General features: G+C 36.0%; 50 protein-coding genes and 1 pseudogene (1 of these 51 only partly in view). 15 read left to right on the top strand and 36 right to left on the bottom strand.

The features are described from left to right. Positions 1 to 391: 391 nt before the first annotated feature. The 14 genes from M4Z11_RS02340 to M4Z11_RS02275 all read right to left on the bottom strand — a co-directional run bounded on the left by M4Z11_RS02340 (position 392) and on the right by M4Z11_RS02275 (position 13,559). Positions 392 to 2,665 (bottom strand): autotransporter outer membrane beta-barrel domain-containing protein, encoded by a 2,274-nt coding sequence (locus tag M4Z11_RS02340; protein ID WP_249675661.1) that lies wholly within the window; start codon positions 2,663 to 2,665, stop codon positions 392 to 394. Positions 2,666 to 3,275: 610 nt separating this feature from the next. Then, positions 3,276 to 4,028 carry a flagellar type III secretion system pore protein FliP gene (gene fliP, locus M4Z11_RS02335; RefSeq protein WP_249675658.1) on the bottom strand — a complete coding sequence of 251 codons (753 nt, stop codon included), beginning with the start codon at positions 4,026 to 4,028 and terminating at the stop codon, positions 3,276 to 3,278. Then, complete coding sequence (locus tag M4Z11_RS02330) at positions 4,025 to 4,525, bottom strand: flagellar basal body-associated FliL family protein (protein ID WP_249675655.1); 501 nt, start codon at positions 4,523 to 4,525, stop codon at positions 4,025 to 4,027. The genes fliP and M4Z11_RS02330 overlap by 4 nt, the downstream gene beginning before the upstream one ends. A gap of 115 nt (positions 4,526 to 4,640) precedes the next feature. Continuing rightward, positions 4,641 to 5,378 carry a flagellar basal body L-ring protein FlgH gene (flgH, locus tag M4Z11_RS02325; protein WP_409337879.1) on the bottom strand — a complete coding sequence of 246 codons (738 nt, stop codon included), beginning with the start codon at positions 5,376 to 5,378 and terminating at the stop codon, positions 4,641 to 4,643. Between the two features lie 28 nt (positions 5,379 to 5,406). Continuing rightward, the gene (locus M4Z11_RS02320; RefSeq protein ID WP_249675649.1) at positions 5,407 to 6,039 is read right to left on the bottom strand and encodes a MotE family protein; all 633 of its coding nucleotides are present in this window, start codon (positions 6,037 to 6,039) and stop codon (positions 5,407 to 5,409) included. Between the two features lie 71 nt (positions 6,040 to 6,110). After that, a complete protein-coding gene (locus tag M4Z11_RS02315) occupies positions 6,111 to 7,331 on the bottom strand; it encodes a flagellar basal body P-ring protein FlgI (RefSeq protein WP_249675646.1) in 1,221 nt (406 codons plus the stop codon). A 5-nt stretch (positions 7,332 to 7,336) separates the two neighbouring features. Next, complete coding sequence (flgA, locus tag M4Z11_RS02310; protein WP_249675643.1) at positions 7,337 to 7,795, bottom strand: flagellar basal body P-ring formation chaperone FlgA; 459 nt, start codon at positions 7,793 to 7,795, stop codon at positions 7,337 to 7,339. A gap of 5 nt (positions 7,796 to 7,800) precedes the next feature. Then, positions 7,801 to 8,589 carry a flagellar basal-body rod protein FlgG gene (gene flgG, locus M4Z11_RS02305; protein WP_249675687.1) on the bottom strand — a complete coding sequence of 263 codons (789 nt, stop codon included), beginning with the start codon at positions 8,587 to 8,589 and terminating at the stop codon, positions 7,801 to 7,803. 46 nt (positions 8,590 to 8,635) lie between these two features. Continuing rightward, the gene (gene fliE / locus M4Z11_RS02300) at positions 8,636 to 8,980 is read right to left on the bottom strand and encodes a flagellar hook-basal body complex protein FliE (protein ID WP_249675640.1); all 345 of its coding nucleotides are present in this window, start codon (positions 8,978 to 8,980) and stop codon (positions 8,636 to 8,638) included. Between the two features lie 56 nt (positions 8,981 to 9,036). Continuing rightward, entirely contained in the window at positions 9,037 to 9,453 is a 417-nt protein-coding gene (gene flgC, locus M4Z11_RS02295; protein ID WP_249675637.1) for a flagellar basal body rod protein FlgC, read from the bottom strand. 2 nt (positions 9,454 to 9,455) lie between these two features. Beyond that, entirely contained in the window at positions 9,456 to 9,842 is a 387-nt protein-coding gene (flgB, locus tag M4Z11_RS02290; protein ID WP_249675635.1) for a flagellar basal body rod protein FlgB, read from the bottom strand. A gap of 584 nt (positions 9,843 to 10,426) precedes the next feature. Beyond that, positions 10,427 to 11,944 carry a FliI/YscN family ATPase gene (locus M4Z11_RS02285; protein ID WP_249675632.1) on the bottom strand — a complete coding sequence of 506 codons (1,518 nt, stop codon included), beginning with the start codon at positions 11,942 to 11,944 and terminating at the stop codon, positions 10,427 to 10,429. Positions 11,945 to 11,984: 40 nt separating this feature from the next. After that, positions 11,985 to 12,719 carry a flagellar basal-body rod protein FlgF gene (flgF, locus tag M4Z11_RS02280; protein ID WP_249675630.1) on the bottom strand — a complete coding sequence of 245 codons (735 nt, stop codon included), beginning with the start codon at positions 12,717 to 12,719 and terminating at the stop codon, positions 11,985 to 11,987. A gap of 39 nt (positions 12,720 to 12,758) precedes the next feature. Continuing rightward, complete coding sequence (locus M4Z11_RS02275; protein WP_249675628.1) at positions 12,759 to 13,559, bottom strand: DUF1217 domain-containing protein; 801 nt, start codon at positions 13,557 to 13,559, stop codon at positions 12,759 to 12,761. 247 nt (positions 13,560 to 13,806) lie between these two features. On the opposite strand from M4Z11_RS02275, the gene motA reads away from it, so the two are divergent. The 7 genes from motA (at position 13,807) to M4Z11_RS02240 (ending at position 19,382) form a co-directional block, all read left to right on the top strand. After that, entirely contained in the window at positions 13,807 to 14,682 is an 876-nt protein-coding gene (gene motA / locus M4Z11_RS02270; protein ID WP_283772487.1) for a flagellar motor stator protein MotA, read from the top strand. Between the two features lie 2 nt (positions 14,683 to 14,684). Continuing rightward, positions 14,685 to 15,653 (top strand): FliM/FliN family flagellar motor switch protein, encoded by a 969-nt coding sequence (locus M4Z11_RS02265; protein WP_249675626.1) that lies wholly within the window; start codon positions 14,685 to 14,687, stop codon positions 15,651 to 15,653. Further along, a complete protein-coding gene (locus M4Z11_RS02260) occupies positions 15,646 to 16,101 on the top strand; it encodes a BAB2_0123 family type IV secretion system effector (RefSeq protein WP_249675624.1) in 456 nt (151 codons plus the stop codon). Before M4Z11_RS02265 ends, M4Z11_RS02260 begins: the two co-directional genes overlap by 8 nt. Positions 16,102 to 16,230: 129 nt before the next feature. Beyond that, positions 16,231 to 16,665 carry a flagellar motor switch protein FliN gene (gene fliN / locus M4Z11_RS02255; protein WP_409337880.1) on the top strand — a complete coding sequence of 145 codons (435 nt, stop codon included), beginning with the start codon at positions 16,231 to 16,233 and terminating at the stop codon, positions 16,663 to 16,665. 28 nt (positions 16,666 to 16,693) lie between these two features. Next, positions 16,694 to 17,776 carry a flagellar motor switch protein FliG gene (locus tag M4Z11_RS02250; protein ID WP_249675623.1) on the top strand — a complete coding sequence of 361 codons (1,083 nt, stop codon included), beginning with the start codon at positions 16,694 to 16,696 and terminating at the stop codon, positions 17,774 to 17,776. Positions 17,777 to 17,794: 18 nt separating this feature from the next. After that, the gene (flhB, locus tag M4Z11_RS02245) at positions 17,795 to 18,865 is read left to right on the top strand and encodes a flagellar type III secretion system protein FlhB (protein WP_249675621.1); all 1,071 of its coding nucleotides are present in this window, start codon (positions 17,795 to 17,797) and stop codon (positions 18,863 to 18,865) included. A 91-nt stretch (positions 18,866 to 18,956) separates the two neighbouring features. Continuing rightward, entirely contained in the window at positions 18,957 to 19,382 is a 426-nt protein-coding gene (locus tag M4Z11_RS02240) for a BspJ family T4SS effector nucleomodulin (protein WP_249675619.1), read from the top strand. Positions 19,383 to 20,059: 677 nt separating this feature from the next. Here M4Z11_RS02240 and M4Z11_RS02235 read toward each other — a convergent pair. From M4Z11_RS02235 to M4Z11_RS02200, 8 genes are all read right to left on the bottom strand, one after another. Next, positions 20,060 to 20,527: a hypothetical protein gene (locus tag M4Z11_RS02235; RefSeq protein WP_249675617.1), complete on the bottom strand. Its 468-nt coding sequence runs from the start codon at positions 20,525 to 20,527 to the stop codon at positions 20,060 to 20,062. Then, complete coding sequence (locus M4Z11_RS02230; RefSeq protein ID WP_249675616.1) at positions 20,524 to 20,967, bottom strand: flagellar protein FlgN; 444 nt, start codon at positions 20,965 to 20,967, stop codon at positions 20,524 to 20,526. The genes M4Z11_RS02235 and M4Z11_RS02230 overlap by 4 nt, the downstream gene beginning before the upstream one ends. Positions 20,968 to 21,081: 114 nt before the next feature. Then, on the bottom strand, positions 21,082 to 21,600 hold the full coding sequence (locus M4Z11_RS02225) for a rod-binding protein (RefSeq protein WP_249675614.1): 519 nt from the start codon (positions 21,598 to 21,600) through the stop codon (positions 21,082 to 21,084). 155 nt (positions 21,601 to 21,755) lie between these two features. Further along, entirely contained in the window at positions 21,756 to 22,133 is a 378-nt protein-coding gene (locus M4Z11_RS02220) for a hypothetical protein (RefSeq protein ID WP_249675612.1), read from the bottom strand. Then, positions 22,133 to 22,918 carry a flagellar biosynthetic protein FliR gene (locus tag M4Z11_RS02215; protein ID WP_249675608.1) on the bottom strand — a complete coding sequence of 262 codons (786 nt, stop codon included), beginning with the start codon at positions 22,916 to 22,918 and terminating at the stop codon, positions 22,133 to 22,135. Before M4Z11_RS02215 ends, M4Z11_RS02220 begins: the two co-directional genes overlap by 1 nt. 14 nt (positions 22,919 to 22,932) lie before the next feature. Beyond that, entirely contained in the window at positions 22,933 to 25,008 is a 2,076-nt protein-coding gene (gene flhA / locus M4Z11_RS02210; RefSeq protein ID WP_249675680.1) for a flagellar biosynthesis protein FlhA, read from the bottom strand. A gap of 1,097 nt (positions 25,009 to 26,105) precedes the next feature. Continuing rightward, positions 26,106 to 27,098, bottom strand: a complete 993-nt coding sequence (locus tag M4Z11_RS02205) for a bifunctional riboflavin kinase/FAD synthetase (RefSeq protein WP_249675605.1) — start codon at positions 27,096 to 27,098, stop codon at positions 26,106 to 26,108. Then, positions 27,098 to 27,943, bottom strand: a complete 846-nt coding sequence (locus tag M4Z11_RS02200) for a TIGR01459 family HAD-type hydrolase (protein WP_249675603.1) — start codon at positions 27,941 to 27,943, stop codon at positions 27,098 to 27,100. Before M4Z11_RS02200 ends, M4Z11_RS02205 begins: the two co-directional genes overlap by 1 nt. Positions 27,944 to 28,853: 910 nt before the next feature. Here M4Z11_RS02200 and murJ point away from each other — a divergent pair. The 4 genes from murJ (at position 28,854) to M4Z11_RS02180 (ending at position 32,729) form a co-directional block, all read left to right on the top strand. Next, the gene (murJ, locus tag M4Z11_RS02195; RefSeq protein WP_249675600.1) at positions 28,854 to 30,416 is read left to right on the top strand and encodes a murein biosynthesis integral membrane protein MurJ; all 1,563 of its coding nucleotides are present in this window, start codon (positions 28,854 to 28,856) and stop codon (positions 30,414 to 30,416) included. 74 nt (positions 30,417 to 30,490) lie between these two features. Next, positions 30,491 to 31,561, top strand: a complete 1,071-nt coding sequence (gene trpS / locus M4Z11_RS02190; protein WP_249675596.1) for a tryptophan--tRNA ligase — start codon at positions 30,491 to 30,493, stop codon at positions 31,559 to 31,561. A 46-nt stretch (positions 31,562 to 31,607) separates the two neighbouring features. Then, positions 31,608 to 32,099: a universal stress protein gene (locus tag M4Z11_RS02185; RefSeq protein ID WP_249675591.1), complete on the top strand. Its 492-nt coding sequence runs from the start codon at positions 31,608 to 31,610 to the stop codon at positions 32,097 to 32,099. A 57-nt stretch (positions 32,100 to 32,156) separates the two neighbouring features. Next, positions 32,157 to 32,729: a NifU family protein gene (locus tag M4Z11_RS02180; RefSeq protein ID WP_249675588.1), complete on the top strand. Its 573-nt coding sequence runs from the start codon at positions 32,157 to 32,159 to the stop codon at positions 32,727 to 32,729. Positions 32,730 to 33,257: 528 nt separating this feature from the next. On the opposite strand, the gene cyoE is transcribed toward M4Z11_RS02180, so the two are convergent. After that, positions 33,258 to 34,178, bottom strand: coding sequence for a heme o synthase (cyoE, locus tag M4Z11_RS02175; RefSeq protein ID WP_249675585.1), 921 nt, complete (start codon positions 34,176 to 34,178; stop codon positions 33,258 to 33,260). A gap of 410 nt (positions 34,179 to 34,588) precedes the next feature. Here cyoE and M4Z11_RS02170 point away from each other — a divergent pair, with 410 nt between their 5' ends. Next, the gene (locus M4Z11_RS02170) at positions 34,589 to 35,122 is read left to right on the top strand and encodes an invasion associated locus B family protein (RefSeq protein WP_249675582.1); all 534 of its coding nucleotides are present in this window, start codon (positions 34,589 to 34,591) and stop codon (positions 35,120 to 35,122) included. Positions 35,123 to 35,234: 112 nt separating this feature from the next. Continuing rightward, a complete protein-coding gene (gene tldD / locus M4Z11_RS02165) occupies positions 35,235 to 36,653 on the top strand; it encodes a metalloprotease TldD (RefSeq protein WP_249675579.1) in 1,419 nt (472 codons plus the stop codon). A gap of 68 nt (positions 36,654 to 36,721) precedes the next feature. On the opposite strand, the pseudogene M4Z11_RS02160 reads toward tldD, so the two are convergent. The 7 genes and pseudogenes from M4Z11_RS02160 to M4Z11_RS02125 all read right to left on the bottom strand — a co-directional run bounded on the left by M4Z11_RS02160 (position 36,722) and on the right by M4Z11_RS02125 (position 45,361). Beyond that, positions 36,722 to 37,974: pseudogene (locus M4Z11_RS02160) on the bottom strand (class I SAM-dependent RNA methyltransferase). Further along, a complete protein-coding gene (locus M4Z11_RS02155) occupies positions 37,967 to 38,713 on the bottom strand; it encodes a TlyA family RNA methyltransferase (protein WP_249675577.1) in 747 nt (248 codons plus the stop codon). Before M4Z11_RS02155 ends, M4Z11_RS02160 begins: the two are co-directional and overlap by 8 nt. Before the next feature lie 2 nt (positions 38,714 to 38,715). Further along, positions 38,716 to 40,638 carry a 1-deoxy-D-xylulose-5-phosphate synthase gene (gene dxs, locus M4Z11_RS02150; RefSeq protein ID WP_249675572.1) on the bottom strand — a complete coding sequence of 641 codons (1,923 nt, stop codon included), beginning with the start codon at positions 40,636 to 40,638 and terminating at the stop codon, positions 38,716 to 38,718. A gap of 448 nt (positions 40,639 to 41,086) precedes the next feature. Then, complete coding sequence (locus M4Z11_RS02145) at positions 41,087 to 41,341, bottom strand: exodeoxyribonuclease VII small subunit (protein WP_249675566.1); 255 nt, start codon at positions 41,339 to 41,341, stop codon at positions 41,087 to 41,089. Between the two features lie 7 nt (positions 41,342 to 41,348). Beyond that, complete coding sequence (gene ribB / locus M4Z11_RS02140; protein WP_249675561.1) at positions 41,349 to 42,461, bottom strand: 3,4-dihydroxy-2-butanone-4-phosphate synthase; 1,113 nt, start codon at positions 42,459 to 42,461, stop codon at positions 41,349 to 41,351. Between the two features lie 1,059 nt (positions 42,462 to 43,520). Continuing rightward, the gene (fabI, locus tag M4Z11_RS02130) at positions 43,521 to 44,339 is read right to left on the bottom strand and encodes an enoyl-ACP reductase FabI (RefSeq protein WP_249675555.1); all 819 of its coding nucleotides are present in this window, start codon (positions 44,337 to 44,339) and stop codon (positions 43,521 to 43,523) included. Positions 44,340 to 44,470: 131 nt separating this feature from the next. Further along, the gene (locus M4Z11_RS02125; protein ID WP_249675553.1) at positions 44,471 to 45,361 is read right to left on the bottom strand and encodes a DnaJ C-terminal domain-containing protein; all 891 of its coding nucleotides are present in this window, start codon (positions 45,359 to 45,361) and stop codon (positions 44,471 to 44,473) included. A gap of 308 nt (positions 45,362 to 45,669) precedes the next feature. Here M4Z11_RS02125 and pdxH point away from each other — a divergent pair, with 308 nt between their 5' ends. Beyond that, positions 45,670 to 46,293 (top strand): pyridoxamine 5'-phosphate oxidase, encoded by a 624-nt coding sequence (gene pdxH, locus M4Z11_RS02120; protein ID WP_249675550.1) that lies wholly within the window; start codon positions 45,670 to 45,672, stop codon positions 46,291 to 46,293. Positions 46,294 to 46,384: 91 nt separating this feature from the next. On the opposite strand, the gene ubiA is transcribed toward pdxH, so the two are convergent. Continuing rightward, entirely contained in the window at positions 46,385 to 47,392 is a 1,008-nt protein-coding gene (ubiA, locus tag M4Z11_RS02115) for a 4-hydroxybenzoate octaprenyltransferase (RefSeq protein WP_249675548.1), read from the bottom strand. 90 nt (positions 47,393 to 47,482) lie between these two features. On the opposite strand from ubiA, the gene purD reads away from it, so the two are divergent. Continuing rightward, a complete protein-coding gene (gene purD, locus M4Z11_RS02110) occupies positions 47,483 to 48,757 on the top strand; it encodes a phosphoribosylamine--glycine ligase (RefSeq protein ID WP_249675545.1) in 1,275 nt (424 codons plus the stop codon). Between the two features lie 14 nt (positions 48,758 to 48,771). Here the strand turns inward: purD and M4Z11_RS02105 are convergent, their stop codons facing one another. The 5 genes from M4Z11_RS02105 to rnhB all read right to left on the bottom strand — a co-directional run. After that, the gene (locus M4Z11_RS02105) at positions 48,772 to 49,341 is read right to left on the bottom strand and encodes a YcxB family protein (RefSeq protein WP_249675544.1); all 570 of its coding nucleotides are present in this window, start codon (positions 49,339 to 49,341) and stop codon (positions 48,772 to 48,774) included. Positions 49,342 to 49,462: 121 nt separating this feature from the next. Further along, positions 49,463 to 49,993: a DUF6101 family protein gene (locus M4Z11_RS02100; RefSeq protein ID WP_249675542.1), complete on the bottom strand. Its 531-nt coding sequence runs from the start codon at positions 49,991 to 49,993 to the stop codon at positions 49,463 to 49,465. 148 nt (positions 49,994 to 50,141) lie between these two features. Continuing rightward, positions 50,142 to 51,551, bottom strand: coding sequence for an FAD-binding oxidoreductase (locus M4Z11_RS02095; protein WP_249675540.1), 1,410 nt, complete (start codon positions 51,549 to 51,551; stop codon positions 50,142 to 50,144). A 2-nt stretch (positions 51,552 to 51,553) separates the two neighbouring features. Then, positions 51,554 to 52,516 carry an L-threonylcarbamoyladenylate synthase gene (locus M4Z11_RS02090; protein ID WP_249675538.1) on the bottom strand — a complete coding sequence of 321 codons (963 nt, stop codon included), beginning with the start codon at positions 52,514 to 52,516 and terminating at the stop codon, positions 51,554 to 51,556. Continuing rightward, on the bottom strand, positions 52,516 to 52,797 hold the 3' end of the coding sequence (gene rnhB / locus M4Z11_RS02085; RefSeq protein WP_249675535.1) for a ribonuclease HII. It continues 357 nt past the right edge of the window; 282 of the gene's 639 nt are visible here — the last part of the coding sequence; the start codon falls outside the window, past its right edge — the gene reads right to left on this strand; the stop codon is at positions 52,516 to 52,518. Before rnhB ends, M4Z11_RS02090 begins: the two co-directional genes overlap by 1 nt.

Raw genomic sequence — 52,797 nt, 5'->3', positions numbered from 1 at the left:
ATCAGCCACCAACACAAACTTCAAAAAGCAGGTATATCAGCAACCTCTTTTTCAGGTGGGATACGTTATCGTTTCTAAAACAATACTGATATTAACTTAGATAAAAAGGGCAGTATAAGATACTGCCCTTTTTTATAATAATTCTATTCACGAAACCTATATTCTTTTATCCCTAAAACTCCTCATTCGCCTTCTTTTTTATCAAGAGATAAAAACACTATTAAACGAATGCGAAAATAAAGAACATAAAATTACAAATGATCTCTATTAACAATAGGATACCTTTTGCGATGCATGTAAAAAATACAAAGATCTAAAAAGAAGAATAAAAATTTCTCCATAAAGAAAATAATAAGTTACATCCCCTCTTTACTAAAGTGGCATTAATGTATCAAAAACGATAACGCAATTTTCCAGAAAAAGATGCTCCAGATATGCCGCTTTTTGATAATCTTTGCTGATAACTAGCATCACCATGAACAAGAATATTCTCAGTTAACTGCATATTAACACCTAAACCACCCTCAATAGCAGATCCCATAGAATCAAGGTAAAAAGTATCACCAACTTCTATGCTATCGCTATGCTTAAGAGTTTTTATAACATCCATTTTTCCATAATAAGAAATGAAATTATTCTTTCCAATAACAGGAACAGTTTTAGTTAAACGACCACCTATACGCACTAACCATTGACTAGGATCCTTCATATTAACTTTAAGGTTATCACTATCTAAAATAGTATCAAACATCAAACGTTGATAAGCAATTTGTGCCTGCGGTTCAAAAGATAAACCTTTAACACCAGTTGCTAATTTGTGACCAATAATTGCAGATAAATTTAACATCTTTGTATCATCAAGTTTTGCTACATTATTGACAACAGCAGTTTTAATATGCCCTTTTACAAGGCCATAAGAAAAGAGTGTATTCATATACAAATTTTTATCATGCTGCATATTACTAAAAACTGAAATCGAATACTTATCAAGGATACTTTTAGCAGAATCCTTCATATCTTTTGGAGTAAAAGATAGTTGACCATAAGTCCCAAACAGACCAACACGCGCAACCATATTTCTACTTTCAAAAGAACTTAACACAATACCAGTTTGTAGAGCAGCATAACCTATATCCGCACCATAACCATATTGTAATGGATTGCGAATAGATGAGAAAGCTACTACATTACCATAAGAGGATAAGAAGAATGCATTCTTCTTATTGTTTTCATTGGCTAATGACAGTATCCGTAGAGATGCATTTTGCTGATTGATATCAGAGAAACCAGCAGAGAATAAAGCATTTGGCATAACCAAATAACCAGCCATTTGTGGGACAAGAGCTTTCACTTGTGATTCAGAATCAACATAATCATTTTTTAAATTGAACTTCAGAATACTAGTAGAACCTGTTTGCTTATTGCTAACCTTACTAGATGTAGTATTAAGAATATACTTATAAGGCAAGCCACCCATCGCAGTATAGCCATGAGCTAATTGGAAAGAATCTTCATTTGCATGTCCATGAACCTCAACAATCGTATAGTCTGACCTCTCTGAGCCATTTCCGGCATTTGCACCAGTCTGATTTCCATTTGCATTAGTCTGATTCCCAACGTAATTAATATGGACTGTAGTAATACCCTCTACATCAGCCTCAATTATAAGTTTATCAGAATCGTTCAATCCCGTATTAAAATAAACATTCGCATCATTAACCGCGCTATACTTTGCAACACCACCTGAGTATGGAGCCTTTATGCGCAAAGTTTGGTAAATATTTTTAAAAAATCCTTTTTTTTGATCGAACACAATAGCACTGTTATTAAGTACAAGCATATGCAAAACAGATTCTTGCCGTTCCGCTCCCGTTGGAGAAGACGCTTGCTTATTCTTAACAACTCTTTTGCTAATAACTGGTATGATCCATTTTGACCCATTTTGAAGAGTTAAAAATGAATATTGCTCTCCGGCAGCTTCTGCCTGACCTTCTAAAACAGAATGATCTGCATTAACTCTCAACATGTCACTATACTGAATACTTTCTCCATCACTTTCCCCACCATTTTGTCTAACGTTTCTTATTACACTGTTGCTTCTTAATAAAAGCCTAGAACGAATTTCTGAATTATTAAGGATTACAATACCTGATCCTAATGCCTCAATGCCTACGTCAGATAAAATTTTTGTATCGGTAAGATGTACCTGACTTGGAGGAAAGAATAGGCTATCTTTTGTGTTTTTGCCGCTGCTCCTGTACTCTTTTGCTCTTTCTCTTGCAACGAGCCATGCTCTCTCTTTGTAATCATATCCGAAAAAAATACCATAGCCCAAATGATCATTCTTCCCAGTATCAATGCCGTTAACTTTTATAGTTGAATCTTTAAAATACATTCTACTTCCATATGCAGGCATTATACCTATAATGCCCGTTCGTAAATTAATTCCTGTAGCATCGAATTTCGGAGAATCAGACGCAATTCCAATATATTTTGATACAAGTTCTTCTCCATTAATTACAACAGGAACACCCTTTGTAATGATTGCAACCTTGCTATTGCTAATAAAACTTGTATTACCTTTCTTTACTTCTGCTAAGCTTATACTTAAAGCACAAACTATATTAAGTAAAAATGATACAATTAAACACAATACCTTATTCATAACCAAACTGACCATCCTATGTGAAAGTTAAACTCAATATGGATTTAGTATAAAAAATATTTATTGTCAAAGTCGAAAAACTTAGTTGTCATTTCCACTAGAGACATGTTAGTAACTAATAATTTCAAATAAATTCAATCATTTAATATATTTATTATGACTGTTGACTTATTTTGATAATTAGCATCATAATGGATTTTAATTAAAATTATTGTTTATTTACAACATTTTCTGAAACTGAGCTTACAGCGAACAATAGTGCTAATCTTTTACTGAAAATAATATCAGAAGCGATTGATTTTATACCAACTATTTTATTTGAGTATAATGTTACAAGCGAAATTGTTATGAAACGAATACGATCTCCATTTATAATAAATGGAAAACTTAACTAAAGGTTTATCAAGATTTATGAAATGTTAGCGATTTAGTATAGGTTCAATAATAACGAATAACGAACACAACCGGTTTAGTCATTTACGACGTTTCTCAAATCAGTCTTACAGATTCAAATACTGAATGTTCAAGTAGTAATAAATTATATTTCTATTAAAATAATTTTATTAAAACAATTAATATAATAAAACTAATTTATAAGCTAAATATAACTTTAAAAAGATCTTATTAAGCTTCCAACTAATAAATTCCATCCATCGATTAATACAAAAAAAAGAATTTTAAATGGTAGAGAAATAACCGTTGGTGGCAACATCATCATTCCCATTGACATTGTCAACGTGGCTACAACAAGATCTATTACTAAAAAAGGAAGAACAATAAGGAAACCTATTTCAAATCCGCGACGTAATTCAGAAATCATAAAAGCAGGAATTAAAACTCGAAAATCAATATCAGAGCCTGTTTTAACTTGCAGAGAGGAATCAGAGAGATCAACAAATAAATCAAGATCTTTCTCACGAACCTGTGATATCATAAATTCTCGAAAGGGCTGACTAATTTTTTCTATCGCTTGTTGTTCACTGATTTTGTTACTTACTAAAGGTTGTACTCCCTGCTCCCATGCCGTATTAAATGTCGGAGCCATTACATAAAAGGACATAAATAAAGCTAATGAGATCATCACAAGATTAGAAGGCGTTGTTTGTAACCCTAAACCTGTCCGCAACAGCGAAAAAGCAATAGCAAAACGAGTAAAACTAGTGACCATGATTAATAAACCAGGAGCCACTGATAAAATAGTCAATAAGCCGAAGAGTTGAACAATCCGTCCACTAATTGAGCCTTCAGGATAAGAAAATAATCCAGCAAGACCACTAGCATTTTCAGCACCTGTTTTTTGCGCAAAAGCGAATGTTGTTGTTAACAACAATATCATCAATATAAAACCGCCAAGCTGCTTCATTGTTCTACTACCAAGCTTGAAATCAAAATATTACTTACTTTATCACCAGAACGAATTCTAGCACGATCTAAAAGATCAGTACGCAAATTCATTAACCCCGATGGCCCTTTGATCTGATCGATCGTAACTTGTCGCAAAAACGCTAAAAAATCATTTGATATATCCGCTGTCAGAGTAGCTTCAATATTCTCATCAGGCTTAATAACTAAAGAGACCTCCATTCGAATCCAAGCATTTTCTGGTACTGCAATATTGGTCAAAATAGGAGGCAGAATAACAATATGAGAATCAGCAGCAATAAGATTCTCTGGAATTTTGGTCACTGGTAATTCTTTAAAATTACTAGAAGTTGGCGCCATTTCCCGACTCACCCATGCTCCTAAAAACCACCCAGAAGCCACAGCAACCAATGTCAAAACAAATATAACAACCAGGAAGATTTTCAAACTATTTTTTTGTTGCACAATGTTTTTTTCTTTTTTCGGCTCTTCTGCCATAAAAATTCCCTGTTACATAAATCTTGTTATATAAACAATGCAATAAAAGTTACTTTCGATAATCTTCTATTTTTTGATAATTAACAATAAAATTAAAAACTTATATACTCATTCTTTAAAAAGGTGCAATCTGATTGAGCAATTGCTGACCATAAGGAGGTTGTTGTATTTCACTCATACGTCCACGGCCTCCATATGAAATGCGCGCTTCAGCAATTTTATCATAGTCAATCATATTATTGCCTGAAATATCACGTGGACGAACCAATCCTGCAATATTGAGAATACGCAATTCATTATTAACCCGAACTTCCTGTGAACCATTAATGACCAAATTACCATTTGGCAAAACATCTGTTACAATAGCTGCAATAGACAAACGAATATTTTCTTGTCGTTCTACCTTAGTATCCCCTTTAGACTGACTCGATGACTCACCTTCAATACTACCAGCAAGCTTATCCATAAATGAATATCCGGCTCCAATTGTATATTTGGAACTGGAATCACGTTTTAAATCACTTTTATTGTTCAAACTAGCACGATCATTAATGAAAATTTGCACAGTCAAGACATCACCCGGCTTCATTGCACGAGGATCGCGGTAAAAGCTATTAGCGCTTGAACGATAAAGCGAATATCGACTTTCACTTGGTGCTGGTGGATAAACACTTGCTGTATGCGAAGAAGCATATCCTAAATCAGCACGAACCGGTGAAAAATTTGGTGCTGAATTAAAATCTTTCACATTATAAGAACAACTGGCCAATATTATAGCAATGGCAGTCAATTCAATTGCTACACACAAAAAAGAAGAGTATTTATTTTTACTTTTTATCCGTTTTACTTGCATAATTATCTTATCTTTACTTCTATCGCGCTTATTTCTTTTCTGTCGATGCTTGTTGTGCACTCATTAATATTTGAGTTAATTCAGCTGATTTTTCAGGCGGTAATTCATTCATAATGGCACTTGATACTTTAGGATTTAATTTAAGTACAAGCGAAGCTGCAACAAGATCGTTCATCAAAGCCAATTGAGCAGCTGCAGCATCAGGGCGCATTTTCGTAATAATTTCAACTAAAGAACTCTCTGCCATTGATAAAAACTCATTGCGTTTATTAAGCCAAACTTGATATTCGTTCTGTTTTTCTTCTAAAATCTTCACACGTTCACTAATTTGATCGCGCAATTCTTGTAATTGTTGGCGTTGTAGCTGAAAACGCGCATCTGCTGCCTGACTCCCAATATTGCTACAAAAACGCTCTATCTCTTCTGTATTTATCGCAGATATCCCCTCAGATTTTCTTCCAGACTTTTCTTGTATCAATGAAATAATCGGTGCTTTTGTCTCTACCACAGCCTCTGTTGGCTCCTTCGGCTGAGCTGACTGATGGGATATAGTTTCAATTTTTGGTTTAGTGACTTCAGCAGACACTGGTGTCTGTTCTGCATTCTCTACAGGTGAAGCAATCTTATTTGGTGTAGGAACTGGCACAGGTACATTTTTCACGTACCCCCTCCCGATAGGAAAAGCCATGAATATTGCTATAAATAGAGAAAAAACATAAAATTGTAATTTTATCATTGTACAACAAGCTCCGCATGAAGAGCACCCGAGGTTTTAATTGCCTGCAGAACTGCTATAATTGCTGTTGGTTTGACACCAATTTGATTTAATCCTTTAACGAGATTATCTAAATCGACGCCATTCAAAATACCAATATTAGATGGTGACTGATCAACATCAATTGATGTTCTCGGAACCACAATTGTATCACCTGTTTCACTAAAAGGATTAGGCTGTGAAACACTCGGTTCCTCTGTTACACGTACTGTTAAGCTGCCATGTGAAATAGCAACACGTGAAACGCGCACTTTTTCACCAATAACAACAGTTCCCGTACGTTCATCAACGACTACACGCGCGACCTCATCGGTAGGAATAGGTAATCCTTCAATTTCAGCAATAAAGCGTGCAACTGAAACACTGCGTGGTTTATTTAAAACAATGGTTTTTGCATCACGCTCTCTAGCAACACTTTGTTTATAACGCTTATTAGCAAAAATATTAATTAGATCAGACATACGAACTGCTGTTGAAAAATCAGAATTTCGTAACTCTATAATAATCTCGTTACTATGATTGAAATTTCCATCAACCTTGCGCTCTACAAGTGCACCATTTGGAATACGACCCGATGTAGGTACACCTTGGGTTACACTTTCTGCGGCTCCCTTAGTGCCAAAACCAGAAATAACCATATTGCCTTGTGCCACTGCATAAGTTTTACCATCTGCTCCAAGAAGCGGTGTCATCACTAATGTGCCCCCTTGTAAAGATGTCGCATCTCCCAAAGAAGAAACCGTTACATCAATCCGTGATCCTGGAGTTGCAAAGGGCATCATTTCAGCAGTTACAATAACAGCGGCTACATTATTGATACGCGATGCACCAGCAGGAGGGCTAATTCCTAAATTATCCAGCATAGCCCGCATAGATTGCTCTGTAAAAGGTGCATTTCGTAAAGAGTCACCCGTACCATTTAAACCGATCACCAAACCATAACCCACCAATTGATTAGAACGAACACCCTGAACAACTGCAATATCTTTTAAACGAGCTACTGCACTTGAACGTGCTAAATCTGAATAATGCATCTGTGAAGGATGACCGCCCGAACCTAACCAAGCAGCATCAGCTTCCACTGTAGAGTTATATTGTTCAACATTTTTTCCGCCTTCATCTGCAAATGCTGGAATAAAGAGAACAAAAAAAGACAAGAAATAAGCAAAAAAACGCATAACTATTAAAAACCTACTCTTACATCACCATTTTGCAAAACGGTTCCTGTAACCACACGTCCTGAATCAGAATTGCGAACACGAATGACATCACCAGAAGATCCCGACTGTAAAACAACTCCTAGAGCTGTAATTTGCAAATTATGTGTTTGAAAAATCAACTTTGTTGCCTGACCACGCTCGACCAAAACTGGATCTCCCAAAGAAGAAAGAGACATAGGCCTGCCTGCTGTTAAAGTACGTTTCGCCACCTTATGAAGAATTTGTTTCATATCCGTCACATACAAGGAAGCTGCATCAGATTTAATAAAAAAATGCTTTTCGCTTAAACCTATATCGCTTATACGCTGACCAGCATAAACAGACTTATCAGGAACCAGAAAACTAATCCGATCAGCATAAGCTGCTGTTAATAAAAAAAATGAAAGCAAAAAATTTATAAGCAAAAACGAAAGATTTTTCATACCATTTACCTCAGATTTTTAGAAACAACTGCTGCCATTTCATCTGATGCTTGAATAACTTTAGAATTCATTTCATAAGAGCGCTGTGCTGCAATGAGCTCTGTCATTTCTTTGACTGGATCAACATTAGAAGCTTCAAGCATTGCTTGCATAATGCTGCCATATCCATCCTCCTTTGGATCTCCTGGAACCGGTGCACCAGAAGCTTGTGTCTCACGAAAAAGGTTATCTCCTATTGGCTCTAGACCTACCTCATTAACAAAATTCACTAAACGAAGCCGTCCCGCTTCTACAGCATTAGGATCTGTATCCGTTTGATAATAAATTGTCCCATCAGAACTGACTGTAATATTTTTGCTCCCTATAGGAATAGTAACAACAGGCTGCACTAAATTACCATCTAACGTTATTATCTGCCCTGTTTCACTTAAATTAAAAGCACCTGAACGAGTATAAAAAACATTTCCATTGGGATCTTGTATTTCAAACCAACCATTTCCATTAATAGCCAAATCCAAAGCATTACCAGTTTGCACAAAAGCCCCCTGCGTATTAACCGTACGAACAGCAGCAGTACGCACACCCATCCCAATCATTGCTCCTTCAGGTATAATAGCTTGATTAAGCATATTAGGAACACCAACTGCACGATCTGCAACATACATCAAGTCTGCAAATTCTGCACGCCCACGCTTGAAACCAGTTGTGTTAATATTCGCCATATTATTAGCAATAACATCAAGATTAGTTTGCTGGGCAGCCATACCCGTTGCTGCAATTGACAGTGATTTCATGACCATAATTTTTTCCTATACTTTTCTAAGCACTATTGTGCTCATCCTAAATTTGCATCCGACTTACTTCAAGATATGCTTGTACAAGCTTGTCACGAAGAGCAATAGCTGTACTTAAAGACCGTTCAGCCTCCATTACCGAATTCACAACCTCACGCACACCAACATCACTCCCAGAGATTCTACCTATAGAAAGATTTTCTGCTGTTTGTAATTTTGTACCAACAACTTCTACAACCTCAGATAAAACCTGATCAAAGCTGACTTTGTTTTCTCTTTCAATTATACCAGGCGATATCTGCTGCCCATTAAGACTATTCATTTGTGCACTGCCTTGCCCTAATGAATCAAGAACATTGTGTGACATAACAGAAGTCAATGCTTCAATCATTTTATACACTCCTACAAAATTCAAACTAAAACCATTAATTAAGATGATAAAACACCTTATCCTTTTAATAAATCAATCGTTTGTGAGACTAAATCACGTGCTTGGCGAATTACTTGTAAATTTGCTTCATATGAGCGATTTGCTTCACGCATATCTGCCATTTCTATAATTGAATTCACATTAGGATATTTCACATAACCATTACTATCAGCAGCTAAATGACCAGGTTCATAACGCATAATAAAAGGCGCTTTATCAGTGCTAATACGTGTCACATGCACACCTTGTGCATCAATATAAGGATTAAGCGTTGCTTCAAAACTCACTGTTTTGCGCTGATAAGGTCGAGCACCTGGTGACTTTCCCGTTGAATTGATATTGGCTAAATTTTCAGCAATAACACGCAAACGTGTTGACTGAGCACTCAAACCGGTTGTAGCAATCTGTTCTGCTGCAATAAGGCGATCAGACATCCTTAAGCTCCTCCTCTAACTGTTGCCATTGTCATTCGATGAAAAGCTTTTACAATAGCAGTGTTAAGAGATATTTCGCGACTAATATCTCCTCCTTTACGCATTTCTTCTTCTAAATTGACATCATTACCTGAATGAGTCACTTCCATAATATTTTCAGGACGGATAACATGAGTTTCCATACCATTTTCGGTTATATCCATATGATGAACATTCGTTACAGCCATAGAAATCGTTTTATTTTGTAAAATAGCTGTAAAGTCCTCTACATCACGGGCTTTATACCCAGGTGTATTTGCATTCGCAACATTACTCGCAATCGCCTTTTGACGAACAGATAACCAATCTGCTTGTTTATTTGCCATCTCAAAAAAATTAACCGAATCCATAATTCTTATCCTTTTACTCCAAACCATCATAAGAAAGAAAACTTGTGCGAGACTTGCCTTCGCATTTTTAAATCTACAAGAAAATGAAATCATACCCCGCCCCGCACTATAGATGTCTCTCTACCACACCTTGCTTTTATTAACTATAATAGCAAGACGCTAACTGTCATGAATGAATTAACTTCCTGACTTAATAAACAACATACGCATCACACTCAACCACCGCGATGCCATCCTTCATCTTTTTGAGAAGAGGAATTTTTTACACCTAATCAAGAAAAAAACCTCATCTTGTCCGTTAAGGCTTGACTTAAAATCAATCTATACAGCTTATCATCAATGAAAGAACAACCTTTTCAAACAGTACTCCTTTTTCTATCAGGAGATTCACACAGAACTTTGCAAACATGCTCTTAATTTATCAGACTTATAAGAAAACCGATGAAGCTCTCTAAAACACCTAACGTTGCCTTCTCTAAACAAATCATAAGCCATAAAAAGAAAAAATACTAACCAAACACAAACCTGTACACAACAAAATATAATCTCTTGAAAAAGAATTCTACCTTTTTTCCTATCAGCCGTTATTGACTTTTCAATAATTTAGCCAATTCTTCATAGGGATCAATAATAAGTGGCATATCAGGATTTTGCTTCATTGCAGTATAAACAGCGGGCACTAAAAAGACAGCTTGATCAAGAATATGATCTGTTCCTGGACGATAAGCACCCATAGCACGTAAATCACGTGTTTCTTCATAGCGAAAAATCATCTCTTTCAAATTTTTAACCAATGTACATTGTTCAGGTGTCCAGCTATGAGATGCCAAACGTGAAATAGACGAAAGGATATCAACAGCAGGAAATCGTCCCTGTGCAGCAATAGCACGATCAAGAACAATATGACCATCCAAAATCCCACGAATAGTATCAGCAATAGGATCATTATGGTCATCACCATCAACCAATACTGCATATACACCCGTAATAGATCCTTTCCCTTCCCTACCAGGACCTGCACGTTCTAACAAACGAGGCAATTCACTAAAAACTCGTGGAGGAAATCCACGTGAAACAGGGGGCTCATGAGCAGTAATAGCAATTTCTCTGGCTGCTAACGCATAACGTGTAATAGAATCGACAACAAGCAAAACATTATCCCCTAAAGAAGAAAAATATTCAGCAATTGTTGTAGCCATAATTGGAGCTAAACGCCGCATCATTGGGCTTTCATCACCTGTTGCAATCACCCCAATCAATTTGTGTAATTTATCTTGTAATATATCATCAAGCATATCACGCACTTCACGACCACGCTCTCCTGTAAGCGCTAAAACAACGGTATCAAAATGATCAGCTTGCATCATCATAGACAAAAGAGTCGACTTCCCTACCCCAGAACCAGAAAAAATTCCAATGCGCTGCCCAAAACACAGGGGCGTGAAAATATCAATAACCTTAACGCCCGTACGCAATCCTGCACCCACACGCGCACGTTTCAATGCTGGAGGTGCATAAGTCTCAATCGCCACATTTCGCGGACCAGAAGACATCTCCCCCTTGCCATCAATAGCCTCACCAAAAGCATTAACAATCCGTCCACACCAAGAGCGATCTGGGGCAACAAAAAGAGGACCTTTTGGAAAAACAGAAGCAGAAAGTATAGGAACAACAGTCTCATCATAAGGTTTAATTAAAGCGCTTTCTTCATTAACACGAATAATTTCACCTCGTAGAAGCTGTGTATCACACTCAATACACACTGTATCACCCAATAAGACAGATTGTGATAAACCACGTGCAACTAATGTTCCCCGTGCTACATCACTAATAACCCCACCTTGACTCACAAGGTGAGAACAACGATCGTTTTTACGTTTTGCAAAATCAAGCAATCGAGTTAAAGCAGTAGGAGAAGGAGTTGTCTCAATTATGTCAGCATTTGCTGACTCTTTGAAAAAATTTGCCATACCAGCTGATTCCTCAGCATTAGGATCAATGTCTTTTGCATCAGTAAGAGAAGAATTTATAACTGTATCAGTTTTTGGCATAGCATTGACTAAAACAACTTCTGGCATAGAACCATTTTTACTCTCTAGCATTGTACATACTCTTTAACATAAAACTTCTATGATCAAATATTTATATTTTTCCACTTAGAATTTGAATAGATTTAGAACGCATTTCTTCTTGCTGACGAAGCATTGATTCAACACGTTCAAAAGCACGGCTTACTTCAATAAGACGAGTCATCTCTACCACACCATTCACATTCGAGCTTTCAATATATCCTTGCACAACACCATCACCGTTTCCCTCTTCTGACTGAAAAGCAGCTCTATCAGGAATCACAGAAGAATTCGGTCCATAACGCAACTGGGTACCTGGCTGAAATTGAAATAAACCAATTTTTCCAACAAAAGCATTGTCCTGATAGATACTCCCATCACTTACAATGCGTAGTGTTCCCCCTACTGGATTAAGCTGAATTGGCGCACCCCCCTCGTCTAAAAAAGGCAACCCTGTCACAGAAACCAATCCTCCTTCTGGAGTCATGATCATTCGTCCATCACGAGTATAAACTTGTCCGAAAGATGCTTGCATAGAAAAATAGGAGTCGCCTGTTACAGCAATATCAAGTGCATTACCCGTTTGTATCAAAGAACCACGATCAGTGGAAATATATCCTTTGCCAGCACTTGTGAAAAAAACACGATCCCCCTGTTCATGTGCAACAGAAGACACTAATGTATCGAACTTCATACCACCCGCGCGAAAACCTGGTGTATTCACATTCGCCATATTTTGCGCAATAGTTTCCATTCGCCGTTCCAAACCAATTTGGCCTGAAACACCCACATAAATCGGATTTTGCATATACCTAGTCCCTTTTCTGGAATCTTACTAACGACTTACTTACAGACCACCCTGTTTGAAAAATTGTAAAGCCATTATTGTTTCATTTGAAAAAGCTAACCCTCTGCCTACATTTGCCCCTTGCAAAATCGTTAAAGCGGGATTAACAACTGTTTGATTTTGAACATCATACATAGCAGAAAATTTTGCAATGAGGTGTTCCAATTTCTTTGGATCTTGTAAATCCTTAAGCGACATACGTGACTCTAACAAAGATTTTTGCGCTTCAATTGGCGATGTAAGCACATTCTCAGAAATATTGAAGGCCTTAAAAATAACAGCAGACAAAGCTTTATCACTAAGGATCTGGTAAGCCCAATTTTTTTCTGTCAGAATATTATCCTTCACCATTCCGCCAACAGTTCGAGTGAAATACAAAGCAAGACGTGTTCCCTCATTAACTTGTCCAGCTTCAACTTCCAATGTTTGTTGCATATATTTATTCACTGTAATCGTTTTTGCGCTCTCTCTTTGTGTCGCTTTTTCACCATATTTGCTAAAATTAAATGCCTCTGCAAATTGCTGATAACGCTTATCTACTAATTGAGAAGCGTACTGAGGATCTGAAAGCACCTTACGAATCATGCCTTTAGCAAAAATCATATCTTCCAATCCATAAGCTTTCATAGCATAATTATAGATCTTATCATTTGCCAAAAAATCATCAACTGATTTCACACCAATAATATGCTTAACATAATAGTCTGTCTCACGCTTAACTTGTGGCGTTTGGAAAAGCCGATCAAACGTTTGTTTCATATTATCAATTGTACTTCTGTAACTCGTATATGTGCTAATCATAGAAAATCCCTCTCTACACAAACCCCCACTTAAAGCATAAAACTTGTCTAAAACTTATGATAAAATCATTTTGTTATTATTAATAAGAACTATTTTACAAGTCTTTGTTAATAGATTAAATGCTTTTTATTTTATATTATTATATCTCTTAACACTTTTTTATAATATTAAGCAAATAAATGGTAAGTTTTACACAAGCATAAATATTTATATTTCCACAAAAATTGAAAATAAGGAGCTCACGGCCTTGGGTGTTATTATAGGATTAGTGATTATTTTTGGATGCATACTTGGTGGTTATGTCGCTATGGGAGGGCATATTGATGTTTTAATACAACCATGGGAATTTGTTATCATTTTAGGCTCAGCTATTGGAACATTTATTGTTTCCAATCCTTTTTCTGCTATTAAAGATACACTAAAAGCAACAATAGAAGCAATGAAAGATGCTGTCCCAAAACAAAAAGATTTTTTATCACTATTGGGTTTACTCTATGTGCTTATGCGCGAAATGCGTTCAAAGTCAAGATCTGAAATGGAAGCTCATATTGACAATCCGAAGGAATCTACACTCTTTCAGCAATATCCTCTGATCTTAAAAGATGAATCTTTAACCAATTTTATTTGTGACTATTGCCGTCTTATTGTCATGGGTAATACACGCCATTTTGAAATTGAAGCTTTAATGGATGAAGAAATTCACACAATTTCATACGATTCTCAAAAACCCTATCAAGCGATGCAAAATATGGCTGATGCTCTTCCAGCTCTTGGAATTGTCGCAGCTGTTTTAGGTGTAGTTAAAGCCATGGGAGCTATTAGTGAACCACCAGAAGTCTTAGGACACTTGATTGGAGCTGCTCTTGTAGGAACCTTTGCTGGCATTTTTTTTGCCTATGGTATCTTTGGCCCTCTAGCTTCAAAAATCAAAACAGTGCGTAATAAAAAAGTGCGTATTTACATTGTTGTTAAACAAACATTGTTGGCATACATGAATGGCGCAATACCCCAAATAGCACTTGAATACGGTCGTAAAACCATCTCAGCAAAAGACCGTCCAACAATCGATGTTATGGAACAACATGCAATCGCTGGTCAAGGTACTGAAAAAGAGGCTGCCTAAATATGACTGAACCGATCGAAAAACAAGCAAACGAAGAAAAAGTGCAAGAAGATAAAAAACAAGATGCACTGACCCAACATATTTTGCGTGCGGCAGGCCTATCAAGTGATGATCTCATGTCATTTCAATATGTTTTCCGTGATGCAGCAAGTAATCTTTGTATGCGATTAGGCAATTACACATCTTTAAAATTTACGACAGATGTACAATCGCTTGACACACTCAAAGCAGATCAGATTACTCAAGCGATTGGAACAGAAGCACTTTTGATTTATTTTAATTCTGATCGTTGGGGAGATGATGTTATTTTTGTTCTTGATGCAACACTCGTAGAACTCGCAACAGAAGTGTTTTTTGGGGCTTCAGAACCCATGGTCACAAATCGTAATGGACGCCCTTTTAGCCTAACAGAATGCAAAGTCGGTGCAACTTTTGGAAAATTATTAGCCTATGCATTAGATGGTGTCTTTGGTATCGGTGATGGATCACTTTTAATCTTCAAACAAACATGTAAAGCACAAGAATTTAATGCAGAAACATTTAACCAATCACAAATGTTTTCCTGCACGCTCGGAGTTAAATGCGGTGAAGTGGAAACACGCGTAAATATTTTAATGCCACGCAGTTGCCACCGCCCTATCCAAGAAGCTGTTACGCGTGCGCTCCGCACTCCTGCAAAACGAACTGATCCCCTTTGGGCCAAACGTTTAAAACAAGAAGTCAGTCGATCACGTGTATGCATTGAAGCTTTTATTCAACAGGGATCAATGACTTTAAATGAATTATCCACCCTCAAAGTAGGGCAGATTTTACCCCTTCCTGCCAATGCTGTAAAACAAATTAGATTACGCAGTGGCAATAAATCACTTTATAAATGCTCCCTTGGTAAAATTGGGACAAGTTTTTCTATCCGAGTTACAAATCCTATTGATGAAGAAGAGGAAATGATTGATGAGTTGGTTCATGTTTAATTTTGTAAGTGCACTTTTGGCTTTGGTCTCATTAAGTGTTTTGATTATTACAATACGCAAACTCGCTGCCACTATCCAAATGGGACGTGAGCTCGCAAAACAAGTTCAAATGGGCACAGCTTGTCTTGACCAAGCCCTTGCAACCCTGCGTGAAGAACATCAAGAATTCCGAGATGAAAATAAAAAAATGGATGCACGTATGATTGAATCCACACGTATTCGGCGTGATATTGACCGTTCGATCTCCCATATGGAAAATGTCCGTGATCAATTGAAAAGCGATTTCAATCAATTCCGCGGCATTTTAGCCGCGCAAGCTCATGGGCCCTCTGTAACATCTAGTGCAATACCTACTCTTCGCGGGCAACCTATTGTTCCTAAAAGCCTACCTGTTTTTGTGCAACGCAAAGTTCATAAAACTCCTCTTAACAACAAAATACAACTTTAAAAAACAAAATTTTAAAACCTTTAATGGTAGAAAAAATAATACGGTGACAGAATGACAAATGACATAAACAAACCCGAAATTCCTAAAGGAATCAATCCTACAGCAACACCCAATCTTACAACACCAAAAATTGGAGAAGGTATAGCACCGAAACCCGGAATGCCAGGAAGCTTTGGAGCTGGAGCACCACTATCAGGAACCGCGAAGCCTACTCCTGGAGCAAAACCAGGTGCTCCCGCTTTTGGAGTTGGCGCCGCAGGAAAAACAACTATTGGAAGTTCAAGCGCTTCAAAAGCACCCCAAAACGCAGGTGACACATCCAGTAATACAGAACTCATTATGAGTATTCCTGTTGAAGTTCAAGTGGTGCTTGGTTCAACAACTATGCCAGTCTCGACCTTAATGGATTTAGGAAGAGGTGCAGTTATTACACTTGACAAACAAATTGGAGATCCTATTGATATCGTCGTTAATGGCCGTATTATCGCTCGCGGCGAGGTCATTGTTCTAGAGGATGATCCTTCTCGTTTTGGGGTTAGTCTTACCGAAATTATTGATAAATAACTGATTTCAAATCTTATGAAAGACAAATATGACGCAGGCAAAGCAAACAAAAACTACAGAAGAACTCAATGCTGTATCAGAGGATATACCCTCTGATAGAGAGAGCTCTTCGACAATTATCGATACGCTTTCTGGACAACAAAAGGTTGCAGCTCTGCTTGTTGCTTTAGGAAAACCTGCTGCTGCACGTCTTTTAAAACACTTTACACCAGATGATTTACGCCGTCTTAGTGGGCAAGCACATACCTTACCCAATATTTCTCTTGCTGATTTTGAAATTTTAGTTCGTCAGTTCGAAGATGCTTTTGCAGAAGGTGTCTCGTTTTCAGAAGCAGGTGCAAAGTTCGATAATTTAATACAGGAAACATTGCCAGAAGACGAAGCTGCGTTAATTTTTGATCCTTCAAAAGCACCAACACTGCCTCAAGAAAGTATTTGGGATATCATTAAAAAATTAAACATTGATGTTTTACAAAAGCATCTTGCACAAGAGCATCCACAAGTAGTCAGTTATATTATTTCTCGTGTTCCTTCTGAAACAGCAGCAAAAATTTTGATGGCGCAACCAATGTCCATGCGTAGTAATCTTACACGCAGAAGATTACACCTACGCGCAGTTTCGCCAGAAATAGAAACGCTTCTTGATCAAGCGCTGCGACCTGCACTCCTAAAGAACAATGACGAAGGAGACAAAGCACATCACAATCAAGTGGCTGTCATTTTTAATGAGCTTGATAAAGAAGATATTGACGAAATGTTGGCAAATCTCGATAATCTAAATCCAGAAGATATAGAAAAAATCAAAGCAAAGCTTTTTGTTTTCGAAGATATTCCGCGTTTGACAGAACGAGCACGATTGCTTCTTTTTGATGGAATTGCAGCCGATACTATCATTACAGCTTTACGTGGTGCAAAAGACCTTATGAGAGAACTTATTCTGAATTCTCTTTCACAACGGACACGCCGCATGGTAGAAACAGAGCTTTCTACAGAGAATGAATCTATTCAACAAGAAGCTATTATTAATGCACGCCGTAGCATTGCTCAAACAGCTATTAAATTATCAGAACAAGGAACAATAAACCTTTTAGGTGAAGAAGGAACGTCCTAAAGGACGCACTGAACCAGCATGTCAGATGAAAAACCCGATAAAGAAAGTCAAACAGAAGAACCAACCGAATATAAAATTCGTAAAGAAGAAGAAAAAGGAAATCTTCCTTTTTCTCGTGAATTACCTATCTTTGCTTCACTTGTAAGCTTTAGTCTCATTTGCGTTTTTATCTCTTTTCCAGCTATTTCAAAACTTACATATTTTTTGGTCCAGTGGCTTGAACGTCCAGAATCCTGGCGTATTAATACTGCAGAAGATGTCAAACACTTGATTTATTTAGTAGGTGGAAGTGTAGGATTAGCCTTAGCCCCTATCTTAATTTTTATTCCCTTACTTAGCATTACTGCATCAGCGGTACAGAATATACCAAGATTTATCATAGAGCGTATTCGTCCACAATGGTCGCGTATTTCTCCTGCCAATGGATTTAAGCGAATCTATAGTAAAGCAGGATTAGTTGAATTTTTAAAATCACTTACCAAACTTATTGGTGTTAGTCTAATTATTTATTTGATATTTTTCAAAAGCAACACAATTTTCATTAATGCACTTTTAACAGATGCATCAGCTTTACCAAAATATATTCATAAAGAATTGATTAACCTATCCCTCTCTTTTACTACAGCCGTTATTGCTCTTGTGGGTTTAGACATCGCATGGTCACGTTTTCACTGGCGTCAACAATTACGCATGACCAAACAAGAAATTAAAGAAGAACATAAAAACCTTGAAGGAAACCCTGTGGTTAAAGCACGAATGCGTTCCTTATCACGAGACCGTATCCGCCGCCGAATGATTGCCAATGTTCCTACAGCAACCCTTATTGTAACAAACCCTACTCACTTCTCTGTTGCTTTACGCTATAAACCACCGCTTGATTATGCACCAGTTGTAATTGCAAAAGGGCAAAATATCTTAGCATTACATATTCGTGAAATTGCCATAGAACATGACATCCCCATTTTTGAAAATATCACTTTAGCACGAACGCTGTACAAACAAGTTGAAATCGACCAAACAATTCCAACAGAATTATATGAAAGTGTTGCCGCTTTAATTCGTTTTATTAACAATCAAAAAAATTACTAAAATAATAATTTATTAATTTTCTTTTTTAAAATTTAACAATAAAAAGAAAGAATTAATCAATAATGTTTAAACAATGATATAAAGTTAAAAGATGAAAAAAGATTATATAATTGAAATTCGTGAAATGGTTCTGGCAAAACAGGTTGCGCAATTTATTCCAGAACTACGATTAATTGACGTAGGTGACTTTATTGCCTGTATCCATACTGAACGCTTCAATTATCTTTCTGATCTCATTGAGAGTGCAACAGAATTGCGTTTTTATCCTCATACAATGCGTTTTGCCCGTAACGCAAGTTATGAACTGGATTGGAATACCACGCCCAACATATTACTTCACATGGAGTTTTCTAATGAAGGAGTTAGTGCTTTTTTCCGCATCTTTATGTCTGCTGAAGAATTTGGAGTTGAGCTGGATAATTGTATTTTTGATAATCCTTCTGATGAAGAAAGCAATACCAGCGCTTTCATGAATGCGCTCAATAATGCACGAATACAAAAACCACTTACGCATTAAAACAAAACTACATTTATCTAAAAGTGTTTACTCACAAAATGAAAAAATTATGCGTAAAAAATTCTCTTCTCTTCACAAATAAGTAAAAGCTTAAAACACTTTGCATTTTAGAAATAGATCTGAAACCTGAATGCAAACCGATAAGGTAAGTTGAAACACTTTTGATGCTATTCTATTTTTGATGATCCAATCTCACATTTCTTGAAAAAAGAAACCTTCACATAATACTTTTATAAATTGTTGTTCATCTTTCAGATCAAATTAATGCAGAAGCATGCAATAAGAATAAAAAAAATCAAAAAAGTCTTAAATTTTTTCCACAATAAGTATGTGATTAATTTCTTATAGATATAAACTTTATTCACAATTCATATAATCACTTTAGATAGTAACGGCTAATTTTTATAATATTTATTATAAGATTTAAGAATAAATATTCGTAAATATAATAGAGATAAGAATGTTAAGTATACTGGCTATAAAGGCTAGGTTGATTATAAATTCTCCAATGAGAGTAGACCTGTTTTTATGAATCCTATAAATTTTTAGTTTAGAGATATCAAATTTTAATGCTTACGCAGAGCATTAAGAGTGATACACAAACTGATAAAAATTAATTAACAGATTTGTAAATTTGTTTTTTATATTTTATTGCCTTAAAAAACTAACAAACATTTTTACCGAGTGTTTTTCATGCCACGTATTTTATCAACTGAAAGATAGTTAAACTGTTTGACAAGCAAATCTTTCAGAACAGCTTTTGAAAAACGTTGATTGACATCATCAATAATCCGTTCTTTGATCATTTCAAATTTTACTTTTTCGATTTCACGCACATCAGAATAGCTGCCCCAAAAATATTGAAAAATAGTATCATTAATCAAGATCCCTACAGGAATAGATATCTCTTTTTCAGCTGTTTTATCTACTATATAGGCAAGCTGCACAATGATATACCCCTGTACATCACCATCAACCAAAATCGGAACACTCATGATTTCCGTATTATTAGAACCAATCTCTACAGCAATGGGTACGGTCTTTTCCGACTTATTAGGATCAACTGCATTCACTTTAAGGCTAAAGACTAAAGCGCCCAAAGCCACTAAACAAACCCACAAGCCCATTGCAATCATTCTAATCATCTACAATGCCCAGCACTAACCAAAACTGGATCATAAGTTCCATCTGTTTCTGCAGCGCGAGCAGCAACCTGCATAATTTGAGACAAATCTTTTACTGCCTCCAGATGAATACGAAGAAGCTCACTATTACGGTTTAATTTTTCTTGTAAATCTGTTAACAAGCGCTGTACCTCAATTTCAATATCCTGATCCATATAACGTTTTACATCGCTCATTGATTTATTAAGATCACGCAAACCACGTGTTTTACGCAAATTAATTTCTTCATAATCTGGAGCACCGTGATTTTCCAGCATATTGCTTTCATAGTCAACAACTTCTGATAACCCCTTAATGGCAGCATTAAATTTAGTCATTGCCCAATCACGGCCAATGAGATTATTGTTAAGAATTTTTGTTTTCAATGCAATATTTTCATCATCATATTGTACTACAGACATTTCCATTCCCCTCTAAAATATTTATTCAATTCTCATCTTAATAAGATGCTCAGTTCGTTTTCATTTGATCCCAACGCATCAAATCTAGTTCATTTTTGCAAATAACTGCATCCGCTAATACACTTTGGCATCCAATACCTGATCTTTTTCTACCGCAGACAACGATGTGTCCGTTTCTTTTCTCATTTGATCAGAAACTAACATCTGTGCAATACCAATTCCACCAGATACTGCAAATTCTTTAGCTAACTGTTCAGCCATCATTGACTTCCAAATTTGCCCTGCTTGCCCTTTTCCAAAAATCGATTGTATATCGGTTGCAAACATACTCTCAACAAAAGTTTGCAACACAAAAGCTTCAAAATCTCTAAAAACTGCAGCTTCCTTACTTTTTACAGATTGTGGCCTGATATGGGCCTGTTGTACAATCCCATCAGAAATTAAATCATCTCGTACTACTGAAGCCGAATTAGCATGTGCTAAATCAGAAAAACTACTCCCCTCTCGTTCAATTGTCTGTACACGAGCAATTTTTTGTAAAGAATACAATTTTTCGACAGAAGTCCTATATTCAACTGGATCTGCTGCACGGGCAACATCAAGCACAATATCAGACGGAGGCTGAATAGCCATAGATTTCCCCTTTTTACCTAACTCTCGCTTTTCTTTGCAACCAAATTTCTACCTTATAAGATTTCTTCTTTCTTTTAATAGCTCTTTACAGAAAGAAAAAATTCTCATAATTAAGGTAATAGATATAAACCTCCAAACTTATGTCAAGCTGACGTCTAACACATTTTATTTACAATATACTCCTCTAGCATATCACTAAATTGTTTCTGTCTTTCTATTGATTGTATTTCTTTATACTGATCTTCTAATCTTTTCGAACGGCTAGAAGCTTCACACACAACTTGTTTTTGTTGTGCAATTTGTCCTTGAAGTTTCTTTTCAAACTTAGCAATATGATGCAAACGTTTTGCTAAAAAAGAAGCATTCCAAAAATTGAAAGCCGAATCTTTTTCCATCAATGAGAAAAACTCACGCGTCTCTTCCTGACAAGAAAAAAGCTGGCCCTTCATATATTCCAATTCAGCTTTACGATGTGTTTCAATAAGACGTTGTACTTTTAAAAGTCTTCCATAACGTTTGCTTTTCTGCGCCATTAAGATCCTTTCTTAAGCCAATCATGTAATTCAGAATTAAACAAGTGTAAAAGTTCTGGCATCAAAATATAAAGTAAAAACAAGCCTCCACACATAACAAAAGGTAATGAAATAAAATAAACTGGAATGGTAGGCGTTAATTTATTTAGCAATCCTATCGTAATATTAATCAAAATTGTATAAATAATAAAAGGTGCTGCTATCGACAATGTAGTTAAAAACGCACGCGATAAAGCCTCATGATAATCTGTCAAAGCAGCTTCTGGATTTGGAATAAAAGCTAGAGGGATAATATCATAAGATGCTAAGAGCCCCTGAATGGTGATAATATGCAAATCGCTTGCAAAAAAAAGTATGATAGTCGCAAAAACTAATACATTTGCAACATGTGATTCTGGCGTTGACTCAGTAATACTATGACCAGGTTGGCCAGAAAATCCTATTGACATCCCAATAATTGAGGCCATAAATTGCAAAGCCCATAAATAAGCATGAGCAATTACCCCAAAAGTAGCCCCAATTAACATCTCTGCAAACAAAGCGCGGACAAGCAATGCAAGATCGGGTTTATCACCTAGAGTCTTAAAAGAGTCTGTAACCAAAGGAAGGATAGCAAGTGAAAAAGAAATGCCAATAAATAAACGCAAATTCATAGGAACGCGTACACTAGACATTCCCGGCATCAACATTAAACAAGCTCCAACTCGTGAAAAAACTAACAAAGCAATTGTTACCAATTGCTCAATTGAAAAAGATGTTAGGGGAAAAACAGATGTTAATGACATAAACCCCTTACCTTTTAAGAAATGGTTCCCAATGTTTTAATTTCAATTCCACGAGCAATTTCTGCATGCGAAAGCACAGGCAAAGTTGGAAAAAGACGTTCGATAATCATGCGGATATAAGGCCGCGCTTCAGGAGATGTGATCAGTGCAAAACGCGTTGCTTTTTCCATATGTTGTCGAATAAGTACCGTCGCATCCGTCCCAAACTTTTCAAGTTCAACTGGGTTAATATCAAATTCAATAATGTCACCCTTTGTATCACGCTTTAATGCCTTATGAAAAACGAGATCCCAATGACTTCCCATCCGCAAAACATTCAAAATGCCATTTTCAGATAAATCACCACAAATTTGTTGTGACATACGCAATCGTACATGCTCAGCAATCAGTTCACAACGCCGCACATGAGGTGCTATTTCAGCCACTGCTTCGAGAATAAGATTAAGATTACGGATAGAAACACGTTCTGATAATAAAAGTTTTAAAATCGATTGTAAACCCGAATAGGAAAGATGTGCAGGGCAAATCTCTTCTAATAATTTACGATATTCGCTCCCTAAACGCTCAAGAAGAATGCGCATATCTTTATAAGAAAATAATTGTGCTAAATTATTGCGTAAAACCTCACTTAAGTGCGTTAATAATACAGAAAGATTATCGACTGCCATATAGCCTTCACGGATTAGTTCAGAACGAAATGTCTCTGAGGTCGAAAAAGCACGCATCCCAAAAGCCGGCTCAGATACGTACTCACCTGGAATATTTGGAATAGGCTTATTACCTGGCATAATAAGAACATCACCAATACGCATTTCGTAAGAAGCAATAACCGTACCATATAATTTGATCCAATAGCTTTTTCCTGGAACTGTATAATCATCGGATATTTGAATTTCAGGAATAACAAAACCATACTCCTGTGCAAATTTACGGCGCATTTTTGCAACACGATTAGCTAATTCAACTTTTTGCGGCAATAAACGTTGAGATAATTGCTTGCCCATAGCAATTTCAATCTGTACTATTTCAAGAGATGCTTTTACTGATTGACTCTCTTCCTGGTGAGCCATCTGATTTTCTTTTTCACGCAAAGCTTCTTTCGCAAGAGCTTCCCTTTTTAAACGACGGGGAATAGAATAACCAATTGAAGCCATCAGAGCAGACAAAAGTAAAAAAGGAAAAGAGGGTAAACCCGGCATCAATCCCAGCATTAATAACAGTAATGATGATACAAAAAGAGCCTTAGGATATCCTCCAAGTTGCCCCAAAACAGCCTTTTCAGCAGAGCCGCGTGTTCCCCCTTTTGAAACCAAAAGACCAGCTGCCAATGAAACAATCAATGCAGGTATCTGCGTAACAAGACCATCTCCTACAGAAAGCTTAGTAAAAACATCCGCTGCACCAGACAATGACATTCCATGCCGCGTTACACCAATAACAATACCACCAAAAATATTAACAGCCGTAATAATAAGACCGGCAATAGCATCACCACGCACAAACTTTGATGCCCCATCCATTGCCCCGAAAAATGAACTTTCTTCCTCAAGCTCCTGACGGCGATGCTGTGCCTCTTTTTCATCAATAAGGCCCGATGAAAGATCAGCATCAATGGCCATTTGCTTTCCTGGAATAGCATCCAGTGTAAAACGCGCGCCCACTTCAGCAATACGCGTCGCACCTTTAGTTATCACCAAAAAATTGACAATAATTAAAATAGCAAAAACAACAAGACCAATAACAAAATCCCCACCCATAACAAATTGTGAAAAACCTTGAATCACATGCCCTGCAGCTTTATATCCTTCATCACCATGGGTCAAAATTACACGGGTGGTTGCAATATTAAGCGATAAACGCAATAAAGTTGCAATCAACAAAACTGTTGGAAAAGCTGAAAAATCAAGGGGCCGTTGGATCCATAACGAAACCATCAAAATCAAAACAGAAAATGCAATAGAAAAAGAAAGTCCTAAATCCAAAATAAAAGCAGGAACTGGTAAAAAAAGAACTGTAAGAATAATGATAATTCCTGCTGCAAATGCAACATCTCGACCAGAAAACTTATCCTGGTGAGCGATATTGATCATTGAACTATGCTGTTGCACACTTTTCTCCTTATACAATCACACTGAATACCTTTTGTGCAAAGCTTGCTTTAGCTTATTTTCAACGCATATCCAGTTCATTTTCCTTAGAGTTACTTTTGCTCTCTAATTCATTATCTCATTGTATATTGTATAAAGTAAATGACAAAGCTTGTGTGAAAATGGTGCTATACCATGTAACCTCTCTGTATCAAAACAACAGCTAAATGCGAAATATATCAAACCATAATAAATAAAGGATTATTTTAAGCTTGCTGAGTATCTTATATCAGCATATATTACATCATGTAACATTATGTGTATCATAAATAATACAATTCGAAAAGGAGAATTCGGTGATTGATATTATTAAAACTACTATGCTTTATTCAACGCTGATTGTTGGTATTAATATTGCTATTGTAATTGCCTTAATTGTAGGTGCACAATAAATAACAAACAGTTAATAGCTATAGATTTTTGGGATATTTTTCTTGTTTTTATACTCCATTTTTAAATGATCCTAATAAAAAGATAAATATCTAGTGTATTGGAAAAAGCTGACAGAAAATTGGAAATTATTTTGTATCAATGTGTAGATTAAGGTTGAAAATATTAAGATACAAACGAAAATCACCTTTTAAAGAGTAATCTGCAATTAAGTCTATATAAAAAGTTTTTTAGCTTAATTCTGTTTTTAAATGGCAACTCATCGCCACAAAATAAAAACTATTATACTCCTATCGCCCTATAATACAGAAAAAAGAAACATTAAGGCCATTAGTTATTTTGAAAGTCATCTCTTTTCCTCTTTTAACTGATTACCACTAAAGAATGCGAATGTGCACGATGCATTGCGATTATTAGACATATTTTAACTTTTTATTAACTAGAAAAGAAATAAGCACTAAACATTGTAAAATATATCTTATACAAACAGGAAAGAAATACACAATGATTAACTCAGACCTTAAAATATTTGTTTCACCCACCTATAAACGGAAACTCCATATTGTCCATGATATTTTGGAATATAGTCTTGTGCTCATTGTGAGTTTAAGCGTTATTTTATCTGCTCTCTTTTCCTTTTTAGATCATTTTTAAGGCATATTTTTAAAAGTTAATGCTTCATCTAACAATGAAAGTGGTTGTTTTGTTCTCAAAACTACTTGTGCTTCTTTTTCATCGTGCTGCATTTGTGCAATCAGAGATTCTAACGCATAAAATTTTTCTTGTCTCCGTAAAAACTGCAAGAAAGAAACCGTACAATTTTCACCATAAAGATCACCATCAAAATCAAATAAATAAGTTTCTAGCACTGGTACTCCATTACTAACAACAGTTGGCCGACATCCAAAACTCGAAATACCATCATATAAAATACCATTAGCACGACGAAATCTTACCGCATAAACCCCATGAGCTAAACTCGTCTGAGGAGGAACAAACTGATTAGCTGTAGGAAATCCCAACCTCCGCCCCAGTTTTTCACCTTGTATAACATTTGAGCTTACCCGATAGTGGTAACCTAGCAAATGAGCTACTTGTGATACTTGTCCTTTTAATAAGAGCTTCCTAATAAAACTTGAAGAAATTGTTAGTCTTTGTGCATTACATAGGCAAGGAATTTGCACCACTTCAAAACCATATTCTTCACCTCTTTGACAAAGAAAACTCACATTTCCACTTTTTTGACAGCCAAAACGAAAATTTTCCCCCGTTACCACAACAGAAACATCAAGAGTTTCTTTTAAAATTACAGTAATGAATTCATCGGCTGAAAGAGCAGAAAATTGTGCATCAAAAGGCTGCTCTATTACTCCATGGAAACCAAGAATTTTAAAAATTTCAGCTTTTTCAGCAGCTTGTGTTAAACGATCAACAGAAGTTGAACCTTGAAAAAAACTTTTTGGATGTGGTTCAAACGTTAAAACAAGAGCCGGCCTCTTTTTTTCACGTGATAAATCAATAGCTTTTTGTAAAACAGCTTGATGACCAAGATGAACACCATCAAAATTGCCAATCGCGAGCACTGCACCACGCCACGCTAAAGGAAGAAGACTATATTCCTGAAGACGCAAAAAATCGAACATTACTGAAGCATCCACATCATTGCATGTGGCTGATAACCATAACGATCGAAAAAAGCATGTAGAGCTTCTTTATTTACAATACCATTATGCTCATAGTCATGATGGTGAATGCCCCCCATAATATAAAGGGAATCAAGAGCAAAATGAATCGCTCCTTTAATATCGGTCAAAAGACCATCACCAATAGCTAAAACCCGATTTTTATCTATTATTCCACGGATTTTCTGTAATTTTTTAAAGGCACACTCATAAATTGGAGCGTAAGGCTTTCCAGCAATACGCACTTCACCTCCTAATTGTTGGTACAAGCGTGCCAAAGCACCAGCGCACCAAATTTCTTGATTTCCACAATGAACGATAATATCAGGATTAGCACAAATAAAAGGCAAATTCCTTCCTCGTAAACGACGAAACATCTCTTCATAAGCATCTGGTATCGTCTCTAAATTTTCAAGAAAACCACTACAAACAATCGCAGAAGCTTCCCATTCTTCGACCAATTCGCAAGATAATCCTTCTAATAAAACCAAATCACGTTGTGGACCAATGAACAAAACTTTACGTGGAGCAGAGCGAATAAGATCACGTGTTACATCACCTGAAGTAACGATTTCATCATAACACTCTTTATCCACTTGCATCATTTGTAATTGGGCAACTACATCTTCTTTTGGTCGAGGAGAATTTGTCAACAAAACAATACTTTTTCCCATTTGTCGAATTTTTTGCAATGCTTGCACTGCCGATTCAAAAACCTGCACACCATTGTGCAAAACGCCCCAAACATCACAAAAAACAGCATCATATTGCCTTATGAGAGGATCGATATGTGTGAGTTCTTTCATAAATACACCTGTTGATGTGTTCACTATTTCTTAAGCTATCTCTTATGTTTATATATCATATCGACATATGCCAATTATTTTAATATATTGGTCTATCTATATTTTACAAAATTAAAGACAATATCATAAGACTAAAGAAAAGAATTTTCAAACTCTCTTCTACAAAACTCTACACAATGCCTCTTTAATTCTTTAAACTATTTCTATTCATTTTTGGGATTCTTTTATGTCTTTCGTGCAAGACGATCAGAAATTATTGTGAATATAAAAACAAGTCAAAAAATCAGCCAATTCTCAAATATAGTAAAATAAATCATTTCACGATATAAATTTATCTTATTATAAAAAATAATACTGTTAATAAAGTGAATAATTTCTCTATTATTGAAATTATGTATAAAAAAATTATAGAATTCGATCACTCTATAGATGATGAAAAAACTATTAAAGTTTTCTGTAAAAAGTGGAGCTTGTAGTAAGAAGGCACATAAATTGTAAGAAAATTTTAGAGTTGTTCAAACAATGACTCCTTATCTACAAGTTGCAAAAAGAATTATAAGGCTTTTAAAATAAGATTTACAAAATAAAATATAAAAGAGGTGATCTTATACAGAATTTTACTTTCTTTTTTTTTAAGAAAGAGCTTATAAGAGGTAGTCTCTTCATAAAAAAGTATTAAATTAATAAAAAAGCATTTACATAAATTTTCTCCTATCAAACCATACAGTTCTCTTTATAAAAAATAATTAATTGCTTTCTATCCACGAGAAAAAAGGTATAGAAATAGCGTCAATGATGCAGATGCGCTCTTATTGACAGAAAAACAAATATCATCATAAAATACCCTATAATATACTTATCATATTTTATTATCGAGAATAGCTTTTTATTACAAACCCAATATATCCTCATGAACTTGATTAAAAAATTTATAACAGTCGCTTCTGGAACTCTCACAAGCCGTTTTTTTGGCTTCATTCGTGAAATGCTGATGGCAGCGGCTCTTGGAACAGGTCCTGTATCCGATGCGTTTAACGCTGCTTTTCGCTTTCCTAATACCTTCCGTCGTTTTTTTGCTGAAGGAGCCTTTCAAACAGCTTTTGTTCCTCTTTTTTCTAAAAAAATCTCAGAAAATGGATCAGAAAATGCATGCAAGTTTGCAGAAGAAGTTTTTGGTGTTTTGTTTTCACTACTCTTACTTCTCACTATTGCTATGGAACTGAGTATGCCTTTTTTGGTCCGCACACTGATTGCACCAGGCTTTGCAGAAGATGCTACAAAATTTAACGCTACAATCCGTTTTACTACTATCATGTTTCCCTATTTAGCATGCATGTCCTTAGCAGCGATGATGGGAGGAATGCTGAATGCACTCCAACACTATTTTGTTGCAGCTATTGCCCCTGTTTTTCTAAATATTATCTTGATATGCGTGCTCGCCTATGCTTGGATCTATCAACTTGATACTTGGCATATTGGACTCAATCTTTCCTGGGGTGTAACAGCAGCAGGACTCCTTCAATTGGCTCTCATGACAATAGCCTTACGTAAAAGTGGAATGAAGCTTTCCTTCCGCCTACCTCATTTTAGCCCCAATGTCCGCCAACTGTTAATTTTAGCCTTCCCTGCTGCTATCACAGGGGGAATTACACAAATTAATTTATTGATTAATACCAATATCGCTTCTAGCCAATCAGGTGCCGTCTCCTCTCTTGTTTATGCTGATCGTCTTTACCAATTGCCCCTTGGAGTGGTTGGTATCGCTGTCGCAACAGTTCTTCTTCCTGAATTAACAAAAGCGCTACGCAACAAAAAAAACACAGATTCTGATGAATTGCAAAATCGCGCAATTGAGTTCTCTTTATTTTTAACTTTACCCGCATCAGTTGCTTTTCTGCTTATATCTAGTCCCATTATCAGCCTTCTCTTCGAACGAGGTCAATTTACCAGTGACTCAACAAACAGTGTTGCTCAATTGGTCCAGCTTTATGGAATTGGTCTTCCAGCTTTCGTACTCATAAAAGTTTTTATTCCTAATTTTTTTGCTCGCGAAGATACAAAAACACCCATGATTTTTGCAGGCATTTGTGTTTTTATCAATATCAGCTTAGCCCTAACATTATTCTCATTTTTGTCAGCACGTGGTATTGTCATCGCTGAAATTACTGCCGGCTGGGTTAACATCCTATTACTGTGTAGCACCCTTCTTAAACGAGGCTATTGGAAATATGATGCACAACTAATAAAGCGGATGGCATCTCTCATAATCGCCTCTTTCTTCATGGCTCTCACTTTGTACTATTCCATTGGCTTTTTCTCTGTACCGTTATCATCACAGACTTCATTTTTCTTGCGCGCAAGCACCTTAGCAGGATTACTTATTATTTCAACATCGGTTTATTTTATCATTTGTCTTTTATTTGGAACAAATTATTTATCGCTCCTCCGTAAAAATGTGAAACAGCACCTCTAATATTTCTATTGTTTTCAGAAATATGCTTTATCACAATATATTAAGCACATAATATCATAAGAAAGGCCTTTTCTATGGACGCTTTTACACCTCTTGTTTTTTCTGGTGTACAACCGAGTGGTCACCTGCATCTTGGCAATTATCTTGGAGCCATCAAACAATGGGTAGATCTGCAAACATCCTATAAGTGTCTCTATTGTGTTGTGGATATGCATGCTCTGACCATTAATCCAGATTCACTTAGTTTAGCAGAGTCTACTCGTATGATGACAGCAGCCTTTTTAGCAGCCGGCATTGATCCTCAAAAACAGATTATTTTCAACCAATCACGTGTTTTTCAACATGCTGAACTGGCGTGGATTTTTAATTGTATTGCACGTATTGGCTGGCTCAACCGCATGACTCAGTTCAAAGATAAAGCAGGTAAAAACCGTGAACAAACATCTCTTGGGCTTTTTGCCTATCCAAGCTTAATGGCTGCTGATATTTTAATCTACCGCGCAACACATGTTCCAGTAGGAGAAGATCAAACACAACATATTGAATTAACACGTGATATTGCACAAAAGTTCAACAGCATTTATGCTGATCGTATTGCAAATTTAAATCTTGGTGTTTCTGTGCAAAATGGTGAAAAAAACGAACAAGTTTTTTTTCCAATGCCAGAAGCTCTTATCAAAAAGACAGCTATGCGTATTATGTCCTTACGTGATGGCACAAAAAAAATGTCAAAATCAGATCCTTCCGACTTTTCACGGATTAATTTAATCGATGATGCTGATCTTATCGTACAAAAAATACGCAAAGCAAAAACCGACTCCACTCCTCTTCCTGATAAACTAAGCGATTTACAAGAACGTCCAGAAGTTAATAATTTATTAGGCATCTATGCCGCTTTTGCTGAAATCAGCAAAGAAAAAGCACTGTTAGAGTTTTCAGGAAAGCAATTTTCACTTTTTAAATCAGCTTTAGCTGATCTTATCGTTTATAAACTTGGACCAATAACACAAGAGTTACGCCGTCTATATCAAGAAAAAACCTATATTAATTCTGTTCTGCGTGATGGTGCACAACGTGCAAGTCTTTTAGCAGAAAAAAATATGAAAAAAATTCGTGAAATTGTCGGTTTTGTACACAATATATAAAATAAAATGGTCAAACTTTAACCTTAAAAATCAGAAATAAAATGACATGCTCTCTAAGCGAAAAAGTCAAGAAATAGATCATAAACGAAAAATTTTGGTCATCATTGATGAAACACCTGAATGTCGGCGTGCTGTCATTTTTGCTGCGCAACATGCCAAAAACACGAATGGTACCTTAATTTTGCTCTCTGTTATTGACAACTCAAAATTTCAGTATTTTCTGGGTGTCGACAAAGTTATGCGGATGGAATCAACGGCACACGCCTGTGTAATTCTAGAAAAAGTAGCTGATGATGTACGCACTACTCAAGCTCTTGAAGCAGAAACAATTATGCGTGAAGGAGAAAAAATTAATGAAATTTTCAAACTAATTAATGAAGATCAGGATATCGCCCTCATTGTTTTAGCTGCAAGTTGTCATACAGAACGACCGGGACCACTTATCCAATCCATTGCTCATCGGGGAAGTACTTTTCCTATCCCCGTTACTATTATTCCAAGCGATCTCCCTGAGGAAGAAATTGAAGTTGTTGCCTAGAAATAATACTTCTATATGAATTCTCTTCTGCAACCGTAAGTAATGAAAGAATAATGTATGTTTATTCAAACTGAAAGCACACCGAACCCTACAACACTTAAATTTTTACCAGGCCGTATTGTTCTTCCTCAAGGCGTCCTAGAATTTCACAATCGTGAAAAAGCTGCTAAAAATTCTCCCCTTGCTGCAAAATTATTTAATATTCCAAATATAAAAAGCGTTTTTTTGGGATATGATTTCATTACTATAACTAAAAATGATGGAGAGTGGAAACATCTCAAACCAGCAATTTTAGGTACAATTATGGAACATTTTCTTTCCAATGATCCTGTTATCACCACAGAAGTCCATATACCTGATAAAGAATTTTTTGATGAAAAAGATACTGATATTGTTGTTGTCATCAAAGAATTGCTTGAAACACGTGTACGTCCAGCTGTAGCAAATGATGGTGGTGATATCACCTTCTGCGGCTTTGAAAATGGAATTGTTTACCTCAATATGCGAGGTGCTTGTGCTGGATGTCCTTCTTCAACAGCAACCCTTAAACATGGTATTGAAAATCTTTTACGGCATTTTATTCCTGAGGTATTAGGTGTTGAAGCTATGCCGCAAAATACTGGACTGTGAAAGAGCGTTCACTAAAAACTTTATAATTAAATAGCAAATTTATAATATGATTTAATGTGTCCTGTATCACAAATGTTGCACTTTATGAGAAAGACTATAAAAATATATAGGATACAAATATTTCATAAAATATAATATTGCCTCGCTTATTTAACTGTCTATGATTTTAAGCCTTATATATAAAAGAACGTGTTATCATATGACCTTACAGTATTTATTTTGCACTCTTTCAACAGCAGAAAGACATTGTTTATGACTAAATAGATAATCGATCTAAGAGTGTTATACGAAATTCATTCATAACGATTTAAAAACACTTTTTTGTAGTTTCAAGTATAAAAACAAAAGTTATTAACATTTCTGAATTTTCAGAAGATGTAATACTAAATACCTGCCTATCAATAAAATCTATTATTTTTAGAAACTTTATATCTCTCTAAGAAAAAACACCATATCCATGATATGCAATTATAAATTCTACTAATGTATAACTTTTTGATAAATTAAAAAACACTACAGAATGATAAATCACCCAATAAAGGATTCAACTAAAAGAGTCCCGAATATAGCAGATAAATAAAATAACGAAAAGAAAAATACTTTTTTAGCCATAACAGTTGTCTCATCATATTCTTTAGCTTTCCATAAGCAATAAGAAAGATAAACAAAAACAGCGCTTAAAATTGTTGAAAAAATACCATAGATAATACCTGAAAAACCTATAATATAAGGTCCAATAGCGCATATTGCCATAATAATAGTATAAATTAAAATCTGGTTTTTCGTGGATTGCTCTCCTCGCATATTAGGCATCATAGGAATACCCGCTACATCATAATCAAAAGATGAAAATAGAGAAAGAGACCAAAAATGTGGTGGAGTCCACATAAAAATGATTAAAAATAAGAGGAAACTCTCAAAACTCACTGTACCTGTTGCAGCTGCCCATCCAATCATTGGTGGAAAAGCTCCCGCTGCACCACCAATCACAATATTCTGAGATGTTATACGCTTTAACCAAATTGTGTAAATAACAACATAAAAGAAAATTGTAAAAGCAAGAAAAAACGCCGTAAACCAATTAATGAAAATTCCCATAACCAAAACTGAAAAGATAGAAAGAGCTAAACCAAAAATAAACGCTTTCCTACGGCTGATTTTACCAGTTGGAATAGGGCGCTTTTGGGTACGTTTCATCACCGCATCAATATCAGATTCATACCACATATTAAGTGTTCCCGCGCCACCACCACCTAAAGCTATACATAAAATAGCTAAAAAAACATGCAATGGACTCATAGTAACAGGTGATAACATTAATCCAACCAGAGCTGTAAATATAACTAGCGACATAACTCGTGGTTTCATTAATGTAATATAATTATAAATATTAGCTGCTATCGAGCCTAATTTACCATTTTTAACCAGTAATTCTTTTGAAACAGACATTCCGTCAAAGAACCTTTTTATCTATATCGCCCAAAAACAAATATTGTCTAAAATATAGGAATAACTAATTAGTGTTACAGTTTTTTAAAGAATGTACAATACATTTAATTTTAATATACCTAATGTAAATCAGAAATAATTATAATAAGAGCACACTTTTTAATTGTATTCAAGAAACGTACTACAAAAACACTCTACCAAATATCGTATAGCAAACACTAAGAGATTATGTTTACATAAAATACTATTCTTTTATTATCCTTTTTAAATTTTTATTTTTATTCTATATATTACAAACTCATATCTTCGGAAAAACCTTAACTTTGTAATTATTTTGAAAAAAATCAAAATTTTACTTTTCATGAAAAGCTATACACAATAACATGATAACGATTCGAATAGGGCTTTTTATGACACTTTATCAATTTCTCAAAAAAAACTTTTTTAGCATTCTTATTTACGCATTTTGCAATGTCTTTGCCAATCACGTTATTGCACAAACACCCAATACACAGAATATTCCTGCACCGCAAACTTATGGTGCATGGACCAAAATTTGTTTTTTGCCTCCAGGCACACCTAACGTACAATGTGAAATTGTACAAGATGTTCGCACACAAGAGCGTCGTGATATTACTTTTCGTGTAACATTTTACAAGTTGCCTCAAAACCAAGGAGTTTTGATGCGTGTTTCTGTTCCGATCCGAGTTGAATTGCGATCTGGAATTAGAATTAAAATTGATAATGAAAATGTAGGAAAAATGGAATATCGCCGTTGTCTAGGTAATAATTGTGTTGCTGAAGCACTTCTCAAAGAAGATATAATCAAACACTTTTTAGAAGGTAAAATAGCAACCTATATTATCTTTACAACTCCTGAACAAGGAATCGGAGGTCTAGTTGATCTTAATGGTCTTAGAGATGCCTATGCAACTTTGTCATAATAAATACTCACCACTATTGCTTGATAGAGCATATCAAATCAAATAGTTTTTGCTTTTAGCTTTACAAATAAAATGGATAAATTTTGAGTACTAACAAAATAGGATAATCATTATGAAATCGCTGATTGACCACTTTGATATTTCTGCATCAAAAGTACAATCACTTGTACAAGAAGCGCTTCATAAAGCTGATGATGGTGAACTTTATCTTGAATATACAGAAAGTGAAGTTCTTCTATTTGATAATGGAAGGCTTAAAAATGGTTCATTTCACCAAGATATAGGATTTGGTTTACGTGTTGTTGCTGGAGAAACCACTGGATATGCCCACTCTGGTGAGCTATCAGCTGCCGCACTCAAACGTGCGAGTGAAACAGCTAAAACTGCAACCTATAATAATCATGCAGGACCTTATAGTGCAGCTCCTAAATCGACAAACAAAAGTCTTTATAAATCAAAAAGTCCTCTTGTTTCTCCCTCATTTGAAAAAAAAAGTGCGCTTTTGCAAAAAATTGACACATATTTACGTGAAAAAAATGACAAATTGCATCAAGTAACTGTTACTCTTTCCGGTTCACTACAGCATGTCGAAATTTTACGAGCTGATGGACATCTTGTTCGTGACATTCGTCCTCTTGTACGGCTCTCTATATCCGTGGTCGCTGCCAATGGTAATCGGCGCGAAAATGGTTCCTATGGTTGTGGTGGACGACAAATGTTTAACCAATTCATTTGTGAAGAAAACTGGAAAAAAGCTGCTGATGAAGCTTTACGAATAGCCTTAATCAATCTAGAAGCAGAAGAAGCACCAGCAGGAACATTTGATGTTGTATTAGGCAATGGATGGCCTGGTGTTATGCTTCATGAAGCCGTTGGACATGGTTTGGAAGGAGATTTCAACCGTAAAAAAATATCTGCTTTTTCTGGACTTTTAGGCCAACAAGTTGCCGCACAAGGTGTTACCATCGTTGACGATGGTACAATCCCTGAATGCCGTGGTTCACTTACAGTCGATGATGAAGGAACTCCATCAAATTGTAATATTTTGATTGAAGATGGAAAACTCGTTAATTATATGCAAGATAGATTAAATGCTCGGCTTATGGGAATGAAACCAACTGGTAATGGACGTCGTGCATCCTATGCACATACACCAATACCGCGAATGACCAATACAATAATGTTGGGTGGAGATAAGACACCCGAAGAAATTTTATCCTCATTAAAAAACGGTATTTATGCTGTTTCGTTTGGTGGTGGACAAGTCGACATTACTTCTGGAAAGTTTGTATTTGAATGTACGGAAGCTTATCGAGTAGAAAAAGGCAAAATCATAGCTCCAATCAGAGGTGCAACCCTTATTGGTAATGGACCAGATGCTATGAAACGCATTACAATGATTGGTAATGATAGCAAACTTGATAATGGCATAGGAATATGCGGGAAAGCAGGACAAAGCGTTCCTGTTGGCGTAGGACAACCTCATTTGCGAATTAATAATATGACAATTGGTGGAACAGCAGTTTCATAAAATGAATTGGATCAACTTAATCCAGAAATTTCTCAGTTTTATTTAAAAGAGTCTTTTTTATTGTTTAGCTAAAACTTCCAACTTTTCTTCGTTTTTCGTTTGCTTAAAGTTGCAACAACTTCAATATGAGGTGACCATAAAAATTGATCAATTGGTATAACTTTTTCTATTGTATAACCGCCAGTAACAAGAAGAGATAAATCACGAGCTAACGTAACAGGATTGCATGAAATAGCGACCACGCGCGCTACCGTTGTCTTGGCTAACTCATTTACCTGCTCCTCTGCACCAGAACGTGGTGGATCAAAAACAACACTATCAAAGCATTCAAGCTCCTTTGCTGAAAGTGGACGACGGAATAAGTCACGTTTTTCACAAACTACTGTTTTTAAACCGGTAGCAACACGTGCAGCTTGATCCAAATTGGCTAACGCTTTTCCATCGTTTTCTATTGCACGAACATTCATCTTTTTTGCCATACGTAAAGTAAAAGTTCCTACTCCTGCAAATAAATCAGCAGCATTTTTTGCTTTTTTTAAATGAGTTAAAACAATATCACTCATAATAGTCTCCGCTTCAAAAGTCGCTTGAAGAAAACCACCAATAGGAAATTCAACACAAACATCTCCAAAATAAATCACCGGTTTTTCTTGTTCAATTAAGACTTCACCTTGAACAGATAAACGTGTAATTCCACATGAAAGAGCTACACGTATCATTTTTTGACGAACAAACTCACTTTGTACAACACAACCACTTAAAGCAACATCAAAACCATTTTCAACAACTGTCACGGTCACATGAAACCGCTTAGCATTATTTGTTAAAAGAGCGCATATAGCCCTAATATCATCCAGTTTAGACAAAATCTCTGAACGAGTAACTGGACATTCTTTAATAGCTATAATATCATGAGATCGATAACGATTAAAACCAATAATATAGCTTTTTTGAGTCACAGATGCTGTTAAAGTAACTCGTCGACGGGTATGATTCCCACATTCAATTAATGGAGAAATAACAGCATCAAGACCATATCTTTTAAACGCATCAACAACCAATTGTCGCTTCCAAAAGTGATAAGCATTAAAATGCCAATGTTGAAGCGTGCACCCTCCACATGCCTCAAAATGTTGACAAACAGCATCAACACGCTCTGATGATTTTTTTTTAGAGTAATAAGCGTACCGTATTTTCCATGAAGAGCAATATTAACAACTTCTCCAGGCAAAGTAAAAGGCACAGAAATTGAACCATATGCTGCTTTGGCAATACCATGGCCGTTCACGCCAATATGATCAATTATAACATCATTACTCACTTTTTTCTCCGAATAACAAATATTCTAAATTACCGTCACCACCTGTGATAGGTGCAGGAAGCAAACCTTTTGCTGTCCATCCTATCTGAATATTCAGCCAATCAAAAAGCTCTTCAGCAGTTCTTTTTGCTATTAATGGATCTTTCAATATTCCTCCCTTACCAATACCCGCTCGACCAACTTCAAATTGAGGTTTTACCAATAAAACTGCTTGGGCGCTCTTTTTTGTCAAAGATAAAACAGATGGTAATGCAAGTTTAAGAGAAATAAAACTTACATCTGATACAATAAGGTCAATCTCACGACCACTTAAATGTTCCCGTTTTAAATCCCTAACATTCAAGCCCTCTAATAAGGTTACTGCACTGTTAGCAGATAAACGAGTATCAAATTGATTGTGACCAACATCAAGAGCAATCACATGAGCAGCTCCTCGTTCTAAAAGAACTTGCGTAAAACCACCTGTCGATGCACCAACATCAATTGCAGTAATTTTATTTGTCATCACTGGAAACATATCAAGTGCATAAATAAGTTTTAATGCTGCCCGAGATACATAACTTTGCGCAGGATCAAAAACCGTAATTGTTGCATCATCAGAAATCATTTTTCCAGCTTTAAAAACGATTTGCCCATCAACTTTAACTGTTTTTCGTGCAATTGCATCACGTGCCCGTGAACGAGTTGCAAAAAAAAATTTTTCGACTAAAAGAACATCCAATCTTTTTGTGACTGTCATATTTATACTCGTTTTTGCAATATAGGTCGAAGTTTACGTCCTAAAGCGCTAAAAACAGTATTAATAACACCTGTTGCATCAAGCCCAATCTGTGAGAGAACTTTATTTGGCGAGCCATGATTTAAATATTCATCAGGAAACTTCAAGGTACGGACTTTTAAGCCATGCTCTAAGAGTCCCTCTTGCGCCAAAAACTGTAGTAAATGCGCTCCAAATCCACCTACTGCTCCTTCTTCAATTGTCACTAAGACTTCGTGCTCCCGTGCTAACCGACGCATCAAATCCTTATCCAAAGGCTTCGCAAACCTCGCATCTGCAACAGTCGTAGATAATCCTTCTGCCACTAATTCATCAGCTGCAACCAATACTTCAGACAATCGTGTCCCAAAACAAACCAGAGCGATCTTACTTCCTTCACACAAAACACGCCCTTTTCCAATTTCAAGCACTTCACCACGCTGCGGCAAATCCATACCAATACCCTCACCACGCGGATAACGAAAAGAAACAGGTCCCTGATCATACGCTGCTGCCGTACGCACCATATGCATAAGTTCAACCTCATCAGAAGGTGCCATAACAACAAAATCAGGAAGAGTTGCCAAAAAAACAATATCAAAACTCCCCGCATGCGTCGCACCATCTGCTCCAACAAAGCCTGCTCTATCAATAGCAAAACGCACCGGTAATTTTTGAAGCGATACATCATGGATAATCTGATCATAAGCACGCTGTAAAAAGGTAGAATAAATCGCAACAAAGGGTTTATACCCTTCACATGCAATACCTGCAGCAAAAGTTACAGCGTGCTGCTCAGCAATACCAACATCAAACATCCTTTTTGGAAATTTTTCAGAAAAAGAGTCAAGTCCTGTTCCATTTGGCATTGCTGCCGTGATAGCAACAATTTTATTATCATGTGTAGCCTCTTCTATTAAAGCTTGAGAGAACACTTTAGTATAAGAAAGAGAGTTACTTTGTGCTTTAACTTGTTTACCGGTAATAACATCAAAACGATTAACACCATGATATTTATCAGATGAAGCTTCTGCAGGTGGATATCCTTTCCCTTTATGCGTTACCACATGCACTAAAACAGGACCATCAGGACATTCGCGAACATTTTTCAGAACAGGTAACAAATGTCCAAAATTATGACCATCTATCGGTCCAACATAATAAAAGCCAAGCTCATCAAACAAGGTCCCTCCAACAAAAAAACTACGCGCAAATTCTTCTGAATAACGTGCTTTCTCCAAAAAGAATTTTGGTAACTTTTTGCTTAAAATCTTTATTCGTTCACGCAAACTGCGGTAAGATGGACGTGAAACCAATCGTGCAAGATGAGCACTCATAGCACCCGTAGGAGATGCAATAGACATATCATTATCATTAAGGATAACAATCAAACGTGCATCCAAAGCACCAGCATTATTCATCGCTTCATAAGCCATACCTGCAGATATAGCGCCATCACCAATCACAGAAATAATGTTGCGTCTTTCTTCAGCTTCCAATGCACTAACCATTGCCATACCAAGACCCGCTGAAATGGAAGTGGAAGAATGACCCGCGCCAAATGGATCATACACACTTTCTGAACGTTTTGTAAAACCTGATAGACCACCCTCTTGACGTAATGTGCGAATTTTATCTCTGCGACCAGTTAAAATTTTATGAGGATAGGTTTGATGACCAACATCCCAAATAATCCTATCATCAGGTGTATTAAAAACATAATGTAGCGCAATAGTGAGTTCAACAACACCGAGACCTGCCCCAAGATGACCGCCTGTTACAGAAACTGCATCAATTGTCTCGGCGCGTAATTCATGAGCCAACTGTAGCAAATTAGACTCCGGCAACACTCGCAAATCTTGCGGTAAATGAATCAGATCAAGCAGTGGCGTTAATGGGCGAGACAAAAAGAACTCCTTATATTATTATAGTATAGAGCAATCAATTATGTTATTTTACTCTTTCTACACCTTTTTAAAATCTATACCTTAACAAGTGTTTTAATCGCTGCTTCTTTATAAAAACGGTCCTGTATGAACAGAATATAAAAAAAATAATGATGTAGATATCATGATGTATGCGAATATTCAATGAAGTGCAGATAGCTCCTATCGCAACAGTCTATACACTACATAATAATATTTTTATCGATTAATTGTTATCAAGAAAAAGAAAATATTGATAAACACATTATGTAGTAATTATATGAATATAATTACCATTATAAGCATATATTTTGACCATTCATATGCATACTTTTGACTCGCTTGTATTAAAAAATGAGATTAATCAGTTTATTTCATATGAGTTTTTTTTGTACTTCTTGTACTTAATAAAATAAAAAAATCACTTATATTATTCAGGATCTAGTGGTTCTACACCTTCAGGTTTTCCCTCATCTGAAAGTTGAATTTTTTCAACTTTAGCTTCAGCTACTTTTAGTAACCTATCACAATGATTTTTAAGAGCTTCACCACGTTCATAAATATCAATCGACTGTTCCAAAGGAACATCTCCACGTTCTAAATTTTCGACAATCGCTTCAAGTTGTTTAAGTGCTTCCTCAAAACTCAACGTAGCAATATCTTCTTTTTTTGTGTCTTGCTTCATGTAACCCTCACAAGATATCTGTTCTAGATATGCGAATTCCAAAACCTTCTAAACCAACATAATGACGTTCTTTAGAAGCATAGACAATAACAGAACTAATCCCTAAATGTCTCAAAATTTGAGCTCCTAAACCAATTTGGCGCCACTCTTTTTCACGTTCAATCGCCTGCATATGATTTTCTAAATCTCTTTTCGTTATTTCCTGATTATCAATAGCTGATTGACAATCAACACCAACGAACCCTCCTCGCAGATAAACAAACACACCGCGTTTCTCTTCTTCTACCATACGACGCATAATAACTTCAATATTTGATGCTTGACCAAAAACATCATTTAAAATGTTTTCACGATGCAAACGTACCGGAATATCCTCACCATCACGGATATCACCAAAAACAATCGCAACATGCTGAACCGTCTCCCAAGGCAGTTGATAACTTTGAACTACAGCCGGCCCTACAGATGTTTCAATTTGCATTTCTCCGACATGTTTTATTAGCGTCTCTTTACGCTGACGATAAGCAATAAGATCTGCAACTGTTATTGTATGCAACTGATGATCCTGTGCAAACTTTATAACCTCATCTCCGTGTTTAACACTCCCATCATCATTAACTAATTCACCAATCACACCAACTGGTGGCAAACCAGCTAATTTACATAAATCAACTGCAGCCTCAGTATGTCCGGACCGCATCAGAACACCACCTTCATGTGCAATTAAAGGAAAAATATGTCCTGGACGGACAAAATCATTAGCATTAGCATTTGGATTAGCAAGATTACGAACTGCTAATGTACGATCGTGTGCTGAAATCCCTGTTGTTATTCCGTATTTAAAATCAACAGTAACAGTAAACTTGGTACAGTGCATTGAATCATTATCTGATACCATAGGAGCTAAATTTAATCGTTGTGCTTTCTCCTTCGGTAAGGGCGCACAAACAATACCGGATGTATAACGCATAATAAATGCCATTTTTTTTTCTGTACAATGGATAGCAGCAACGATTAAGTCACCTTCATTTTCGCGATCATCATCATCCATAACTATAACAATTTCGCCGCGTTCAAAAGCTTGAATAGCAGAAACAACTTTTTTCTGATTATAAATCATTGCTTTTCCTTCCTATACAACCAATTTGACCGCGATGCCTCAGCTAATGATCAACAATAGCAAAAGGAAGCATTGCTTCACCAACAGAAACAACCCGAATCATAGCACTCGTCTGTGATAACATCCACGTTTTTACCATCAACATCAATTGAACAAAGAAAAGTTAAAATCGATGATATTGGGCTTAACTGCAAAACACACAACCATCATCAATTTCAACACCATTAAAACTGCATTAATTAACATTAAAAACGATACAATATCCTGATTAAGTCTCGCACAAATTAGGTGTTGCTAACCATGATGAAACATTTTCTGCAATAATCTCAACAACAGTATCAACGAACGATCCATCTTTAAGTAATTTATCCATATAATCAGCGAAAACACGTGCTTCATAAGTAGAAAGTGTAAAAAAGGACTATTATAGACCTTTGACTAATTCCATCAACCACAATTAATCTGATAGGAGACAACCACTATCACAGCGCCCCAAATAATCAAATAAAAAATAATTTTACGTATAAATATATCTGCTGCAACATGCTCTACTGTTTCATATGTTGAAGCACGCCCACTACTACAATAATAAAGAATCCCATATTATAATCCTCTGATCACTGTCTGTATCTCAGAAAATATTGAAACTGGTGCTCCTATTATTACTAAGTTTGTAACATCAACCTGAGTCACAACTCCCGAAAGAACCTCTATCTGACTTAATTCTTAACGTTGTACTCCATATTTTGATTGTCCTGATCACCGTTATCAAGATATGCTTGAAATCCTGTAAGAGTGAAAATAATCCCTGGAGAACAACTATCAATAATACACTCAACGTAACTCTATAACTCTCATACCATATTATCACATGAAACAAATGATCGCATGTATATGCGACATGGAAACAGTTTCATTTTTTAAATATACTCAACCATAGAATACAAAATACATATAGCCATATGTACATTGAGCTACAAATAAGATCATCTCACCTAAGACTATTATTAACCACTTCAACTTTAGTCAAATTGTCGCTGATAAAGTGAGCTTGCCTCCCTATTCTTTAATAACGGAAATATCTGGTGCATCAACAGCTTTCATACCTATAATATGATACCCTGAATCTACATGATGCACCTCTCCCGTAACAGAACGAGATAAATCCGAAAGAAAGTATAGCGCAGAATCACCAACCTCTTCTATTGTCACTGTACGACGTAAAGGAGCATTATACTCATTCCATTTAAGAATATAACGAAAGTTCCCAATACCAGAAGCAGCCAACGTTTTTATAGGCCCTGCCGACAAAGCATTAACACGAATATTCTTCGGTCCTAAATCTACAGCTAAATATTTTACGCTAGCCTCAAGAGCAGCCTTAGCAACCCCCATCACATTATAGTTAGGAACAACTTTCTCAGCACCATAATAAGTCAGTGTTAAAATTGAACCACCATCTGACATCAACTTTTCCGCACGCTGTGTAAGAGCTGTCAAAGAATAAACAGAAATATTCATTGTCATCATAAAATTTGATTCGCTGACATCAATATAACGACCGCTCAATTCATCTTTGTCAGAAAAACCAATGGCATGAACTAAAAAATCAAGCTTACCCCATCTTTTCTCTATTTCATTAAAAATTGCATCAATAGATTTACTATCAGATACATCACAATGACCGCAAACAATTCCTCTCACTTCTTCGGCCAAAGGCTCAACACGCTTCTTCAATGCTTCACCTTGATAGGTAAAAGCAAGCTCTGCCCCTGCAGCACTTGCTGCCTTGGCTATCCCCCAAGCGATAGATCGATTATTGGCCAACCCCAAAATTAGACCACGCTTACCGCATAATAAATTACCACTATTAGCCATTAGCATTGCCTCATTGCAACTAAAAATTAACATTACCCATTTGCCTATGGCACAGGTAAACTTTTTCTTCAAGCAGTTGGTTTAAAATCAATTCAAAACTATAATTTTGTACTATAAAAAATCTTAACTTTCTATTTTTGAAAAAACTGTTCTAATGCAGGATCTTTTTGGGGTAACATGATACGAACATGGACAAAAAGGTCATCTCTTTCTCCATTTTTTAAACGAAGCCCTTTCCCTTTTAACCGTAAAACACGATCAGAACTTGACCATGCAGGAATTGTTACAACGACACGCCCTTCTAATGTCTGAATTTCCTCTTTTGCTCCCAACACAGCATGTTTAAGAGGAATTGGCAAATCAAGATGAAGTGCCCTTCCTTCAACTCGTAAATGAGGATGTTTTTGAATATAAACAGTTACCAACGCATCTCCTGATTGTCCATATGGTACTTTTTCTCCCTGACCTTTTAAACGGATAGTTTGTCCATCCTCAACATAAATTGGGAGCTTAATTTTTAGTCTTTTGCCATTAGGAAAAATTGTTTCTACCTTTTCTGCACCAACCATCTGTTCCAATGTTACGGAAAGACTGGTACGAATATGAGCTCCTTGTTGAGGTTGATTATGTTGTGTAGAATTTGAAAAATTTCTTCCTCTTCCAAATAAATCACGAAAAATATCACTTGCATCAAAACCTACACCACCTGAAGAACCAAAATCAAATCCCCTTGTAGTTCCTGAAAAAGGATTATGTCCATCTCTAAAATGTCCTCCAGCACCATAAGCTTGATGAAGTGGTTTTCCTTCTGCATCAATTTCACCACGATCAAATTGTATCTTTTTATCTTTATCTCCTATAATTTCATAGGCTTGATTCACTTCAGCAAACTTTTCTTTAGCCTTCACATCACCCATATTATGATCTGGATGATATTTTTTTGCTAGTTTTCTGAATGCAGATTTAATCTCTTGCGGTCTTGCAGTGCGTGCCACGCCTAGAACCGTATAAGGATCACGCATATTGTCCTCTTTCCAGCTTTGTCATTTTTAATATTAACCGGCATATTTTTATAACTTTATTTTTGAATCAATTTAACTAAAGTAATTTCTATTTTATCTATATGTTTATAAATAAATGAAAATACCATATGGAATAAATATTTTATATCCAATATAATGTATTGTAATCTATACTAAAACTAACATCGTTGAAAAATCGTGATAAATTAATTTAAAAAAATAAAAAAGAACAGCCTTTTATCATTGTCAGCTGGTAGAAAAAACGAATCAGACAATCTTTCATTCGCACTAATTGATACAAGTCCATTATGAACAGCACAACACAAACAAATGATAATTTTGCGCAAATGCAAGAACCTTTTGTACTTTTTACACGTTGGCTTAAAGAAGCAACGACAAGCGAAATCAATGATCCAAACGCTATGGCTTTAGCAACAGTAGATGCAACAGGCTTACCTAATGTTCGTATGGTTCTTCTCAAAGATTTTAATTCTAAAGGATTCATCTTCTATACAAATTATGAAAGTTGCAAAGGACAAGAAATTTTAGCATCAATGAAAGCCTCCTTAGGCTTTCATTGGAAATCACTCCATCGTCAAGTTAGAATCAGAGGAACCGTTGAGAAAGTCAGCACTGAAGAAGCAGATGCATATTTTCAATCACGTTCACGTGAAAGCCAAATTGGTGCATGGGCGTCTAAACAATCTCAAATATTAGACAACCGCTTTACCCTTGAAAAAGCAATCGCTAAATATACTACACAATATGCTGCAGAAAAAATCCCACGCCCACCTCACTGGTCTGGTTTCTGTGTAAATCCTTTATCTATTGAATTCTGGCGTGATCGTCCATTCCGTTTACATGATCGCTTACTCTTTACACGAGCCTCAATTAAACAAAACAACTGGAAGAAGCAAAAACTCTATCCCTAATTCTCAAGCTCTTAAAGCAATACCTTCTGTTTATATTACAACAAATTTCTGTTTTAATAACATTATAGATTATTTCATATTACCATAAATATCACAAAATTATCGAATACAGTATTGTCGAAATTCCTCCACATAGCAAACCAGCGAAGATCAAAAAACCAACAAACGAATTAGACTTGAAAAGCTGTAAACATTGCAAACTGTTGTCGATATCAATAACTTTAATTTGTATAAACATATGGATAGCTGCAATTAAAATCCCTAAAAAACTCAGAATAGGGACTTGCGCCAGATAAAATGCCAAGCTAGTTAAAATTACAAAACCGCCATATAAAAGTACCAATGCATATTTAGTTCTTTTACCAAAGAGGAGTGCTGTAGAGCGAACACCAACAATTACATCATCATCCTTATCTTGATGAGCGTAAATTGTATCATAGCCTACCGTCCATAGAATTGAGCCTATATAAAGTGCTATTGGTGCCCAACTTAAACTGCCATGCACAGCAGCCCACCCCATTAATGCTCCCCAATTAAATGCAACACCTAAAAAAAATTGCGGCCAATTTGTTATACGTTTCATAAAAGGGTAAAATGCAACTGCTACCAATGATGAAAGACCTAAAAAAAAAGTAAATACATTAAATTGCAATAAAACACCTAAGCCTATAATACATTGTATTAATATGAAAATTTTTGCCTGAAATCGACTCACTTGCCCCGTAGGCAATGGTCGAGAACGTGTTCGCTCTATTTGAGAATCAATTTCTTGGTCAACAAGGTCATTCCATGTACAACCTGCACCCCGCATAGCTATAGAGCCTACAAAAAATAAAAAAAGATACCAAATCCAATTAATGACAATCGACAAAATAGATAATTGTGATATCTCATAAGAAAAAATAGCCATAGTTGTTGACCAAAAACAGGGCCACATCAATAACTTCCATCCAATAGGCCTATCCCATCGAGCTAATTGAGCATATAACCATAAAGAACAAGGAAGAAAATCATAAACCCACTGTTTTGGAGCTGCATCCATAACTCGTCCCTGCTTCTCATAGGACTGAATATGCAAAATATCTTTACTTTTTTTCATTAAATGATTTTACCTTTAAACTTGCAATAGAAATATTTCATTCTTATGACAAATAATTAATTTAACCATCTTCTATGATAGGAGCAAGCAATGAACGTTCTTCTTATAGGTTCAGGCGGACGAGAACATGCTTTAGCATGGAAAATAGCGGCATCCCCATTGCTAACGAAATTATATTGTACTCCTGGAAATCCTGCAACAATGGAATTTGGCACAAATATTAATTTGAACATTGATGATCATTGTAGTGTCATTGATTTTTGTAAAAAAAATGCCATTGATCTCGTAGTTGTCGGTCCAGAAGCTCCATTAGTAGCGGGTATAACAGATGCTCTTAATGCGGCTCATATCTGTGTATTCGGACCGAATCAAAAAGCTGCTCAGCTAGAAGGATCAAAAGGTTTTACAAAAGACTTGTGTTACAGAAATAACATTCCTACAGCTCCTTATCAACGCTTTGATAATGCCTTGAAAGCTAAATCTTATATTCATCAACAAGGCATTCCTATTGTTATTAAAGCTGATGGCTTAGCTACCGGTAAAGGCGTCGTAGTTGCTGTAACAATGGAAGAAGCATTTGATGCAATTGACGCCTGTTTTGAAGGTACATTTGGCGATGCAGGAAAAGAAGTAGTTGTTGAAGCTTATTTGGAGGGAGAAGAAACAAGTTTTTTCTGCCTTTGTGACGGCAAAGTAGCCATCCCCTTTGGATCTGCACAAGATCATAAACGTGTTGGTGATGGCGATACGGGTGTCAATACAGGCGGCATGGGTGCTTATTCACCGGCTCCTATAATGACCGAAGAAATGGTTAACCGTACTCTTCAAGAAATTGTTACACCAGCTCTACGCGGTCTAGCTGAAATGGATATATCTTTTAGGGGCATTCTCTTCGTTGGATTGATGGTAACACAAAAAGGTCCCCAATTAATTGAATTTAATGTGCGATTTGGTGATCCTGAATGCCAAGTTTTAATGATGCGTCTAAAAGATGACATTCTTCCACTTTTTCTTACAGCCGCTCAAGGAAATCTTAAAAAGAAAAATCTTCAATGGTCTGAAGAAACTGCTTTAACAGTTGTTATGGCCGCTAATGGTTATCCTTTTTCTCCTCAAAAAGGTAGTGTGATTCGCAATATTGATAAAGCCGATTCTCTTCCTAATGTAAAAATTTTTCAAGCCGGTACAGCCTTACGTAATGGGGAATTAATTGCGAATAGCGGACGTGTTTTAAATATAACAGCAATAGGAAAAACCATAAAACTCGCTCAAAAACGCGCTTACGAAGCAGTCGACTATATTGATTGGCCACAAGGTTTTGTACGCCGTGATATTGGATGGCGTGCTATTATGCGAGAAAACTAGACTTTTCTAGACTTTTAAAGTCTTTTTTTAGGACTCGTAATTTCACGTGATAGAATAGTACGTAAATCGACTAACTGCTCTTTAGTCATTATAGCTTTAGGGAGAATGTTAAATTTTTCTTCTGAAATATAAAGCGCTATAAAATGTGGATACTCATGCCAATCATAAAACAGACGAAAAGGGTAAGTACCCTGTATATAAGAATTTCGAATCGCAAGCGCATGATCATCCCATTGCCATATTTGTTTAAGGCCTATTTGTTGATTATTTTTTACTAAACGATATGCTTTATGATTTACTAAAATATAATAATTCAATGTCCAAATAACACAAATAATTGCAGCATAAATGCAAGCCGTTTTGATAAAAGACTTTCCCCAATAATGCGTCCAATCTTGCCCCTCAATCATGATGAGAAAACCACAATAAATAACAACACAAATTAGCCACAATATTAATAAATATAAAAATGTCTTCAATCTTCTGATATAACGACGGCAATGTGCTTTTTGCGCTTCTATTGCCTTCTTTTGATCAAGCTCAAAGGCAAGCACACGCATTTTCATTTTTTCTGAATGTTTCAAATACGTAAAATTCTTTTCTATTTTTATTAGATAGTAATCTAAATATCATTGAATAAAAAGTCAAAACACAAACGAAATAAACATATATGACTGCATAGCATATAAAAAATTAACACATATCTCACTGTAATACAGTTTGATTGTCAATCTTCAAACGTAAACCTAATGAATTATGACCACGAAGTAAAAAACGTTTCTGTACAGAATTAGATGATACTATGTGAAAAAATTTATGTATAACAGAACGATCCTGAACCTTGATAATACTATTATATTCATCAATCATAAGCATAGGAAGATTGTAAATCTGCGTCCACAATCGCCAATCTAAAAAAACATTATTTAATTTTCTAGAAACTAAAAGTGGAATACAAATCTCCTCATCTACGTGGAATAGCTCCAATGTTATGGCTTTCTCACCTGAGAGAGTATCTACTATACGCGCTGCAATCCCCCTAAAATGGTGAGCTGGGATCAAGTGTGATAGACCTGAAAAAGCCCCAAATTTAAAAAAAACACCACATTTATTTAACGAACAAACTATTTGATTACCCGTTTTTGATACAAAATATGTCGTTATTTGTGGCAAATGGCACGGATCTAGTCGAAATTCAAGCACCGCCTTTGCCTGATTAAAGCATTGATTAGCCATATACACTGTTCCCAATTTTTTCAATAACTCAAGTAATCTAGCAGATTTTCTTCATTGGATTATTAACAAAGTTATATAAAAAAACTTAGTTTCTTTTTGGTTATTAAATTCTAAATAAAAATGCCAAAAAATATTTATTCTTCTGAAATTATAATATTTTTCCTGGATTCATAATCCCTAAAGGATCAAATATTTTCTTAATCTCTTGCATAATTTCTAGTGAAACAGGGGATTTAAAAGTACGTAGTTCTTCTCGTTTAAGCTGACCAATTCCATGTTCAGCAGAAAATGTTCCCTGATATTGCATTGCTAAACAATGAATACGATGGGTTATTTTCGGCCATAATTTTAAAAATGCTGTAGTATCTGCTCCAATTGGTTGCGTAATATTATAATGAAGATTCCCATCACCCACATGTCCGAAACAAACTACTCGTGCACCTGGTATCATTTCTTCCACAATAAGAGCAGACTCAGCAATAAAATCAGGAATGAAAGCAATAGGTACAGCAATATCATGTTTAATAGATCCTCCTGCTAATTTCTGTGCAGATGATATACTTTCACGCAATTGCCAAAAAAAATCTTGCTGTTTTAATGATTGTGCAATAACTGCATCGTCAATAATAGAATTCTTTAAAGCCATTTCTAAAACAACATGCAGTGCTGATAATGCATCATTGTCACTCCGTAATGATGACATATTAATCAAAACATACCACTCATGCTCATGATCAAAAGGAGATTTGGCACACATCTTATAATTTAAAGCCATTTGAAAACTAAGTTTTCCCATGAGCTCAAAACCAGTCAATAATGTCCCCCCATAGCATTGAGAAAGAGACAAAAGCTCTACAACTTTCGCTGGACTATCTAAGCCTACAAGCGCCACTTCTTTTCCTTTTGGTTTTGGAAAAAGCTTTAAAACTGCTGCAGTAATAACCCCTAAAGTCCCTTCAGCACCAATAAAAAGATCTTTCAGATTATAACCGCTATTATCTTTTTTAACAAATCGCAAATCATCCAAAACACGTCCATCAGGTAAAACGACTTCTAGACCAAGACAAAGATCACGCATATTACCATAAGCTAAGACTCCCGTACCTCCCGCATTAGAAGATAGATTTCCTCCTATCTGACAAGATTCTTCAGAAGCCAAAGAAAGAGGAAAAAAACGATTCATTTCATCGGCTTTTTTTTGTAATGTTTGTAGAACGACTCCAGCCTCCACTACAGCAAAATTACCCTTAAGATCCAATGCTCGAATCCTGTTTAAACGTTCCATAGATAAAATAACACTGTGCCCGCTATCATCTGGCAGCTGACCACCTACAAGACCAGTATTTCCTCCTTGAGGAACAATCGGCGTATACGTTTGACTAGCCAATTGCATAATCAATGATACTTCTTTTGTGGAAGATGGCCGTAAAAGTAATGGCGTTTTTCCATGAAAAAGTCGCCGATTTTCAAATAAATAAGGTGTAATCAACGCTTGATCTGTTATAGCATATTCAGAACCAACAATGCTTCTAAAAGACTCAATCAAACCTTGCTCCATTTTTATTTCCCTTTTGGAGCTGCAGCTCGTATTAAACGATCATTAATAGCTTCCCCCAATCCATAAAATGGGATAGGCTCCACTGCAATGCACTTCACTTTAGGTGAATCCAATTGCTGCATATACTGGAATAAATGGAACGCAGCTTCTTCTAATCGACCACTTTCACTAAGATTTAGAACAGCGACAGCGTTTTCAACACCCTCAACACGTTTAGGTCCAAATGCTAACAATGCTTCGCCGCTTTCCACCTTTTTTACATTTAAACGCATAGAAGTATTAGGCGCATAATGTGACCTTAACATCCCTGGAGCCTCAATTGCAGTTTGCTGATCCAAACGTTTTACAGGCTTCTTTACCACTTTTTCAATTTCTTCAATAGCTAATCCTCCCGGACGCAATAAGTAAACATTTTCATCAGAAATCTTAATAATCGTTGATTCAAGCCCTATTTTTGAAGCTCCACCGTCAATAATTAAAGGCACTGATGTTCCTAAAGATGTAAATACAGATATAGCTGAAGTAGGACTCAACTTTCCTGATTGATTAGCACTAGGTGCAGCTAAAGGACGGCCAAAATGACGAATAACTTCTGCAAAGCCTCCTTTTGGAAAACGAACAGCCAATGTATTAAGACCAGCAGTTGTCAAAGGATGAATATTATGATGAGCCTTTAACGGTAGAACCATGGTTAAAGGACCTGGCCAAAATGCCTCCATTAACCGACGTGAAAGAAAATCAATTTTCACATAACACTCTGCCATAACTATGTCACTTACATGAACAATAAGGGGATTAAAGAATGGACGTCCCTTTATAGAAAAAATAGACGCTACAGCTTTTCCATTTGTCGCATCACCAGCTAATCCATAAACAGTTTCTGTTGGCAGGGCGACCAATTGTCCCTGTTGAAGAATCGCAACTGCTTGGTTTATTGCAGCACTATTAAATGGTAAAATTGCCATTAAATACTATCCTTATAGCGTTCTTTAAGAGGAGAAAAACTATAACGATGTAATCTTACAATAGGTCCATACTTATCAATAGCTGCACGGTGTGCTGCCGTTCCATAACCTACATGCTTCTCTAAATCATAATTTTGATAAACCCGTCCAGCGTATTGCATCATCCTATCACGAATCACTTTAGCAATAATAGACGCCGCAGCAATTGAAACCGAAGACTGATCACCTTTAATCAAAGCAATTGCAGGACAAGGCAAATTAGAAGGAATATCACGCCCATC

Origin of the sequence: Bartonella bilalgolemi, assembly GCF_023500045.1 — a bacterium.
Classification (GTDB): domain Bacteria; phylum Pseudomonadota; class Alphaproteobacteria; order Rhizobiales; family Rhizobiaceae; genus Bartonella; species Bartonella bilalgolemii.
The sequence above is the reverse complement of the archived record's forward strand: the minus strand, read 5'-3'. Positions and strand labels throughout refer to the sequence as shown.

Coding starts and splice junctions, on each gene's coding strand:
- fliE (WP_249675640.1), bottom strand. CDS start 8,980: ATGATTGAAGCATTGACTTCTGTTATGTCACACAATGTTCTTGATTCA.
- M4Z11_RS02205 (WP_249675605.1), bottom strand. CDS start 27,098: ATGTTCGATTTTTTGCGTCTTCAGGAATATAGTCTTCTTCCTTTAGCG.
- M4Z11_RS02315 (WP_249675646.1), bottom strand. CDS start 7,331: ATGCGTTTTTTTGCTTATTTCTTGTCTTTTTTTGTTCTCTTTATTCCA.
- M4Z11_RS02235 (WP_249675617.1), bottom strand. CDS start 20,527: ATGATTAGAATGATTGCAATGGGCTTGTGGGTTTGTTTAGTGGCTTTG.
- M4Z11_RS02145 (WP_249675566.1), bottom strand. CDS start 41,341: ATGAAGCAAGACACAAAAAAAGAAGATATTGCTACGTTGAGTTTTGAG.
- purD (WP_249675545.1), top strand. CDS start 47,483: ATGAACGTTCTTCTTATAGGTTCAGGCGGACGAGAACATGCTTTAGCA.
- flgA (WP_249675643.1), bottom strand. CDS start 7,795: ATGAAAAATCTTTCGTTTTTGCTTATAAATTTTTTGCTTTCATTTTTT.
- M4Z11_RS02265 (WP_249675626.1), top strand. CDS start 14,685: ATGACTGAACCGATCGAAAAACAAGCAAACGAAGAAAAAGTGCAAGAA.
- flgH (WP_409337879.1), bottom strand. CDS start 5,378: ATGCAAGTAAAACGGATAAAAAGTAAAAATAAATACTCTTCTTTTTTG.
- M4Z11_RS02200 (WP_249675603.1), bottom strand. CDS start 27,943: ATGAAAGAACTCACACATATCGATCCTCTCATAAGGCAATATGATGCT.
- cyoE (WP_249675585.1), bottom strand. CDS start 34,178: ATGTCTGTTTCAAAAGAATTACTGGTTAAAAATGGTAAATTAGGCTCG.
- pdxH (WP_249675550.1), top strand. CDS start 45,670: ATGAACAGCACAACACAAACAAATGATAATTTTGCGCAAATGCAAGAA.
- tldD (WP_249675579.1), top strand. CDS start 35,235: ATGAAATCGCTGATTGACCACTTTGATATTTCTGCATCAAAAGTACAA.
- M4Z11_RS02095 (WP_249675540.1), bottom strand. CDS start 51,551: ATGGAGCAAGGTTTGATTGAGTCTTTTAGAAGCATTGTTGGTTCTGAA.
- M4Z11_RS02185 (WP_249675591.1), top strand. CDS start 31,608: ATGCTCTCTAAGCGAAAAAGTCAAGAAATAGATCATAAACGAAAAATT.
- M4Z11_RS02330 (WP_249675655.1), bottom strand. CDS start 4,525: ATGGCAGAAGAGCCGAAAAAAGAAAAAAACATTGTGCAACAAAAAAAT.
- murJ (WP_249675600.1), top strand. CDS start 28,854: ATGAACTTGATTAAAAAATTTATAACAGTCGCTTCTGGAACTCTCACA.
- M4Z11_RS02090 (WP_249675538.1), bottom strand. CDS start 52,516: ATGGCAATTTTACCATTTAATAGTGCTGCAATAAACCAAGCAGTTGCG.
- M4Z11_RS02180 (WP_249675588.1), top strand. CDS start 32,157: ATGTTTATTCAAACTGAAAGCACACCGAACCCTACAACACTTAAATTT.
- ubiA (WP_249675548.1), bottom strand. CDS start 47,392: ATGAAAAAAAGTAAAGATATTTTGCATATTCAGTCCTATGAGAAGCAG.
- fliP (WP_249675658.1), bottom strand. CDS start 4,028: ATGAAGCAGCTTGGCGGTTTTATATTGATGATATTGTTGTTAACAACA.
- M4Z11_RS02100 (WP_249675542.1), bottom strand. CDS start 49,993: ATGGCTAATCAATGCTTTAATCAGGCAAAGGCGGTGCTTGAATTTCGA.
- M4Z11_RS02260 (WP_249675624.1), top strand. CDS start 15,646: ATGTTTAATTTTGTAAGTGCACTTTTGGCTTTGGTCTCATTAAGTGTT.
- M4Z11_RS02250 (WP_249675623.1), top strand. CDS start 16,694: ATGACGCAGGCAAAGCAAACAAAAACTACAGAAGAACTCAATGCTGTA.
- M4Z11_RS02285 (WP_249675632.1), bottom strand. CDS start 11,944: ATGCTAGAGAGTAAAAATGGTTCTATGCCAGAAGTTGTTTTAGTCAAT.
- ribB (WP_249675561.1), bottom strand. CDS start 42,461: ATGATTTATAATCAGAAAAAAGTTGTTTCTGCTATTCAAGCTTTTGAA.
- trpS (WP_249675596.1), top strand. CDS start 30,491: ATGGACGCTTTTACACCTCTTGTTTTTTCTGGTGTACAACCGAGTGGT.
- M4Z11_RS02225 (WP_249675614.1), bottom strand. CDS start 21,600: ATGGCTATTCAGCCTCCGTCTGATATTGTGCTTGATGTTGCCCGTGCA.
- M4Z11_RS02125 (WP_249675553.1), bottom strand. CDS start 45,361: ATGCGTGATCCTTATACGGTTCTAGGCGTGGCACGCACTGCAAGACCG.
- fabI (WP_249675555.1), bottom strand. CDS start 44,339: ATGGCTAATAGTGGTAATTTATTATGCGGTAAGCGTGGTCTAATTTTG.
- M4Z11_RS02340 (WP_249675661.1), bottom strand. CDS start 2,665: ATGAATAAGGTATTGTGTTTAATTGTATCATTTTTACTTAATATAGTT.
- M4Z11_RS02155 (WP_249675577.1), bottom strand. CDS start 38,713: ATGACAGTCACAAAAAGATTGGATGTTCTTTTAGTCGAAAAATTTTTT.
- M4Z11_RS02230 (WP_249675616.1), bottom strand. CDS start 20,967: ATGTCTGTAGTACAATATGATGATGAAAATATTGCATTGAAAACAAAA.
- M4Z11_RS02170 (WP_249675582.1), top strand. CDS start 34,589: ATGACACTTTATCAATTTCTCAAAAAAAACTTTTTTAGCATTCTTATT.
- M4Z11_RS02215 (WP_249675608.1), bottom strand. CDS start 22,918: ATGTCATTAACATCTGTTTTTCCCCTAACATCTTTTTCAATTGAGCAA.
- M4Z11_RS02220 (WP_249675612.1), bottom strand. CDS start 22,133: ATGGCGCAGAAAAGCAAACGTTATGGAAGACTTTTAAAAGTACAACGT.
- flgB (WP_249675635.1), bottom strand. CDS start 9,842: ATGGATTCGGTTAATTTTTTTGAGATGGCAAATAAACAAGCAGATTGG.
- flgF (WP_249675630.1), bottom strand. CDS start 12,719: ATGCAAAATCCGATTTATGTGGGTGTTTCAGGCCAAATTGGTTTGGAA.
- M4Z11_RS02275 (WP_249675628.1), bottom strand. CDS start 13,559: ATGATTAGCACATATACGAGTTACAGAAGTACAATTGATAATATGAAA.
- flhA (WP_249675680.1), bottom strand. CDS start 25,008: ATGATCAATATCGCTCACCAGGATAAGTTTTCTGGTCGAGATGTTGCA.
- flgG (WP_249675687.1), bottom strand. CDS start 8,589: ATGAAATCACTGTCAATTGCAGCAACGGGTATGGCTGCCCAGCAAACT.
- flgC (WP_249675637.1), bottom strand. CDS start 9,453: ATGTCTGATCGCCTTATTGCAGCAGAACAGATTGCTACAACCGGTTTG.
- M4Z11_RS02240 (WP_249675619.1), top strand. CDS start 18,957: ATGAAAAAAGATTATATAATTGAAATTCGTGAAATGGTTCTGGCAAAA.
- flhB (WP_249675621.1), top strand. CDS start 17,795: ATGTCAGATGAAAAACCCGATAAAGAAAGTCAAACAGAAGAACCAACC.